Origin of the sequence: Pseudomonas sp. SCT (genome assembly GCF_003864275.1) — a bacterium.
GTDB classification, from domain to species: Bacteria; Pseudomonadota; Gammaproteobacteria; order Pseudomonadales; family Pseudomonadaceae; genus Stutzerimonas; species Stutzerimonas stutzeri_AE.
This window is the reverse complement of record NZ_BDJA01000002.1, coordinates 229,692-285,092: the sequence shown is the minus strand read 5'-3', so window position 1 is coordinate 285,092 and position 55,401 is coordinate 229,692. Positions and strand designations below refer to the sequence as shown.

Genomic DNA, 55,401 nt, shown 5'->3' with positions numbered 1-55,401 from the left:
GCGCCGGGGGGTGCCTGATGCTCGGTCATCTCGAAACCCAACTGATCGAACTGCTCAAGGCCAGCCCACTGGGCTCGCGCCTGCGCGCCGTCGACAGTCTGCCCGACACCCCGGACAAGGACCTGGTCAAGCGCTGGGGCGTGGACGCACCGGCCGCCTACGTGGTGGCCATGGACGGCACCCTGAGCCAGGCGCTGGCCACGCCGCAGTTTGTCGTCGTGCTGGTGGCGCGTAACGCGCGAAGTCACCAGGCCGCGCGCCATGGCGACGGAAAGGTCATCGGTCTCTACGAGATGCTCGATGCCGCCATTGGCGAGCTGCACGGCGGCGTCGCCGGCGGTGCCAGCTGGGAAGTGACCCGCTACCAGTTCATGCAGGACGACGCCCTGCGCGACCAGGGCCTGCACGTTGCCCTGGTGCTGCTCCAGGCCGATGTCGACCCGCCGCAGAAAGACGCGGTGAACCTCGGCGACTTCCTGGAGTTTCACACCGACTTCGACCTCAACCCCTTCGCCAGCGCAGCCGACCGCCAGCGCTGGGCCGCTGAAGACCACGCAGAGCCCGCCCCGGATCTGCACTCGCACATCAACCCGCAGGAGGGCTCATGAGCCAACCCGTATTCCTGGTGCCCGCTGAGGGCCTGAAGGTGCGCCACCCGCTGGGCGGGCACCTCAAGTCCGAGGGCGACTTCGTCGTCCTCGACAGCTACTGGCGCCGACGCATGGCCGATGCATCCGTGAAGCCCGGCACCCCGCCGAAAGCCGCCAAGCCGGCGGCCAGCAAGGAGTAAAAGCGCATGGCTGAGAACGTCAGCTTCAACGAAGTCCCGGACAACATCCGGGTACCGGGCATCTATATCGAGATCGACCCGAGCAAGGCAGTCAGCGGCGGCGCGGTGATGGAGCGGCGCCTGCTGCTCATCGGCCAGCGCCTGGCCAGCGGCACCGCCCCGGCCGGCGTCGCCATGCGCCTGGGCAGCCAAGCCGGCGACCAGGCCGCGCAAGCGTTCGGCCAGGGCAGCATGCTGCACGGCATGGCCAAGGCCGCGCGTGGCGCCAGTGACTACGTCGACCTCTGGGCCATCGCCCTGGACGATGACCCGGCCGGCGCGGCCGCGACCGGCAGCATCACGCTCACCGGCAGCCCTACCACCAGCGGCACCCTCGCGCTCTACGTCGGCGGCAAGGTCGTGCGCGCCATGGTCGTGGCCGGCGATGCCGCCAGTGCGATCGCCAGCCGCCTGGCCGATGCCATCAATGCCGACGCCGACCTGCCCGTCACCGCCGCGGCCGAGCTGGGCGTAGTGACCCTGACCTGCCGCTGGAAGGGCGAAACCGGCAATGACCTGGACCTGCGCCTGAACTACTACGGCGAGCAGACCCCGGCCGGGCTGACCGTAGCGATCGCCGCGATGACTGGCGGCACAGCCAACCCGTCGGTGCAGTCGGTGCTGGATGCCATCGCCGGCACCCAGTACTACAGCATCGTCTGCCCCTACCTGGACGGCGCAAACCTCACCGCCCTGGAAGGCGACATGGCTGCGCGCTTCGGCCCGATGGATGTGCTCACCGGCCACGTGTTCAACGCCAAGGTCGGCAACCACGCCGCGCTAACCACCTGGGGCAACAGCCGCAACTCGCCGCACATCAGTACCCTGGGTCTGTACGACATGCCCACCGCGCCGTGGGTGGCCGCGGCCGTCTGGGCGACGGTCGCCGAGTTCTCTGGTGCCAATGATCCTGCAAGACCGTTCCGCAGCCTGGCGCTACCGGGCGTGCTGCCGCCGCCGGAGAAGAGCCGCTTCATGCGGCCAGAGCGCAACCTGCTGCTGTTCGACGGCATCAGCACCTTTACCGTCGATGCCGGCGGCCAGGTGCTGATCGAGACCATCATCACCAACTACCAGGTCAACAGCTTCGGCCTGCCGGACATCGCCCTGCTGCGCCTGGAAACCAAGTGGACCGCGGACTTCATCCGCTTCCGCTTCAACGCCGCCGTGGCCCGCGACTATCCCCGTCACAAGCTGGGCGACGTGGCCATTCCCGGCCAGGCCTACGCCACGCCGACCACGGTGCGCGCCACCCTCATCGCCGAGGCCGAGAAGCTGGCCAAGGAAGACGGCGTGCTCGAGGACCTGGAAGGCTTCAAGCGCGACCTGATCCTCAAGCGCTCCACCCAGAACCCCAACCGCATGAACGCCGTGCTGACGCCGAACCTGGTCAACCAGTTCGACATCTTCGCCGCTGCCGTGCAGTACCGCCTGTAAGGAGGCCCCATGCAGCACCACGGCCGCGCCACCATCACCTACAACGGCAAGCGCATCTCCACCCGCGAGGGCGCCACCCTGAACCTGGGCGGCGTCGCCCGGACCCCGGAGGCGCTGGACGACGGCACCGTCGGCTACTCCGAGGCCACCGCCGCACCCGAACTCAACTGCACCGTCCCGCTCAAGCAGGACCTGGACATCGAGGAGCTGCGCAACCTCACCGGCGCCAACGTCGTGTTCGAGTCCGACACGGGGAAGGGCTGGGTCATCCGCGATGCCTTCACCGTCGACGCCGTCAGCGTCGGCAAGGACGTCGCCCTCAAATTCAGCGGCCAGCCGGCCGTGCAACTGTAAGGAACGATCATGCAGCAGCTAACCACCAGCGGCAGCTTCCCCCACGGCCTCGTCATCGCCGGTACCACCTACACCCGCTTCGACATGCGCGAGGCCCTGCTCGCCGACATGATCGAGGCCGAGGTCGAGTCCGGCGGCCCGGCCAACGCGATCCACTACAGCGCCCAGCTCGCCGTGCGCCAGCTCACCCGCGTCAGCAACGACCAGGGTGACGAGTTCAAGGGCCCGTTCGTGGTGGCCATGGTCAAGAAGCGCGGCGACTTCACAGCCCTGCGCCAGGCACAGATCAAGCTCGACGACATGGGAAACGGCGCAAAGGACGACTCCGCCAGCACTGGGACGCCGTCCAGCTGATCGCCCTGCGTCACGGCTGGTCGCGCGAGCAGATCCTCGCGCTGCCGCCCGCTGAGTTCCTCCACTACCTGGGCAACCTGACTAAAAAAGCATGAGCAATCGCGACCTCAACCTGGCTCTGCGCCTGACCGCCGATGTCACCCGCCTGATGGGCGGGCTGAGCAAGGGCGAAACAGGCCTGAAGAAGTTCGGCTCAGCCGCCAAGGGCGAGCTGGACGCGCTCGGCCGCTTTGCCGGGTCGGTCGAGGGCAAGCTCGCGCAGCTGGGCGTGGGGGTTTCCGCTATCGCGGTGGGCCTGCAGTCGGCCCAGCTGGACAAGGACCTCAAGCAACTGCAGCTCACCGCAGGCGCCACAGCCGCCGAGGCGGATCTGCTGCGCCAGAGCCTGATGGATGCCCAGATCGCCACCGGCCAAGGCGTGGACGAACTCAAGGGCGGCGTGGATGCGCTGATTGCTGGTGGTCTGGGTATCGCCCAAGCCACGGCCACTGTCGCCCCCATGGCCGAGACGCTGGCCGTCTCCAAGACCAACGCCGACGCCCTGGCAAAGGCCATGGGCGTGGCCGCCACCCAGTTCGACATCGATCTGAGCAAGACCGAAGAGGCCCGCCTGCTGCTGGATAAGATGGTGGTCGCCGGCCGCGCCGGCAACGCCGAGCTGGAGAACCTGCCGGACATCTTTGCCCGCATCGGTAGCAACGCCAAAACCTCCAACCTGAGCCTCGACCAGACGCTTGCCCTGGTCGAGACCCTGTCCCTGGTCGAGCCCAACGCCGAGCGCCTGGCCACGCTCACCGACAGTACCCTGCGCGTGTTCACCAACGCGAACTACATGAAGTCCGCGTCCAAGGCGACCGGCATCAAGTTCTTCGACAAGGACGGCTCACGTCGGGATGCCCTGGAAGTCATCAGCGACATCAAGGCCAAGTACGACAAGCTGGGCACCGATGCACAGCGCTTCAAATTTATCGACGCCGCATTCGGCAAGACTGATCAGCAGACGCAAATAGGCCTCAAGACCCTGCTCGATGGCGACTCGCTGGGCAAGCTGGACCAGGTCTTCACCGAAGTCCGCGACGCCAGCGGCACCATCGCCCGCGACCTGCCGGACGCGATCGGCAACGCCGTCGACCAGACCAACCGCCTCAAGGGCGCGCTGCGCGAAGCCGCCGACGGCTTCGCCAAGCCGGTCAACGACACCCTGAGCGGCCTCATCAAGTGGGGCATGGACAGCAAGGAAAGCGGCGGCCTGGGACTGGACGGCAAGGACATGCTGCTCGGCGGTGCAGTAGGCGCAGCCGGGCTGTTCGGCGCGGCCCGCTATGGCGGCAAAGCCATCTCCGGAATTGCCGGCAAGCTCGGCGGCACCGCTGCCGGCGTGGCCACCGGCAAGGCCCTGGAGGAAGCGGCCGGCGTGCAGCCGGTGTACGTCGTCAACATGCCGGACAGCCTCGGCGGCAATCTCGGCGCTGCCGAAAAACTGGCCGACACAGCCGGCGACCTGGTCAGCCCAAAGACCATGACGTGGCTCAAGTCGTTACTAGGTACCTCAGTGACGGCCTTACCTGCCATGGGTTCCGGCGCCATGGCCACCGCAGGCGCAGCCGTTGCGGGTGCAGGCGCGGCCGGCTACGGCGTCGGCACGCTGCTCAACGACTACCTGATCGATGGCACCGCTGTCGGTGATGCCATCGGCAAGGCCGTGGCCTACGCCATCTCGCCTTTCAGCGAAGACGCCCGCAACGCCATCGCTGTGAACAACAAGGCATCCGAACTCACCATCCGCATCGAGGGCGAGACCAAGGCGCGCGTCACACAGATGAACAGCGACGGCCTGGACATGACCGTGCTCACCGGCCGTTCGAGAGTAGGAGGCTGACATGGCCTGGCGCGACGACTACCGCCCCGGTGCCTTCCGCGGCGTCCCCTTCCACCTCAAGAGCGCCACCCGTACCGGCGGCCGCCGCACCGTGTTGGACGAATTCCCGCTGCGCGACACGCCAAGCACCCAGGACATGGGCCGCAAGGCCCGCCAGTTCAACCTGGTGATGACCGTCATCGGCACCGATTACATGGCTCAGCGCGACGAGCTGATCGAGGCGCTCGAAGCCTCCGGCCCCGGCACGCTGATGCACCCGTTCTACGGTGAGCTGTACGTGGCCCCGCTCGGCGACTACAGCATCGAGGAGAGCCTCGACCAGGGCGGCCTGGCGCGCATTACCCAGAACTTCGTCGAAGCCGGCGAGAAGCCGCGCCCCGACAGCCAGCCGCTGGCCGGCGCGGCGGTCAACTCCGCTGCCGACCTGGTGCAGGCCGAGTCGGTAGAAGAGTTCGAAGGAAAATGGGCTGTTGTAGGATTTGCCAGCAGCGTGGCCGGACATGCGATTGCAGCACTCGGTACTGCATCCGGTTTTATCGGTGACGCTTTTGCGGCGGCGCTGGGCTACGCAACGCCGGCCATTGCCACGCTAAACGGCATCACCACCGGAATACTTTCCGGGGGCGGCCTGCTCACCCAAGGCGGCCAGTTCGGCACCCTGCTTGGGCGTTTCACCAGTTCGATCGCCTCGCTAATCCTCTCGCCGGGTAACCTCGGCATTGGGCTACTCGGGCTTGTTCGCGGCCTGACCGGTGGTCTCAGTCCCTTCGGTGCCTTTAAGGCCCTGACCTCGCTGTTCGACATTGGCAGCAAGGTGAAGCCGGTGCGCGGCAACGGCTATGTCACCCCGGCCCGTGCCCAGCAGGCGACCAACCAGGCAGCGATCTACACCCTTATCGAGCGGGCTGCGGTCGCCGAGGCTGCTCGCTTGGCGACAGGTCGGCCACTCGACACCGCCGGCAGTACGTTGCCCGGTCTCACCTACAACAACCGCGAAGAGGCCGTCGACACCCGCGACGTGCTGGTCGCCGAGCTGGACCGCCAGCAGCTGCAGGCCAGCCCCGAGCGCTACCGCGCGCTGGCCGGCCTGACCACTGCGCTGGTTACCGACCTCAACCGCCGCTCCGCCTCCCTGGCACCGCTCACCCGCTTCACGCCAGGCGCCACCATGCCGGCGCTGGTCATCGCCCATCGCCTCTACGGTGATGCCAGCCGTGCCGGCGAGATCGTCGCGCGCAACCGTGTCGCGCATCCGGGCTTCGTGCCCGGCGGCCAGGCGCTGGAGGTGCTCAAAGATGCCTGACGTCCTGCTCACCATCGGCAACCAGCAGTGGGGCGGCTGGAAGCGCTACCGCATTGGCCTGGGCATGCAGCAGCTGGCCGGCAGCTTCGAGCTGCAGTTGACCGAGCGCTGGGCCGGCCAGGCCAGCCGCCGCGAGATCCCCGAGGGTGCGCCGTGCACGCTGCACTACGACGGCGAGCTGCTGATCACCGGCTACATCGACCGCGTCAGCCCGAGCTACGACGCCAATAGCCACAGCGTGAGCGTCAGCGGCCGCGACAAGACCGCCGACCTGGTCGACTGTTCGGCGCCGCCGACGCAGTTTATCGGCCGCGGGCTGGTCGACGTTGCGCGCGAGCTGTGCGCGCCATTTGGCATCGCCGTCATCGACCAGGCCAGCGCCAATGCGCCGTTCCGCAGCCTCAAGCCGAACGATGGCGAGAGCGTGTTCGAGATGCTCGACCAGGCCGCGCGCATCCGTGGCGTGCTGCTGGTCACCGACGGCCGCGGCAACCTAGTCATCACCCGCGCCGGGCAGTACCGCGCGCACGACGCCCTGGTGCTCGGCGAGAACATCCTGCAGGCCAGCGGCAACCGCGACCGCACCGACGTTTTCAGCCAATACAGCCTCAAGGGCCAGGTCGCCGGCTCCGACGACTTCTTCGGCGAGCAGGCCGCCGCCGTGCTGGCCCGCGCACGCGACAGCCGCGTCACCCGGCACCGCCCGCTGACGCTCATCGCCGATGGTCCCATCGACGGCAAGGCCGCCCGCGACCAGGTCACCTGGGAGCGCAACGTGCGCTGGGGTCGCTCGCAGTCGGTGAGCTACACCCTGGCCGGCTACCGGCAGAGCAACGGCGAGATCTGGCGTGCCAACAGCCTCGTCGCGGTCCATGACGATTACCAATACCTGCGCGGCGCCGAGCGCCTGGTCACCGAGGTGGCCTACCAGCTCGACGACCAGGGCGAACGCTGTCAGCTGACCGTGATGCCCAAAGAGGCCTTCGCCCTGGTGGCACAACCCGAGCCGGAGGTAACCGATGGCCAGTATTGATCGCGTGCTACGGCCGCTGCGCCGGGGCCTGTCCCACCTGGTCAGCCGCGCTGTCGTCACCCTGGTCAACGACGCGGCCATGATGCAGGCGCTGCAGGTCAAGCTGCTGGCCGAAGAAACCCTCGACGGCGTCGAGCACTGGCAGCCCTACGGCTTCACTGCCCACCCGCTACCCGGTGCCGAGGCCCTGGTGCTGGCCGTCGGTGGCCATCGCGCGCACAGCGTGGTGGTTTCCTGCGGCGATCGCCGCTTTCGCCTCACCGCCTTGGAGCCTGGCGAGGTGGCCATCTACACCGATGAAGGCGACAAGCTGCACTTCAAGCGCGGCAACGCGATTGAGGTCGAGACCCGTGTCTTCACCGTCAAGGCCAGCGAGGCCGCGCACTTCCAGACGCCGCTCATCACCACCACCGGCCGCATCGAGTCGGCCGGCGACCAGGTCGCGGCGGGGATCAGCCAGGTCGGCCACACCCACCCAGGCGACAGCGGCGGCACCACCGGAGGCCCGCAATGACAGACATCGCCCTGCGCTGGGACGGCCTCGGCGCCGACCTGGTGCTCGATGGCAACGACCTCGCCCTCGATCACGGCCTGCAGACCCCTGCCGTCATCAGCCTGTTCTCCGATCGCCGCGCCCGCGCCGAGGACGCGCTGCCCGGCGGCGGTACCGACCGCCGCGGCTGGCCGGGCGACGCCTGGCCCGACGTAGGCGGTGACCAGATCGGCTCGCGCCTCTGGCTGCTCGGCCGCGAGAAGGAAATCGCCGAAACCCTGCGCCGCGCCCGTGAGTACGGCCAGGAAAGCATCGCCTGGACGCATGAAGACGGCATCGCTGCGCGCACCGAAGTGGCCGTTAGCGTCCCGCGCCGCGGCTGGCTGCGCCTGGCGCTGGCCATCCACCGACGCGACGGCCGCACCGAAAACCACCAGTTCGATACCCTTTGGGAGGCCCACTGATGGCTTTCTCCATCCCTGACCTGAACACCACCCGCCAGCAGATCGCCGCCGACATCGAGGCGCACCTGCCGGGCACTGAAGCGCGCACCCGCCGCAGCACCCTTGGCGTGCTGGCATTCGCGCTGGCCGGCGCGGTGCAGGGGCTGCACGCCCACATCGACTACCGCTACCGCAACTTCCTGCCGGACGAGCTGGCCGACGCCGAGGGTGTCGAGCGCTGGGCCCGCCGCTTCAAGCTCTGGTATCGCGCCGCCACCTCCGCCGGCGGCCTGGTCACCATCAGCGGCACCCCCGGCAGCACCCTGCTGGTCGGCACCACCCTGCAGTTCACCCAGGACCAGCTCTATACGGTGCGTGAGGATCTGACCCTGACCGCCAGCACCGGCCAGGTCGCAGTCGATGCCGCAACTGCGGGCAGCAGCGGCAACCTGCCCGCCGGCGCTCGCCTGACGCTAGTCAGCCCGGTCGTGGGCATCCAGTCCGCCGCTACCGTGGGTGCCGACGGCCTCACCGGCGGCGCCGATCAGGAAGATCTCGCCGGCCTGCGTGATCGTCTGCACCGCCGTATGGCCGAACCGCCGCAGGGCGGCACCCTGGCCGACTACGAGACCTGGGCGCTGGAGTCGCACACCGCCATTACCCGCGCCTGGGCGACCGAACACGAGCAGGGCACCGGCAGCGTCGTCGTGCGCGTGGTCTGCGACAACCAGGACAGCCCCATCCCCGGTGCCGAAGTGCTGGAGGCGGCCGAGGCCTACATTGGCGAACGGCGCCCGGCCGGCCGGCGCTCGGTCTACCTGCTGCCCCCGGTGGAAGCGCCAGTGCAGTACCAGATCCGCGCAGTGCCAAACACGCTGCAAGTGCGCGCCGCCATTGAGGCCGAGCTGCGTGACCTGCACCGCCGCGAAGCCGAACCCGGCGCCACCCTGCTGCTCAGCCACATTCGCGAGGCGGTCAGCCTGGCCAGCGGCGAAACGGACAACGCGGTGCTCTACCCGACGGCCGACCTGCTGCACGGCACCGGCCAGATGCCGACCTTTGGAGGTATCACATGGGCGTGACCGCCGCCGACTACGGCCGCCTTCTCGGTCAGTTGCTGCCGCCCGGCGCCGCCTGGACGCAGGACCCGGACAGCCTGCTGCAGACCCTGCTGCGCGCCTTCGGCGAAGCGATGGCCCGCGCCCATGACCGTGCCGACGACCTTTACCGCGAAGCCGATGCCGGCGAGGCGTTCGAGACGTTGGAGCGCTGGGAAGCCGCCCTCGGCCTGCCAGACGAATGCAGCGTCCAGGGCGCCCAGACCATCCAGGAACGCTCGGCGGCCGTTCTCGCGCGCCTTATCGGTCTGGGCGGCCAATCCCGCCCAGACTTCCTCGCCCTCGCCGAGGCGCTCGGCTACCCCGACGCCACCATTACCGAATACCAGGCCCGCCGCCACGGCCGCGCCAGCATGGGCGAGCCCTACGGAGGCGAGGACTGGGAAGACGCCTGGCAGCTCAACCTGCCCGCGAGCCTGATTATCCAGCGACGCCACGGCCGTGCCGCCATGGGCGAGCCCTACCAGGTCTGGGGCGACAGCCAGCTCGAATGCGTGCTGCACAAGCGCAAGCCGGCCGGCTCCATCCTGCTATTTACCTACGGAGGAAACTGATGGACTACCCCAAATCAGAGCCCGGCGTGAACCTGCTCAACGGCCAGTTCACTGACGGCAACCCGCTGCTGGGCATTCCAGCGTCGAGAGACCCAGCCAAGTGGGCGAACGACGTGACGGAAGAGATCCTCAACGTCGTGCGCGAAGTGGGCGACGAGCCCGACGAGGGCCAAAGCACTCAGCTGGTCGGCGCAATCTGGAAGATGTTCCGCTCGGCAACTGCAGTCGCAACCGAAGCGCTGCGCGGCGTGCTGCGGGTTGGCACGCAGGCCGAAGTCGACGCTGGCGCCCTGGACAATGTGGCGGTAACACCGAAAAAGCTGCGCATGGGCTTTGCGTTCAGCATCGGCCCCAACGGGTACATAGCGTTCCCGACGTGGATGATGGGTTTCGTCATTCAATGGGGGCTTCAGGCAACCCCTTCGCTGGCTAGCGGCGCAACAACATCGGGGGCGGTTACGTTCCCGGTGGCCTTCCCCAACGCTATGCGCGGCTTGGCTCTTACATACAAGTCAATCGGTGCTAACGGCGCGATGGGATACAACGACCCGGCACTTGGCGGTTTCACCTACACGCTGCGCGCGCTGTCGACGCTCTCGACGTCAGAGTTCTTCTTCATTGCGGTAGGTCGATAGGAGAGATCGCATGTTCTATTCAGAGAAAGCCGGCGCGTTTTATGACCCGGCAATTCACGGTGAGGCGCTACCCGCTGACGCGGTCGAGATAACCCGTCAGAGGCATGGCGAGCTATTGGACGGGCTGGCCAGAGGGCAGCGTGTTGTTGTCCAGGCAGGGCAGCCCGTTCTAATTGACCCTCCGGCCCACGTGCCAGCCGCGGACGAACTCTGCACCCGTATCGATACTGCCGCCGATGCCGCGCGTGCCCGTGTCGCCGGCGACCCACTGCGCGCCGTCGAGTACGACCGCGCACGGATCGAGGCGCAGGCCTTCGCCGACGCCGGCTATCCGGCCGATGCCGTACCGCGCACCGTCGCCGCCTGGGCCATCAACGGTCGCACCGCGCAGCAGGCAGCGAACAGCATCCTGGCCGAGGCCGCTGCCTACACCGAGGCGCTGTACGTCATCCGTGAAACGCGCCTGGCTGCCAAGGAGCAGATCCGCACGCTGATGGGTGCCGGCGAGGTCGAGCAGGCTCAGCAGCTGGCCGAGCAGACCATCGCCGCCATCGAGGCAGCAGTGGCCGGCGTCGGCAATAACCCGGCTGCATGACATGGCCACCGTCCGCGTCCTCTTCACCCGCAGGCGTCACCTCGGCAGCCTGGCCATCCGACTGGGCACCTGGTCGACGTGGTCGCACGTGGATCTGGTCGATGACCGCGGCGCTGTGCCCGAGCTGATCGGCGCCGTCGCCCCGTCCGGCGTGGTCCGCACAGCCATGGCCGAGCGCCTGCACCTGGCCAGCCAGGCCGCCCTGGTCGAGTTCTCGGTAAGGGATCGCAACGCCGTACTCGACGCGGCCGCCAGCCAACTCGGCCGCCCCTACGACTGGCTCGGCGTCGCCGGCATCGCCCTGCGCGGGCGTGACTGGCAAGAGGATGACTGCTGGTTCTGTTCCGAACTGGTTGCCTGGAGCTTCAGCGCTGCAGGCGAACCCCTGTTCCGCGCCGACCTGGTCAGCCGCGTCGTGCCCCAGCATCTATGGATGCTGGCGAACCCCTCACTAACTGCAGCCAATCCGCTGGAGCTGATCAGCGGCATCTAGCATGATGCCGTTTTGCCAGTCGGAGCAGAGCGATGATCAACAGCTTGGCCAAGCTATCCCTTTATGCTGGCGTTCCCGCAGCGGCGTTAGCCGCTTACGGAATGCTTTCTTACTACCAGAACCTTGGTGCCTGCGTGGAGACGACCGGAGCGGCACAAGACGCGTGCCTCCTCGAATTGACAGCAACGATGCCCGAGCCGTCGCTCGAAATGATCATGTCCACCTGCCGAAAAGCGGACCTGTTCCTATCGCTATACAAGGCCGACATCCGTACTCGTGAGCGGTATTCAAAGGACGAAGTGATGGCCCAACACGCAAAGGCCTGTAAAGCCTAATCCGCAACGGCTACTAGCACGAGATGCTGCTGGGTAGAGACCGGCAGCCGTATCTCCAAGCTATTTGGTTACAGGTTGTCCTTCAGCCATTGCGAGCCTTTGGAGTTGAAGCCAGCCCAGGCGCCTGCTCCGGTTAGCTTTACCACCAGCAGCTCATCGTCACCGTCGATATGCGGTTTCAGCGCATCTCGAATCTGAGTACAGGTCAGCTCAGACTTTACGATCCATGTTGAATCAAGGTGGTGCCACCACGCTCCCAGCTCCTTGATGGCAGCTATCAGGTCAGCATATTTCTGCTGCGGCTGGTTAAGGTCGTATCCGATCAAGAAACTCGCCATGGCATCTCTCCTTATGTGCTATCTGGCAGTTGGCCATCAACACTACCCGAAGCCTTTGAGGTGTGCCAAACCAAGCGCGAAGAATTTCGATCAATCCGGTGCCAAACCAAGCGCTAGACAGTGCCAAGTCTGGCGCGCGCTTACAACTGCACGACGAATGCTCCGAGCGTCCCTGCTCAGCTTTCGCTTGGCGTCGCACGCCTCCCGCGCTCTATAATCCGCGCGCTTTTTCCGCTATTGAACCGGAGAACCCTCAATGCTGAAGCGCTCCCTGGCAGCCGTTGCCGGCTTTGCCCTGTCCCTGTCTATTGCCACCACCCACGCCGCTGAAGCCCTGCGGGTTTCTGCCATCCCCGACGAAGCACCGACCGAGCTGATCCGCAAGTTCAAGCCGCTGGGCGAATACCTGGAACAGCAACTGGGCATGCCGGTGAAGTTCACCCCGGTATCGGACTATGCCGCTGTCGTCGAATCCCTGGCCTCCGACCGCCTTGATCTCGCCTGGCTGGGCGGCTTCACCTTCGTCCAGACCCGTCTGAAGACTGGCAATGCGATCCCGCTGGTACAGCGTGAGCAGGACGAGCAGTTCACCAGCAAGTTCATCACCGCCGATCCTGCGGTGAAATCACTGGCCGACCTCCAGGGCAAGACCTTCGCCTTCGGCTCGGTATCGTCGACCTCCGGCAGCCTGATGCCGCGCTACTTCATGCTCAAGGACGGCATCGAGCCCGAGAAATACTTCAAGCGCATCGCCTACTCCGGCGCCCACGACGCCACCGCCGCCTGGGTCGAAGCCGGCAAGGCCGACGCCGGGGTGCTCAATGCCTCGGTATGGGACAAGCTGGTCGCGGCCGGCAAGGTCGACACCGCCAAGGTCCGCGTGATCTCCACCACGCCGCCCTACTACGACTACAACTGGACAGTGCGTGGCAATCTCGACCCGGCTCTGGTCGAGAAGATCAAGGCAGCGTTCCTCGCCCTCGACCCGGCCAACCCCGAGCACAAGGCGATCCTTGACCTGCAGGCCGCCAGCCGCTTCATCGAGACCAAGCCGGAAAACTACGCCGGCATCGAAGAAGCCGCGCGGGCGGCCGGACTGCTGAAGTGACGTTGCGCGTTTCACGCACATGAGCACCTTGCAGGCGCCGCCAATGCCAGACTGCGCGGCCGAACCCGAACCAATGGTGAAGCTGGCCAGCGTGGGGCATACCCACGCGGGCGGCCAGGTTGCCTTGCGCGGAATCGATCTGCAGATCGCCCAAGGTGAACGCGTCGCGATCATCGGGCCATCCGGGGCTGGCAAGACCACGCTGCTGCGTCTTCTGGCCACCTCGCTCAAGCCCGACCAAGGCGAGCTCGATTTGCTCGGCAAGCAGCCCTGGACGCTTGCCGCCACCGCCCGGCAACGACTGCGTACACGGATCGGCCTGATTCACCAGGCGCCGCCGCTACCTCCAAGGCAGCGCGTGGTCACTGCGGTGCTGGCCGGCCGGCTTGGTCAGTGGTCTCTGTTCAAGAGCCTGTTCAGCCTGATCTTTCCACTGGACCGTCAGGGCGCCGCCGATGCGCTCGGGCGTCTCGATCTTGCCGACAAGCTGTACATGCGCTGTGACCAGCTATCGGGCGGTCAGCTGCAGCGGGTCGGAATCGCCCGCGTGCTTTATCAGGCCCCGGATCTAATTCTCGCCGATGAACCGGTGTCGGCCATGGATCCGGTGCTCGCCAGCCACACGCTGGACGTGCTCAGCCGCGAAGCGCAGCGCCGCAACGCCACACTGCTGGCCAGCCTGCACGCAGTGGAGTTGGCGCTGGAGCACTTCCCGCGCATCGTCGGCGTGCGTGACGGTTGCATCCTGTTCGACAAACCCGCCACTGCAATCGGTCATGACGAGCTGACCGCGTTGTACGCCAACGAGCAGCTCGAGCATGCCCCGTCGCCACCCGCTGCGCCGCCCCCGCTGCTGAACATTCCGCGATGCTGAACCCCGCGCTGGTCCGCCAAGACCCCGCTACCGCTTCACGCCTGATGCTGACATTGCTGGTGGTGGCGTTGCTGTGGCCCGGGCTGAAACTGAGCGAGCTGGACCTTGGCGTGCTGTTCGACGGCAGCAATGCCGACACCATGGGCACCTTCGTCTCGGCGTTCTGGCCGCCTGAGCACAGCGGCGAGTTTCTCGAGCTACTCTGGCAGGCCACGCTGGAGACCCTGGCCATCGCCACCGCCGGCATGGCCCTGGCGTTGGGTGTCGCCCTCCCCTGCGCTCTGCTTGCGACCCGCGCAATGTCCCTGTCCGCGCTCAGCCGCGGCGGCCGTCCGGCCTGGTGGGCACAGGCCTTGCGCTGGCCGGTGCGCGGATTGCTGATCGTTTTGCGCAGCGTCCCGGAAATCGTCTGGGCCTTGCTGTTCGTTCGCGCCGTGGGGCTGGGCCCGACCGCCGGCGTGCTGGCCATCGCCATCACCTACGCCGGCATGCTCGGCAAGGTCTACGCGGAAATCTTCGAGTCGGTCGACCCGCTGCCCGCCCGTGCCCTGCTGGGCGCCGGTGCTTCGCGACTGCAGGCGTTCCTCTATGGAGTACTGCCGCAAGCCACGGGCGAGATGCTCTCGTACAGCGTTTACCGCTGGGAGTGCGCGATCCGCGCCTCGGTGGTGATGGGCTTCGTCGGCGCCGGCGGGCTGGGCCAGCAAATGGATCTGTCGATGCGCATGTTTGCCGGCGGTGAAGTCGCCAGCATGCTGCTGACGTTTCTCATGCTGGTGCTGCTGGCCGATCTGCTCAGCCGCCTGCTGCGCTGGAGGTTCGCATGAGACTGCTGTCGCGCCTGCTGATCCCGGCCGGGCTGGTCGCCGCCGTCGTAGCGGCGTTCGCCTACCTGCAGCTGGAGAGCGCGGCACTGCTGAGTCGCGATGGCCTCGCGCAGATGGCCGCCTATGCGTCGGGCTTCATGGCTCCGGACCTGTCGGCCGATCATCTGCAGGCGATCGTCCACGGCACCCTGGAAACCCTGGCGATGTCCGCCATCGGCACCTTGCTCGCGGCCATGCTCGGCTTGCTGTTGGCACTGCCGGCGGCGGGGCGCTTCGGGCTGCTCGCGCAGGCATCGTCGCGCCTGCTGCTCAATGCGCTGCGGGCGATACCGGAACTGGTGTGGGCGGCGCTGATGGTGCTGGCCGCCGGGCTCGGGCCGAATGCCGGGACGCTGGCGCTGGCGCTGCACACCGCGGGCGTGCTGGGCCGGCTTTTCGCCGAGGCGCTGGAGAACACCCCGCCACAGCCCGGCGATGCGTTGCGCCTAACCGGTAGCGGCCGCATCGCGGCATTCTGTTACGGCACCCTGCCCTCGCTCTGGCCGCAACTGGTGGCCTACACCCTGTATCGCTGGGAAAACAATATCCGCATGGCCAGCGTGCTCGGTTTCGTCGGCGCCGGAGGGCTGGGTCAGATGCTTTACATGAGCCTCAGCCTGTTCCAGGAAGCCCAGGCCTCGACGGTGATCCTGGCCATGCTGGCGATGGTGCTAGCGGTTGACAGTCTCAGCGCGTGGGCGCGGCAGCGCTGGGTGCGAGGCTAATCGCCGCGGCCGACTCCGTTGACTTTTGTGAACTGATTCACCGAATATCCGTGATGTCGTTTTGAGATCATCAAGGATGATGAAGTGCCGGCCCTACCGCGCCAGTTGTCTACGCTACGAACCGTACTGGCATTGCTGGCAATCCTGCTGGATCCCTTCGGCCTGACTACGGCCACCGATGGTGCATCGTCCCGCCTGCTCAATCAGCTGCAAGCCAACGCCTACGGCGATGCCGGCGCCAGACAGCAGATCGCAGTTGTGATCATCGATGACGCTTTTCTGCGCCAGCGCGAAAGCCATTGGCCACTGCCCTACAACGAACAGAGCAAACTGTTCCGCCAGCTACTGGCCTATCGACCAGCCGCGGTCATGGTTGACCTGATGTACAGCTACGACCACTCCCGCGGACGCAACGGCGACAGTAGTCGATTCCTGTCCAACGTGTTCGAACGCTATCGAGCTGCCGGCGTGCCGCTGTATCTCGCCAACTCCGGCAGCACTGAATCCAATGCCTTGCCGATCTTTACCGAAGTTAGCGAGCCGGCACTGGTGAGCTGGAGCGGTTATGAAGATCAGTACCCGCTGGCAGCCGAGACCGCATACGGCTGGATGGACAGCGCAGCCTTCGCCTTATACAGAAGCTACTGCACGCGCCATGCCTGCCAGCCGCTACCAGCAACGGCACAGCTCGCCGGAGAGCAACCGCCGATCGCTCTGCAATGGGGCGGTGACCCGGCGCGTGAGCAGCGTCTGGTCAGCGACGTCAGCCAGTGCGCTTCATCATCTGGACTTTGGAGCCGGATTTTCAGCCAGCTCGCCCAGTCGGTCTTCTGGCGTCTCAGTGCTCCTACCGAAACACGCTGCCCATTTCACCTGACAATCACCGCGAGTGCCCTGGCTACGACCGTACCGGAGGAGCGCGCCGTGTTACGTGAGCTGCTTGGCGATCGCCTGGTAATGGTCGGCGCCTCCATCAGTTCCGCCGAGGATCTCACCAGCTCGCCGGTTCACGGCAAGTTGCCGGGCGTCTACGCCCACGCCATGGCGCTGGATAACTTGATCGAATATGGCCAGGACTACATCGCCGCACCACCGCAACTGTTCAACACCGAAATCGATGTCCTGGACCTGCTCGAGTTCATCTTCGCTTTGGTCATTCTCTGGTTTCACTCGGCCCGTTCAGGCCTTTTGCCTGGGCATCGCCTGGCGTTCGCGATCGGCGCAACGCTCTGCCTGCTGCTAATCAGCGTGCTGCTTTATCAGTTGCGCGTCACTCCAGTGAACATCCTCGGCTTGTTGCTGCTGATTGGCGTGTTACTGCCAGAAGAACCGGAATCCCCCTCCCTCCCCTCGACCAGCACACGAAAGGAGTCATCATGCGCAAACCCCTCACACTGCTCTGCGCCCTGTTGCTCAGCAGTACCAGCTACGCAGCCGGATTGACCGTAGAGCAATACACCAACGATCCGATCGCCCTGCTTGATGCAGAGGGTCGTTTGCTGAAGAAGATTGCACGCTCCGAGTTACCCGCCACACCACTGGCCGCACAGCAGTGGAATGACGATCTCGAACTGGTGCAGGTCGAGGTAGCCGGACAGCTGGTCTGGCTGGATGGTGTCGATGTCCGCCTGAGTCAAGGCAAGACCGTTCCCATGCCGTGCGCAGCACTGCCCAAGGCCCGCGCAGATAGCGCGACCAATCTCTCCACCATTGGTTACGGGGCTGGCTGTGCGAAGAACTGACCTACTGCGTAAGCGTGCCGCATTGGCGGCGGCTTTACTGCTGACTTGTCTGGGCGGGTGCAGCACGCTCAAAGGAGCACCTGACGCGCTGATCAATCTTGCAGGACAAAGCACGCAAAGCGGGTTTCAGGGCAAGTACCTGGAGCAGGAGGAGGTTCGCAGTTACTTCCGCCTCGATCCGCAGCACAACCACAACCTGCGGCTGAGCTATGACGGCCGTAGCCTGCCAGCCAATGAAATCCGCCAACAGAACGTGGTGCTGATACCTGCGCTGCAGAACTATCTGCAAGGCATCGTCGAACGTCTCGCCAAGGGTTGGCCTGGCGAGCAGCCGCAATTGCGGGTAACGGTCACCGACAGTTATTCGTTCGGGCCATCAGCCGACCCGTACGGCAATCTCTACGTGCCGCTCGGCATGCTGGAAAGCGTAGAAAGCGAGGACGAAATCGCGGCGATGCTGGCCCATGAAATGAGCCATGTGCTGCTGCGCCACCATGATCGCCGCCAAGCCTTCAACGAGCAGCGGGAACTGCTGACCAACATTGCCACCACTGCGGTAATCGCGACGATGGTCGCCGACTCTCGCCTGGATCGTGGAGCGTCGAAATGGAAGGTGGTCAGCAAAAATCCGCAAGCCACGCAGAAGGCCGTCGGTGAGACGGTGCTCTACACCTCACTCGCCAACACCTTTTCAGACAACGTATGGAACACCGCCTGGGGTCGTGCTCAGGAAGACCAGGCAGATCTGCTGGGTACCGATCTACTGATCAAAGCGCGTTACGCGCCGCGCGGTGCCAGCCACAGTCTGCAGCGGCTTAGCGATTTCCAGGGAAAGCAGGAACCCCTCCTGGCCGGTTTTATCCAGGCGCGACGGGGCGCGATGCAAGATTCGCTGCAGCGCCTCGACCTGAACGGCTTTACCCAGGAGATCAACACGTTCGTCAATCAAGGCCTGATGACGACCGTCAGCGCAGTCGGCCAGCACCTCACCCGCTCACACATGTCAGCCCAGCGTCGCGATGACGACCTGCGCCAATATCTGCAGCGCGAGTACGATGCCGAGCGTTATCACCGGGTGAATAAACGGAACTGGCTTACAGTCCGCAACACCCCAAGCGTGAAAGCCTCACTGGACGCTTACAAGAACGCCTACGGAGCCAACGAGGCCCTGGCTCAGAAGAATCTGAAGGATGCCCGAACCTTGGCCGAGCGAGCCCTGAAGTCTCCGGTGGCTAACCAGCCAGGCATTCGTCGTAGCCTCTTCAACGTCCACATGGCAACTGGTGACAAACGTCGTGCACTGGCGCAGCTCAACGCAATCAAGGACTGGTCGCTAGCGGGACCGGAGGTCTACGAACAACTGGTTCACTATCATCTGAACAATGGCGATGCAGTTGCGGCCCTTGCAACCATTGAACGGGCTGAACGCCACCTGGGTTCACAGGAACAGTTCATTGTCGAAAAGATGCTCGCTCATAAGCTCAAGAAAGATGAGAGCGAACTGCGCATGCTCGGCGAAAAATGCAAGCAGATGCCAAATCGAAAGGATGTCTGCAAGAAGATCGGCTGACCTTGAGAGGGCGACGCTGGTTGCGCAGTCGATTACCCGGCTGCGCGCCTCGCCCAGTTTCAGTGCACCACGGGCTGCTGTTCACGCTCCTGCACCAACACCCAGGGGGCCACCACCACGGCCCACAAGGTGGGGTCGCGCTGCTGCCAGTCCTGCGCCTGCTCGGCCTGCATTTTCGCCAGCTGTCCAGCATTCAGCCATGCGGCCACCCTGGCCTGATCGTCCTCGGCGACGGCCTGCGCCACTGCGACCAGATCGGCATCCCCCGCCACCTGTAACAGCGCTCCGCGAGCGAAGAACGGCTGCAGTTCCTGCCAGGTTATCGCTGCAGTTTCGCCCAGCAGCTTGGCATAAAGAGTGCTTGCGTCGTCGGCCATGGGACTCACCAGATACGAAAAAGGCGCAATGATACCCGCGCCCCGATTCCCATCAAACGGTTGAATCTGCCGGCTGTGCAAACGCAGGAGACACTTCTACACTGTGCCGGTACAGTTGCCGGAGCGTTTCGGGATGTTCGCCTCTTAACGGCGCTCCGGCCCGCAGGATTCAAACAATAACGATGCAAGTGGAGCACTTATGAAGACCAAGCAGCGTCTTTCGAAAATTTTCCTGGCAATGGCACTGACCGGCGCAGCCAGCTATACCCTGGCCGCCGATACCATCCGCATCGGATTGGCAGGGCCGGTAACCGGGCCGGTGGCGCAGTACGGGGACATGCAGTTCATCGGGGCCGAAATGGCCATCGAGCAGATCAACAAGGCCGGCGGGGTGAACGGCGCGCAACTGAAGGGTGTTCGCTACGACGACGCCTGCGATCCGAAACAGGCCGTGGCGGTTGCCAACAAGATCGTCAACGACAACGTCAAGTTCGTGGTCGGCCATCTCTGCTCCAGCTCCACGCAACCCGCGTCCGACATCTACGAGGACGAAGGCATCCTGATGATCACCGCGGCTTCCACCAGCCCGGACATCACCTCCCGCGGTTATGAACTGATCTTCCGCACCATCGGCCTCGACAGCTTGCAGGGCCCGACCGCCGGCAACTTCATCGCCGACCACGTCAAACCGAAGAACGTTGCCGTCATCCACGACAAGCAGCAGTACGGCGAAGGCATCGCCACCGCGGTCAAGCAGACCCTGGAAGGCAAGAACATCAAGGTCGGCCTGTTCGAAGGCATCAATGCCGGCGACAAGGACTTCTCCTCGCTGATCGCCAAGCTCAAGCGTGAAGGCGTGGACTTCGTCTATTACGGCGGCTACCACCCGGAACTGGGTCTGCTGCTGCGTCAGTCCAAGGAAAAAGGCCTGAACGTGCGCTTCATGGGCCCGGAAGGCGTCGGCAACTCGGAAATCTCCGCCATCGCCGGCCCGGCCTCCGAAGGCATGTACGTGACGCTGCCGAAATCCTTCGACCAGGACCCGCGCAACAAGGAACTGGTAGACGGCTTCAAGGCCAAGAAACAGGACCCGAGCGGCCCGTTCGTGTTCCCGGCCTACGCGGCGGTTCAGGTCATCGCCGAAGGCATCGAAAAGGCCGGCAGCACCGACACCGACAAGGTCGCCGAAGCGCTGCGCAGCAATACCTTCGACACCCCGACAGGCATGCTCTCGTTCGACGAGAAAGGCGACCTGAAGGACTTCAATTTCGTCGTCTACGAATGGCACCAGGACGGCACCAAGACCGAAGCCAAGTAATTTCCATCAGCCTGACGAAGCCCACACTCGCTTGTGGGCTTTGTTTTAGCGGGCGGCCCCGCCACAAGCATCGGGCCGCCTTGCCGTACCTGTAATCCGACGAGCGGCCTGAACAGCAGGCCCGCCTCGAACCGGCGCCGTGTGTGATCCGCAAGGCACCGTACCGCAGTGGCACCGCGCCAGGAGGGGCGGTGTGTTCGAAGTGGGCAGCGCAGCCGGAGCGGAATGGAATTGCAGGGACTTCGGGAGAGCAGTGATGCCTGAGCTTTACCACTACCTACAACAGCTGATCAACGGGCTTACCGTTGGCAGCACCTACGCGCTGATCGCCATCGGTTACACGATGGTCTACGGCATCATCGGCATGATCAACTTCGCCCACGGCGAGGTGTACATGATCGGTTCGTATGTCACCTTCATCGCGATCGTCGGCCTGTCCATGATGGGCCTGGACGCACTGCCGATCCTGATGATCGGCGCATTCGTGGCCGCCATGATCGTCACCAGCGCCTACGGTTACAGCATCGAACGGGTCGCCTATCGCCCGCTTCGCGGCAGTAACCGGCTGATCCCGCTGATCTCCGCGATCGGCATGTCGATCTTCCTGCAGAACGTCGTGCTGCTGGCCCAGGACTCCAAGGACAAGGCGATCCCCAACCTGATGCCAGGCAACCTGGTCATCGGCGAGAGCGCCATGAACGGCGTGGTGATTTCCTACATGCAGATCCTGATCTTCGTGGTGACCTTCGTCGCGATGTACGGCCTGACGCTGTTCATCTCGCGGTCACGTCTGGGCCGCGCCTGCCGCGCCTGCGCCGAAGACCTGAAGATGGCCAACCTGCTGGGCATCAACACCAACAGCATCATCGCCTTGACCTTCGTCATCGGTGCTGCACTGGCTGCCGTCGCGGCGGTGCTGATCAGCATGCAGTACGGGGTGATCAACCCGCACATCGGCTTCCTTGCCGGTATCAAGGCCTTCACCGCGGCTGTGCTCGGCGGTATCGGCAGTATCCCAGGAGCCATGCTCGGCGGGCTGGTACTTGGCGTCGCGGAAGCCTTCGGTGCGGACATCTTCGGTGACCAGTACAAGGACGTGGTGGCGTTCAGCCTACTGATCCTCGTGCTGCTGTTCCGCCCCACCGGCATCCTCGGTCGTCCGGAGGTGGAAAAGGTATGAGCGGCAATCTCCGTACAGCCTTCTTCAGTGCCCTGCTGGTCATCGCCGTGGCGGTGCCGGTGTTCGGCCTGAAGCTCACCACCGTCGGTATCCGCGTCGAAGTGCATGGCGCCGAAATCGGTACCTTCTGGATCATCGCCGCCTGCGCCGTTGCCATGTTCGTCTGGCAGCTGTTCCGCACGCACTTGGCCGCTGGCTGGGCCGCGAGCCCCAGCTTGCCAACCGTGCCTGCTGGCGCCGGCAACTTCCTCACGCTGCCCTCGACGCAACGCTGGATCATCCTGGCGCTGGTACTGGTTGCGCTGGTCTGGCCGTTCTATGGCTCGCGTGGCGCGGTGGACATCGCCACGCTGATCCTGATCTACGTGATGCTCGGCCTCGGCCTGAACATCGTTGTGGGTCTGGCCGGCCTGCTCGATCTGGGTTACGTCGGCTTCTACGCCGTCGGTGCCTACACCTATGCGCTGCTCTCGCATTACTACGGGGTCGGGTTCTGGACCGCCTTGCCCATCGCCGGCGCGATGGCGGCGCTGTTCGGCTTCCTCCTGGGCTTCCCGGTGTTGCGCTTGCGCGGTGATTACCTGGCCATCGTGACGCTCGGTTTTGGCGAGATCATTCGCATCCTGCTGCGCAACATGACCAGCGTGACCGGCGGCCCGAATGGCATCAGCGGCATCGACAAACCGACGCTGTTCGGCCTGTCCTTCGACCGCCGTGCCGCCGAAGGCATGCAGACATTCCACGAATATTTCGGGGTGGCCTACAACTCGGTGAACAAGGTGATCTTCCTCTACCTGATCGCCCTGCTGCTGGTACTGCTGACGCTGTTCGTGATCAATCGTCTGCTGCGCATGCCGATCGGTCGCGCCTGGGAAGCCTTGCGCGAAGACGAGATCGCCTGCCGCGCATTGGGCATGAACCCCACCGTGATCAAGCTTTCGGCGTTCACCCTGGGCGCGACCTTCGCCGGTTTCGCCGGCAGCTTCTTCGCCGCCCGTCAGGGGCTGGTATCACCGGAATCCTTCACCTTCATCGAATCGGCGATCATCCTCGCCATCGTGGTGCTGGGCGGTATGGGCTCGCAGCTCGGGGTGATCCTCGCGGCGATCGTGATGATCCTGCTGCCCGAGCTGATGCGCGAATTCAGTGAGTACCGCATGTTGATGTTCGGCGCCCTGATGGTGCTGATGATGATCTGGCGCCCGCAAGGTCTGCTGCCGATGCAGCGCCCACACCTGGAGCTGAAGCAATGAGCCGCCCGATTCTAGAAGTACGCGGCCTGATGATGCGTTTTGGCGGCCTGCTGGCCGTCAACGAGGTGGCGCTGACGGTACATGACAAGCAAGTGGTCTCGATGATCGGCCCCAACGGTGCCGGCAAGACCACCGTGTTCAACTGCCTGACCGGCTTCTACCAGCCGACCGCCGGGGAAATCCTGCTCGACGGTACGCCGATCCACGGTCTGCCCGGCCACAAGATCGCTCGTCAGGGGGTGGTACGCACCTTCCAGAATGTCCGTTTGTTCAAGGACATGACGGCGGTGGAAAACCTGCTGGTGGCGCAGCATCGTCATCTGAATACCAACTTCCTCGCCGGCCTTCTGAAGACTCCGGGTTTTCGCAAGAGCGAGCGCGCGGCGATGGACTTTGCTGCGCACTGGCTGGAGCAGGTGAATCTGACCGACGTAGCCAACCGCCCGGCTGGGACCCTCGCCTACGGCCAACAGCGCCGCCTGGAGATTGCCCGCTGCATGATGACGCGTCCGCGCATCCTCATGCTCGACGAGCCGGCGGCGGGCCTCAACCCGAAGGAAACCGAGGATCTCAAGGCGTTGATCGCCATGCTGCGTGACGAACATGGGGTCACCGTGCTGCTGATCGAACACGACATGAAGCTGGTCATGAGCATTTCCGACCACATCTACGTGATCAACCAGGGCACGCCGCTGGCCGATGGTTCGCCCGAACAGGTGCGCAACAATCCGGACGTGATCAAAGCCTACCTGGGGGAGGCGTAAGCATGCTGACTTTCGAAAACGTCTCGACCTTTTACGGCAAGATCCAAGCGCTGCACGACATCAATGTGCAGGTGGAGCAAGGCGAGATCGTCACCCTGATCGGCGCCAACGGTGCCGGCAAGTCGACGTTGCTGATGACCCTTTGCGGCTCGCCGCAGGCGGCCAGCGGCAGCATTCGCTTCCAGGGCGAGGAGCTGGTCGGCCGGCAGACCTGCGACATCATGCGCAAGGCCATCGCCGTGGTGCCTGAAGGGCGGCGGATCTTCGCTCGCCTGACAGTTGAAGAGAACCTGTCCATGGGTGGCTTCTTCACTGGCAAGACGGACTTCCAGGAGCAGCTGGACAAGGTGCTCGGCCTGTTCCCGCGGCTCAAGGAACGCTATCAGCAGCGCGGCGGCACGATGTCCGGTGGCGAGCAGCAGATGCTCGCCATCGCCCGCGCACTGATGAGCAAGCCCAAGCTGCTGTTGCTCGACGAGCCGTCGCTAGGTCTGGCGCCGATCATCATCCAGCAGATCTTCGAGATCATCGAACAGCTGCGCGAGGATGGCGTGACGGTGTTCCTGGTCGAGCAGAACGCCAACCAGGCGCTCAAGCTGGCCGACCGTGGCTATGTACTGGAGAACGGTCACATCGTCATGCAGGGCAGCGGCGAGGACCTGCTGACTGATCCGAAGGTCCGTGACGCTTACCTGGGCGGCTGACACCGCAACCATGGTCGACGAAAGCCCTGCCGTCCTGGCGGGGCTTTTTCGTTCTCCGATCCCGACATGCCGCCAGACGAACCCGCACGCTGCGCGTACGGTCGAACAGCCGCTATGCTTGCTCGATGCCTCTATCCCCTAATGCCCGTCAAGGAGACCTCACGATGCGCCACTGCCTGTTCGGCCTGCTCATGGCTGCCAGCGTCACTGCGAATGCCGCGATTCAGACGCAGGAAATCCCCTACACCGCTGCCGACGGCACCGAGATGATCGGCTACTACGCCTACGACGACGCCATCGAAGGCAAACGCCCCGGCATCGTCGTGGTCCACGAATGGTGGGGGCTGAACGACTACGCCAAGCAGCGCGCCCGCGACCTCGCCGAGCTGGGCTACAGCGCCCTGGCCATCGACATGTACGGCGAAGGCAAGAACACCGAGCATCCAAAAGATGCCATGAGCTTCATGCAGGCGGCCCTGAAGGACGCCGATGCTGCCAAGGGTCGCTTCAACGCTGGCCTCGATCTGCTCAAGGAACAGGCGCAGACCGATACCGCCAAACTCGGCGCGGTAGGCTACTGTTTCGGCGGTAAGGTCGTGCTGGATATGGCCCGCCAGGGCGTCCCGCTGGATGGTGTGGTCAGCTTTCATGGCGCACTGGCCACCGAGACACGCGCCGCCCCGGGCAGCGTCAAGGCACGCGTGCTGGTCGAGCATGGCAGCGAAGACAGCATGATCAGCAGCGACGATATCGCCGCGCTGAACGTCGAGATGGTCAAGGCCGGCGCCGATTACCAGTTCGTCAGCCTGCCCGGTGCCAAGCATGGCTTCACCAATCCGGGCGCCGACGCCCACCAGAAAAACGGTCTCGACGTGGCCTATCAGAAAACGGCGGACGAGCGCTCCTGGGGCGATATGCGACGCTTCTTCGAAGAGACGTTCGGCGCACCAGCAACCGCTCGGGCACAGTGAAGGCCTCGCCTTCTCGTCCGTGATTCGCCCGGCGGCGCGCCTGCCGCCGGGACGCGTGCTAGCATTGCGCGCATATTCATCGTCGATCACGAGTCATGGCCGAACACGATTTCCGCTACACCCTGCTCAACCCCGCCCACACCCTTACCGAATGCCGCGCTTTGGCGCCAGGTCGCTATCAGGTCACCGGCAATGGCGGATCGATTCGCAGCGGCGACGTGCTGATCGTCACGCTCAAGGGCAGCCGCGATCTATCGCAACGTCTCACCGTCGAAAAGGTACGCCACCTCATCAATCCACCGGGACAGTGGATGGCCGTGGCAAGCGGACCGGTATTCCGCGAACTTGAAATCCTCAACTGGCAGGTCGCTTGCGATAGCTGCGGCAAGCAGCTGGACTTCGAATTTGCGGTCGACGCCAAGCTGGGCGAAGCCGCCCGCAAGCCTGCCGCGCAGGCCCGTATCGCCGAATTGGGCTGGTCTGGCGCTGATGGCCAACACCGCTGCCCTAGCTGTCAGAAGGAGAAACAGGCATGACTTTGCGTTTGTTGCCCTTGGTCGTAGCCGTCGGCCTGGCCGGTTGTGCGACAGAGCCATTGGAGCTTCAGCGAGACGTCACCTACATCGCCGAGTGGATCGGTGACGAGCCGGTGATCGGCCGCACTGCAGTATCGCTCACGCTCAGTGAGGGACGCGCCTACGGCAATGCCGGCTGCAATCACTGGTTTGCCAGCTACGAGCAGAGCGGTCAGCAGATCCGCTTCAGCAACCTGGGCAGCACACGCAAGCTCTGCCCGGAAGAGATCATGGAACAGGAGCATGCGTTCCTTGACCTGCTCAACCGGGTCGAGCGCTGGGACGTTTCCAATATCGACCAGCTGCGCCTATGGCCTGCCGAGGGCAGCGCCCTACGACTCTGGCCCGAACAGGAATAGTTGCGCCAAATGTGCGCAAGCAACAGACATTGCGCACTGCTATCAGGCGGCCGCTGCGCCCCCGCAATTCCTACGTTCAAGCGCCAGGCTGTCAGGCTACAAACAAACCCCTTGTTTTTCCGGGGCACCACCGTTTGCAGCGTCGCAGCGCATCCGCTTTTAACGAAACTGGCATATCCAGTGCATAGACTGGATTAACCCAGTTTCGGGGACCCTGGTACAGGCAGGCCAGGGATTCCCCTCTTTTATCCGCAACCCCACGCAGCCGCTCCCGCAGAGCGGCTGCGTGCCCTCTGCGAACAGCAGCGGCGACGTAGTCGTCAGAACAGCCGCAACTGCTCGAAACCGCCACGCAGATCGATCAACCGCACCCCGACCCCGATCAACCGAACCGGTCTGGCGCCCCGGGAGAAAGCGATGGCGAGCAGGTCCGAATAGTCATCCAGCTCAAGCCCGGCACCAGCCTGCTCCAGGGTCGTCTGGGTGAAGTCATGGAATTTCAGCTTCACGAACGGCTTGCCGGGTCGGTAACTACCGTCGAGCCGGGCCATGCGTGTTGCAAGCTGTTGAAGCAGCTCCGGTAGTCGCTCCAGGCAAGCGGCCAGGTCGGGCAGATCACGATCATAGGTCTGCTCGACACTGACCGACTGGCGGCGGTTCTCGACCTGCACCGGGCGCTCGTCAATTCCCCGCGCGAGCCCCCATAGCCGCTCGCCGAATGCACCAAACTCGCGAACCAACGCCAGCCTGCCCCACTCGCGCAGGTCGTTGCAGGTGTGGATACCCAGCCGCGCGAGCTTCTCCGCCGTGACGCGTCCCACACCGTGCAGACGCTTGACCTCAAGCTCCTGCACGAACTCGTCGACCTGAGCCGGCGTGATAACGAACAGGCCATCAGGCTTGTTCCATTCACTGGCGATTTTGGCGAGAAACTTGTTCGGCGCGACACCGGCCGAGACCGTGATCCGCAGCTGTTGCCAGACTCGTCGACGGATGTCCTCAGCGATACGCGTGGCGCTGCCGGAGAAGTGCTCGCAGGCGGTCACATCCAGGTAGGCCTCATCCAGCGACAGCGGCTCGATCAGCTCGGTATAGGTGCGAAAGATGTTCTGAATCTCGCGCGACGCTTCGCGGTAAGCCTCCATTCGCGGACGCAGAATCAGCAGATCTGGGCATAGCTTCAACGCGTGCCCCGAGGCCATGGCCGAGCGCACTCCGTACGCGCGCGCTTCGTAATTGCAGGTAGCAATGACCCCGCGCCGATCCGCAGCGCCACCCACTGCAATGGGCCGCCGAGCCAGGCTGGGGTCGTCGCGCATCTCGATGGCGGCATAGAAGCAGTCGCAATCGATGTGGATGATCTTGCGCAGGTTGGGCTGACTCACGAAAACAGTGCACCGGGCAGGAGTGAACGAATCTTCAGCGCGACGGGTCGGTTATTCAGATGGTAAGTCCTTTTACCGCCCCGATAGTCGGAGGTTCAGATGAAAATCTTGTATGCAGGCGCGATCGTCCTAAGCGGTCTTTTTTCCGCAACCGCGATGGCTGACCAGGACATGATGAACACCCTGCCGCAAGGCACCAATATTCAGCAAGAAAAACACGGCGATGATCAGGTTCGCGACAACAAGGATGACGTCGATCCGAAAATGAAAAAAGAAGTACAGGACGATTGGCGCGAGGATGCTGAAAAACGTCGCGATAGCGACGTGATGAAGCCCGAGCAGCGCGGCTAGCCAACTACCAGCCAGTTACAGCTCCAGCGGGTACGGCTGCAACAGCGCCTTGCCGTAGCCGTCGACGAACTCCGGCGGCATGCGCTTGGGTTTCCCGCTGGAGAGCTCGATACAGACGAAGGTGGTCTGCGCTCGCAACAGGGTGGCGCCGTCGGCAGGTCTGATCAGCTGAAAATTACGTTTCATCTTCAATCGCTGATCCGACTCGGATATCCAGGTTCCGAGCTGCAAAACGTCACGCTCATAGGCAGCAGCCAGATAATCGATCTCATGCCGTAGCACCGCCATGGCGCGATCAAGACGATGGTAGTCTTCGATGCCAAGCCCGAGACTTTGCGAGTGCTGCCAGGCACAGCGCTCAAGCCAGGTCACGTAGACCGCATTATTGGCATGCCCAAGTTCGTCGATGTGCTCGGGCTGCACCTGCAGATCGATGATGAATGCTTGTGGCTGGTCCCAGCTCATTCGTCAGATGCCTCGATAGCTGATTGCGATGGGCCTATGAAAGCGCAGCAACGCCGGCGAGTCACGCAGGTTGTCGTACGCGATGACGCGACATTCAGAAGCCAGCCGCCCTGCCCTGTTTTTCACCGCACAAAACAAAAAGGGCCATCTCATGAAAGATGACCCCTTGAAGCCCAAAACGGGCAATAAAAATGGCGTCCCCTAGGGGACTCGAACCCCTGTTACCGCCGTGAAAGGGCGGTGTCCTAGGCCACTAGACGAAGGGGACGAAACCTTCGCAAACCTGCCGATGAACCGCTTATCGACAAGCCGTGATTGGTGGAGCTAGACGGGATCGAACCGTCGACCTCTTGCATGCCATGCAAGCGCTCTCCCAGCTGAGCTATAGCCCCGGATTTATCGTCTCTCGACGCGCGATGCAAGCATCGCTGAATAATGGCGTCCCCTAGGGGACTCGAACCCCTGTTACCGCCGTGAAAGGGCGGTGTCCTAGGCCACTAGACGAAGGGGACGCAAACCCTTCAAGCGCAACCCGTATTTCCATATCTGGTGAATACAGGTTGGTGGCAAATTCTGCTCTTCGAGATTGGTGGAGCTAGACGGGATCGAACCGTCGACCTCTTGCATGCCATGCAAGCGCTCTCCCAGCTGAGCTATAGCCCCATCTCGAGGACGGGGCGCATATTAGGGGCGCCCCCAGGCAGTGTCAACAACAAATTTCGACCGACCCGCAGATTTTTTGGCATTAGGAACAACTACTTACCGTCCATCGGCGGGACTGACCAGCAGGGTCGCCCCTGCTCGAAGCGGTCAGACGATAGACACCAGCAGCTTTTCCCACTCCTTGGCTTCCTTCTTCGAGGCCCCACCGAGCAGCTCGAGCGCATTGCGCAGACGGAAACGCGTCAGATCCGGACCAAGGATTTCCATCGCATCCAGCACCGACACCGAACTGGCCTGCCCGGTTATGGCAGCGAACATCAGCGGCATCACATCGCGCAGCTTGAAGCCGAGGTGTTCGGCTACCTGCGTGATGCAAGCGGTGATGCGCTCCTTTTCCCACTGGCGCAGCGCCTCGAGCTTCCACAGGATCAGCTGCATCACCTGGCGCACCTGAGCGGCATCCAGCTTCTTGTGCGCAAACAGCGCTGGATCGAGCGGCAATGCACCTGAGAAGAAGAAGCCCGCCAGCGGCGCGATCTGGCTGAAGGTTTCCACGCGCTGCTGCACGTGCGGAGCGATCTGCATCATGTACTGGAGATTAAACGCCCACTTCTGCACTTCGGTAGCGAACTGTTCGACCGACAGCTCGCGCAGCCACTGGCCGTTGAGCCAGGACAGCTTCTCCAGATCGAAGATCGGCCCGCCGAGCGACACGCGCTGGATATCGAAATGCTCGATCATCTCGTCCAGGGTGAACTTCTCACGCTCGTCAGGCATCGACCAGCCCATGCGCCCGAGATAGTTGAGCATCGCCTGCGGCAGAAAACCCATGCGCTCGTAGAAGGTCACCGAGGTCGGGTTCTTGCGCTTGGACAGCTTGCTCTTGTCCGGATTGCGCAGCAGAGGCATGTAGCACAGCTGCGGTTGCTCCCAGCCGAAGTATTCGTAGAGTTTGATCAGCTTGGGTGCCGATGGCAGCCACTCCTCGCCACGCAGCACATGGGTGATACCCATCAGGTGATCATCGACCACGTTGGCAAGGAAATAGGTCGGCAGGCCGTCGGCCTTCATCAGCACCTGCATGTCCATGCGGTCCCAGCCGATCTCGACGGTGCCGCGCAGCATGTCCTGCACCTGACACACGCCTTCGCTCGGCACCTTCATCCGGATCACATGGGATTCGCCAGCAGCGATGCGACGCTGTGCTTCGGCCGGCTCGAGGTGCATGCAATGGCCGTCGTAACGCGGTGTTTCCTTGTTCGCCATCTGCTCGGCACGCACCTGATCCAGGCGCTCGCTGCTGCAGAAGCAGGGGAAGGCATGCCCCTTGGCAACCAGCTCGTCCGAGTACTTCTTGTAGATCTCGCCGCGCTCGCTCTGCCGGTACGGGCCGTGAGGACCGCCCACATCCGGACCCTCGTCCCATTCGATGCCCAGCCAACGCAGCGCATCATAGATCTGCTGCTCGGACTCACGAGTCGAGCGCAGCTGATCGGTGTCCTCGATGCGCAGAATGAACTGACCGCCGTGCTGACGGGCGAAGCACAGATTGAACAGCGCGATATAGGCAGTTCCAACGTGAGGATCACCGGTGGGAGACGGCGCGATACGGGTGCGGACGGTGGTCATGAATGATCTCGAACGAATAGGACGAACAGAAAAACAGAAGGGCCGAATGTTAACAGGCGAGGTGCAGCCGGCTCCAGCCGGACACCGACTGGAGCACTTTGCTACGCACAGCGGAACAGAGAGCGGCTTCGGCGCCACCGTAAACGATGGCCCTGAGGCTAAACAGGCAGAGGAGCCTCAGACCTGCAGCAGGCGCTCGCGCAGCTTGTGGATCTCGTCGCGCGCCTCGGCAGCCGCCTCGAACTCCAGGTCGCGCGCCAGGCTGAGCATCTTCTCTTCCAGCTGGCGGATGCGCTTGGTGATCTCGCTCGGCGAGCGCAGTTCGTTCTCGTAACGCGCACTCTCCTCAGCCGCTTTCGCCTCACCACGCCGCTTCTTGCTGCGCGAACCGGGCACCGTGGCGCCTTCGAGGATATCCCGCACATCTTTGGTGACACCCTTCGGCACGATGCCGTTGGCCTCGTTGAAGGCAATCTGCTTGTTGCGCCGCCGTTCGGTTTCATCCATGGCGCGCTGCATCGAGCCGGTTACGTTGTCGGCGTAGAGGATGGCGCGGCCATTGAGGTTGCGCGCCGCGCGGCCGATGGTCTGGATCAGCGAACGCTCCGAGCGCAGGAAGCCTTCCTTGTCCGCATCGAGGATCGCCACCAGCGACACCTCGGGCATGTCCAGGCCTTCGCGCAGCAGGTTGATGCCCACCAGCACGTCGAAAGTGCCCAGCCGCAGGTCGCGGATGATCTCGACCCGCTCCACGGTATCGATGTCCGAATGCAGGTAGCGCACCCGCACATCGTGATCGCTGAGGTAGTCGGTCAGGTCTTCGGCCATGCGTTTGGTCAGCGTGGTAACCAGCACCCGCTCCTCCTTGACCACGCACTTGCGGATCTCCGACAGCAGGTCGTCGACCTGCGTCAGCGCCGGACGCACCTCGATCTGCGGATCGACCAGGCCGGTCGGACGCACGACCTGCTCGACCACGCGGCCAGCATGCTCGGCCTCGTAAGGGCCGGGCGTCGCGGAGACGAAGATGGTCTGCGGGCAGATCGCCTCCCATTCATCGAAGCGCATCGGCCGGTTGTCCAGCGCCGATGGCAGACGAAAGCCGTACTCCACCAGGGTTTCCTTGCGCGAACGATCGCCCTTGTACATCGCGCCGACCTGCGGCACCGAAACGTGGGACTCGTCGATCACTAGTAGCGCGTCGGCAGGCAGGTAGTCGAACAGGGTGGGCGGCGGTTCACCGGCATCGCGCCCGGACAGATAGCGCGAGTAGTTCTCGATGCCGTTGCAGTAGCCCAGCTCCATGATCATTTCCAGATCGAAGCGGGTACGCTGCTCGAGCCGCTGCGCCTCCACCAGCTTGTTCTGACTACGCAGGTAATCGAGCCGCTCGCGCAGCTCGTCCTTGATCTTCTCGATGGCATCGAGCAGCGTCTCGCGCGGCGTCACGTAGTGGCTCTTGGGGTAGAAGGTGAAGCGCGGCAGCTTGCGAATCACCTCGCCGGTCAGCGGATCGAAGGCGGACAGGCTTTCCACCTCGTCGTCGAACAGCTCGATGCGCACCGCTTCCAGATCCGACTCCGCCGGAAAGATGTCGATCACATCGCCACGTACGCGGAACGTCGCGCGAGCGAAATCCATGTCGTTGCGCGTGTACTGCAGGCCAGTCAGCCTGCGTAGCAGCTCGCGCTGATCGAGGCGGTCGCCGCGGTCCACATGCAGGACCATCTTCAGATACGACTGCGGATCACCCAGGCCGTAGATGCAGGACACCGTGGTCACGATGATCGCGTCCGGGCGCTCCAGCAGCGCCTTGGTCGCCGACAGACGCATCTGCTCGATGTGGTCGTTGATCGAGGCGTCCTTCTCGATGAAGGTATCCGACGACGGCACGTAGGCTTCCGGCTGGTAGTAGTCGTAGTAGGAAACGAAATACTCCACCGCGTTGTTCGGGAAGAACGCCTTGAACTCGCCATAGAGCTGCGCGGCCAACGTCTTGTTCGGCGCCAGCACCAGCGTGGGCCGCTGCACGTGGGCAATGACATTGGCGATGCTGAAAGTCTTGCCCGAGCCGGTGACGCCCAGCAGCGTCTGGTGCGACAGGCCCGCCTCGATGCCTTCGATCATCTGCCGAATGGCCTCCGGCTGATCGCCGGCCGGCTTGAAACGGGTGACCAGTTCGAACTTGGACATTTCGCCTCTCTAGGTAACGTGTGCGAATTTCAAAAACCGGACCTTGCGCAGCCGTCCAGCGAGGTTTAGCGCGACGGCGAGCCGACTTCGAATCAACCGCCTGGCATGAGCGCGCAAAGCCGGAAAACCGTCCATCTTTCCAGTACGCAAAACGCACCGAAAGTGATCAGAAAACCTCGGTAGCATATCGCAGGCAACAGGCATGACCGCTATACTACCGCCCCGTTTGCGCATCACCCTGCGCGCCGACGCGAGGGTGGTAAATCTAGTCACTCTTCTCTTTCGAGCCCCCTCACCATGAGTTTGTTCTCTGCTGTCGAAATGGCGCCGCGTGATCCTATTCTCGGCCTCAATGAAGCCTTTAACGCCGACACGCGGCCGAACAAGGTCAACCTCGGTGTCGGTGTCTATTACAACGAAGAAGGTCGCATTCCGCTGTTGCGCGCCGTAGTCGAGGCGGAGCATGCCCGCATCGCTGCCAATGCGCCGCGCGGCTACCTGCCGATCGAAGGCATCGCCGCTTACGATGCTGCCGTACAAAAGCTGCTGTTCGGCAACGATTCTTCGCTGATCGCCGAAGGCCGGGTCGTGACTACCCAGGCGCTTGGCGGCACCGGGGCACTCAAGGTCGGCGCGGACTTCCTCAAGCGACTGCTGCCCGATGCCGTGGTTGCCATCAGCAACCCAAGCTGGGAAAACCATCGCGCACTGTTCGAGTCGGCCGGTTTCCCGGTACAGAACTACAGCTATTACGACGCAAGCAACCATGGCATCGATCGCGCCGGTCTGCTGCAGGATCTGAAAAACCTGCCGCCCCGCTCCATCGTCGTACTGCACGCGTGCTGCCACAACCCGACCGGTGTCGATCTGAACCTGGAAGACTGGAAACAGATCCTCGAAGTGCTACGCGCTCAGGATCACGTCCCGTTCATCGACATCGCCTACCAGGGCTTCGGCGACAGCATCGAGGAAGACGCCGCCGCCGTGCGCCTGTTCGCCGAGTCGGGCATGACCTTCTTCGTTTCCAGCTCGTTTTCCAAGTCGTTCTCGCTGTACGGCGAGCGCGTTGGCGCGCTTTCGATGGTCACCCAGAGCCGCGAGGAGTCCGCGCGGGTGCTCTCGCAGGTCAAGCGCGTCATTCGCACCAACTACTCGAACCCGCCGACCCATGGCGCCACCATTGTCGCTTCGGTACTCAACAGCCCGGAACTGCGCGCCATGTGGGAAGCCGAGCTGGGCGAGATGCGCAGCCGCATCCGCGAACTGCGGCTGAGCATGGTGGAGCAATTGACGGCCAAAGGTGCGAAGACGGATTTCAGTTTCGTTGCAGCCCAACGCGGCATGTTCTCCTACTCAGGCCTCACGGCTGAACAGGTCGAGCGACTGCGCGTCGAGTTTGGTGTTTACGCCATCAGCACCGGCCGCATCTGCGCCGCCGCACTGAACCGCAGCAACATCGGGCACGTCACTGACGCCATCGTTCAGGTGCTCTGATTGATCCCACTTCGGGGCCTTTTCAGGCCCCGAAGTGGCGCCGCTCCTATCGCGCAGAGGGTTGACTTCTCTTTTGCAAACAGTAGGATACGCACCGTTGTTCCGCGATAGCTCAGTCGGTAGAGCAAATGACTGTTAATCATTGGGTCCCTGGTTCGAGTCCAGGTCGCGGAGCCAAATCTGAAAGCCTCGGTTGATACCGGGGCTTTTTTATTGCCTCTGGACTCTCACCAGGGACTGCGTCCCAGGTTATTCGCTTCGCCCACCCCTTCGGGCCACGCTGAAAACGCGCCCAACTGGCTAGCGCTTACTCAGGCACCGGCTCGCCTGTCCGCTGGCGCCACCAGGCTTGTGCCAACATCCAGCCACACCAACCGGACAGGACGCCCAACACGTTCGCGACCATGTCCCAACGCGATGCCGTTCGATGCGGCAGCATGCCCTGTGCCATTTCGATCCCGAACGCCGCCGCGAGCGTCAGGCCAACGCCCCAGAATATCGGCAGACGTGGAAACGCAAGTCGCAGCGTAAAGACAAGCGCCGCAAACCCCATCATGTGATGAAGCTTGTCCTGCTGACTGAAAAGCTGCGGCACCGGGCCTGGCTTGAGACCGGCAAAGAGAACGACCGCCAGCACGATCAGAAAGGGCAACATTCGCAAATAAGGCATACGGCAGGGGACTCTCGTTCGATGATTGGTCGAGGCAGACTCGGTCTCGACGCGTGCTCTGACCGGCAAATTGCGATAAAGATCGGTGAGCTCGAACGCCATCCTTTACTGGATATCTCAACCACCAACAAAAATGCCCGCATCGTTCGATGCGGGCATTCGCAAAAACGCTGTTGTGGCGGTTGAGACTCAGGCCTCGGTCTTGCCCACAGCGGACTTGATCAGCGTCTGCAGCTCACCCTTCTCGAACATCTCGAGGATGATGTCGCTACCACCGACCAGCTCACCGTTCACCCACAGCTGCGGGAAGGTCGGCCAGTTGGCGTAGGTCGGCAGGTTGGCGCGAATCTCGGGGTTCTGCAGGATGTCGACGTAAGCGAACTTCTCACCACAACCCATTACAGCCTGAGTCGCACGAGCGGAAAAGCCGCACTGCGGAGCATTGGGCGAGCCCTTCATGTATAGCAGTACCGGGTTGTTGGCGATCTGTTCTTTGATGGTTTCGATGATATCCATGGAGTACCTCGGCTAGACACGGTTGCCGCGCATTGTAACGGAAAACGTTAGCGAAAGCCGAGCGGAGGACTCGGCTTTATCATGGCGCAGGGGCCGCCAATACTGCGATTCAGCCCGATATGGCTGGCATAGGCCGGATTTGCGCCTGCGCTTGCTTTCTGGATAAGATCGCGCCTTTCCCGTTTCGTCGCTCCCCGTGCGACCCCCAGTCGTCGGTCCCCTTTTTCTGTCGAAAAGCAATGGATCGCGCTGCGGCAATAAAGGTAGTTGATATGAGCGCAAGGCACTTTCTCTCACTGATGGACTGCACGCCCCAGGAGCTGAACAGCCTGGTTCGCCGCGGCATCGAGTTGAAGGATCTGCGCAAGCGCGGCGTCCTGTTCGAGCCATTGAAGAACCGCGTGCTGGGCATGATCTTCGAGAAGGCCTCGACCCGCACCCGACTGTCCTTCGAGGCCGGCATGATCCAGCTTGGCGGCCAGGCTATCTTCCTCTCTCCGCGGGATACCCAGCTAGGTCGCGGTGAACCCATCAGCGACTCAGCCATCGTCATGTCGCGCATGCTCGACGCGGTGATGATCCGCACCTTCGCGCATTCGACACTGACCGACTTCGCCGCCAACTCCAGCGTACCGGTCATCAACGGCCTGTCCGACGATCTGCACCCCTGCCAGCTGATGGCCGATATGCAGACCTTCCATGAGCACCGCGGCAGCATCGCCGGCAAAACGGTGGCCTGGATCGGCGACGGCAACAACATGTGCAATACCTATATAGAAGCGGCCATCCAGTTCGACTTCCAACTCAAGGTCGCCTGCCCCGAGGGCTACGAGCCCAACGCCGAGCTGATGGGCCGCGCCGGTGATCGCGTGCAGATACTGCGCGACCCGCGCGAAGCGGCCGCAGGCGCACACCTGATCAGCACCGACGTCTGGGCCTCCATGGGCCAGGAAGACGAAGCCGCCGCGCGCCTGGCGACGTTCCGCCCTTATCAGGTGGACCGCGCCCTGCTCGACTGCGCCGCCGCGGACGTGCTGTTCATGCACTGCCTGCCTGCCCACCGCGGTGAGGAAATCAGCCACGATCTGCTCGACGACCCGCGCTCGGTAGCCTGGGACCAGGCCGAGAACCGCCTGCATGTACAGAAGGCGCTGCTTGAGTTCCTCGTCGAGCCGGCCTATCACCACGCATGAAGACCGAGCCGCCACTGCTGCAACTGCGTGATCTGGCCTGCGGCTACGGCGAGCAGAGCATCGTCCAGCACCTCAACCTGCATCTGAACCGCGGCGACATTGGCTGCCTGCTGGGCCCCTCCGGCTGCGGCAAGACCACTACCTTGCGGGCTATCGCCGGGTTCGAACCGGTACACCAGGGTGAAATCCAACTGGCAGATGCGGTCATTTCCCGTGCCGGTCTTACCCTGGCGCCGGAGAAGCGCCGCATCGGCATGGTCTTTCAGGACTACGCGCTGTTTCCCCATCTGACCGTGGCGGAGAACATCGCCTTCGGCATCCGCAGGCAGCCGGACTGCTCGCGCATCGTCTCCGAGATGCTCGAACTGGTGCACCTGTCAGCACTCGGCAAACGCTACCCCCATGAGCTCTCCGGCGGTCAGCAGCAACGCGTGGCACTGGCCCGAGCATTGGCGCCGGAACCCGCGCTGCTGCTGCTCGACGAGCCATTCTCCAACCTGGACGTGGAGTTGCGTCGGCGCCTCAGCCATGAGGTGCGCGAAATCCTCAAGGCGCGCAACACCAGCGCGATTCTGGTCACCCATGATCAGGAAGAAGCCTTCGCCGTGAGCGATCAGGTGGGCGTGTTCAAGGATGGTCGGCTTGAGCAATGGGACACCCCGTTCAATCTCTATCACGAACCGCTGACGCCCTTCGTCGCCAGCTTCATTGGCCAGGGCTACTTCATCCGCGGGCAATTGCTCGATCCGGAGACCGTGCAGACCGAGCTCGGCATGATCCGCGGCAACCGCGCCTACACCTGGCCAGCAGGCAGTTCGGTGGATGTGCTGCTGCGCCCGGACGACATCGTCTACAGGCCGGACAGTCCGCTGCGCGCGCTGATCGTTGGCAAGACATTTCTCGGTGCGTCGACGCTGTACCGGCTGCAACTGCCTACCGGCAACCAACTGGTTGCGATCTTCACCAGCCACGCCGACTACCCGACTGGGCAGGAGGTGGGCATCGCCATTGCTGCCGATCATCTGGTGGTCTTCCCGGCCCAGGGCAGCGTCGCCGCCCATGAAACGCTGCAGCCGACAACAGCGGCGCGCTAACCCTTCTGCCGGCGCTGGCGGAAGAACTCGCTGAGCACCGTCCCGCACTCCTCGGCCAGCACGCCACCCTCGACCAGCACCCGGTGGTTGAGAAAGCCCTGCTCGAAGAACTGGCCGCGACTGACAACCACGCCGGCCTTCGGCTCGGTGGCGCCATAGACGACTCGCTGGACGCGCGAGTGCACGATCAACCCGGCGCACATGCTGCAGGGCTCCAGCGTCACGTAGAGCGTGCTACCGGGTAGCCTATAATTTTCCACTGCCTGCGCCGCGTCACGCACGGCGACCATTTCCGCATGGGCACTGGGGTCGTGCCGAGAAATCGGGCAGTTGAAGCCGCGTCCGATGATCTGCCCATCCTGCACCAGCACCGCACCCACCGGCACCTCGCCCAGCGCCGCGCCCAGCGCCGCCAGTGCCAGGGCTTCACGCATGAAGCGCTCGTCCTGGCTGCGGTCGATGATCAACGGTTTTCTCACTGCTGCGCCCTGCCCTTGCTCATACCACCTCGATCGCCGCCATCAGACCGGTTTCCATATGGTCGATGACGTGGCAATGGAACATCCACACGCCGGGATTATCGGCGACCAATGCGATACGCGCCGTTTCGTTCTTGCCCAGCAGGTAGGTATCGGTAAACCAGGGATCGATCTTGCGGCGGTTGGAGGAAATCACCTTGAAAGTCATGCCATGCAGATGGATCGGATGCTGGTACTGGCTGAGGTTACGCAGCTCGAAGATGTAATGGCCATCCCTCTTCAGCGTTGCAATCGGCCGTTCCGCACAACTCTTGTCATTGATATCCCAGGCCTGGCCGTTGATCTGCCAGAAGGTATAGGCTCCGCCCTGCTCGGCGTCGGTCGACAGGGTACCGGCCCATTCGAAGTTGAAGCGCAGGGTTTCCGCGCGCTGCAGATCCGGCTCCGCCACCGGATTGGTCGGCAGCGCCGGCGGCCAGTCGCCGGCGGTTTCGTCATGGGCCACCGAACGCAGCGTCGCCAGCCGCAACGGACCGTTGCGCAAGGACAGCTCCGTGCCGACCTCCGGCACCTTCAGCGCCAGGTCGATACGCATGCCCGGACCGAGCCAGTACTCCTTGCCCAGCGGCATCGGCGCGATTGGATGGCCTTCGAGCGCATAGATGCGCGCCTCGCCGTCCGGCAGGTTCAGTCGGTAGGTCAGCGTATTGTCGAGGTTGAGTACGCGTAGCCGCACGACCTGCCCGGCCGGCAGATCAAGCGTGGGCGCATGTGTGCCATTCACCGTCGACAGCACGCCCGGCGTGCCACCTCGAGCAGCCTCGCGCGGCACACTGAACTCGGTGAACGCACCCTGTTTGTCGATATGCCAGCTCTTCAGGCTGAGCGTGCGCTCGTGGCGGAAACCGCTCGGTTCGCGCTCCTCGACGATCAGCGGGCCGACCAGTCCACGACCCAGCTGGGCGGCACTGCTGGTGTGCGGGTGATACCAGAAGCTGCCAGCATCATGCAGCTGGAAGCGGTAGTCGAAGAACTCGCCGGGCAATACCGGCAACTGCGATACGTAGGGAACGCCATCCATCTCCAGCGGCAGACGAATGCCATGCCAGTGGATGGTGGTGGGCTCAGGCAGATTGTTGATGAAGCGCACCCGCAGCCAGTCGCCCTGACGGCCACGCAGCTCCAGGCCAGGCGCCTGCCCGCCATAGGCCCAGGCGGGCGTGACGTGACCGGGCACCAACTCCACGTCCAGCGGGGCGGCGATCAGCTCATAGTCATGGGTGGTGATGTCGGCCGGGCGGCCGAGCCAGTAGCGCGCACCACTGCCGGCGAGGCCGACGACACCAAGACCGGCCAGGCCGGTGAGAATCTGTCTGCGAGTAAAGGACATGCATGGGCTCCAGCCAGTCCGAATTGATGGGCCCATCAGGCTCGACGCGCCTCTCTGCGGAGGCTGCGCATAGCATGAGGGCAGCCTGGGCTGCCCTCATTGCTTCAGATCACTCCCACTCGATGGTGGCGGGCGGCTTGCTCGACACATCGTAGGTGACGCGGGAGATGCCTTCGATTTCGTTGATGATGCGGTTGGATACCTTCTCCAGCAGCTCGTAAGGCAGGTGCGCCCAACGTGCAGTCATGAAGTCGATGGTTTCCACCGCGCGCAGCGCAACGACCCAGGCGTAGCGACGGCCGTCGCCGACCACACCGACCGACTTGACCGGCTGGAACACCACGAACGCCTGACTGGTCTTGTGGTACCAGTCGAAGTTGCGCAGCTCTTCGATGAAGATGTGATCCGCGCGACGCAGCAGGTCGGCATACTCCTTCTTCACTTCGCCAAGGATGCGCACACCCAGACCCGGGCCCGGGAACGGGTGACGGTAGACCATGTCGTAGGGCAGGCCGAGCTCCAGGCCGATCTTGCGTACCTCGTCCTTGAACAGCTCACGCAGCGGCTCGACCAGCTTGAGGTTCATTTCCTCCGGCAGGCCGCCGACGTTGTGGTGCGACTTGATCACATGGGCCTTGCCGCTCTTGGCGCCGGCCGACTCGATCACGTCGGGGTAGATGGTGCCCTGGGCAAGGAACTGGATGTTGTCCAGCTTGCTGGCTTCGGCATCGAACACGTCGATAAAAGTACGGCCGATGATCTTGCGCTTCTTCTCCGGGTCCGCCTCGCCTTCGAGGTTGCCAAGGAACTGCGCTTCGGCGTCGGCACGGATCACCTTGACGCCCATGTTCTCGGCGAACATGGCCATTACCTGGTCGCCCTCGTGCAGGCGCAGCAGGCCATTGTCGACGAAGACACAGGTCAGCTGGTCGCCGATCGCCCTGTGCAGCAGCGCCGCAACCACCGACGAATCGACGCCACCGGAGAGGCCGAGCAGCACGTTGGCATCACCGACCTGGGCACGCACCTGGGCGATGGCATCTTCGACGATGTTGGACGGCGTCCACAGCGCTTCGCAGCCGCAGATGTCGAGGATGAAACGGGAAAGGATGCGCCCGCCCTGACGGGTATGAGTCACTTCCGGGTGGAACTGCACGCCGTAGTAACCACGGACATCGTCGCCCATGGCAGCGATCGGGCAGCTGGGGGTGCTGGCCAGGATATGGAAGCCGGCCGGAATCTCGGTGACCTTGTCGCCGTGACTCATCCAGACATCGAGGCCAAAGACGCCGTCGTCGTCCATGTGGTCTTCGATGCCGTCGAACAGCTTCGATTTGCCGACCAGATCGACGCGGGCATAACCGAACTCGCGAACGTCCGAGCCCTGCACCTTGCCACCCAGCTGCTCGGACATGGTCTGCATGCCGTAGCAGATGCCGAACAGCGGCACACCGAGATCGAACACGGCCTGCGGCGCGCGCGGGCTGCCTTCCTCGTGAACCGACTCCGGGCCACCGGCGAGAATGATGCCGCGCGGCGCGAAGGCACGGATGTCGTCCTCGCTCATGTCCCACGGATGCAGCTCGCAGTAGACGCCGATCTCACGCACGCGGCGGGCGATGAGCTGGGTGTACTGGGAACCGAAGTCCAGAATCAGGATGCGGTGAGCGTGAATGTCAGGATGAGCCATATGGGCATCTCTCGTGGTAGTCACAAATGAAACGGGGCTGATCGAACAGCCCCCTTCTTCATACTTTTAAAATCGATTTGCCGCGTCGCGAGCGACGGCAGGCAACGCAGCATGACCTAGCGCAGCAGCGTCAGATCGATTTTTCAGCCGACCCGGTAGTTCGGCGCTTCCTTGGTGATCTGCACGTCATGCACGTGTGACTCAGCCATGCCGGCGCCGGTGATGCGCACGAACTGCGGCTTGCTGCGCATTTCGTCGACAGTGGCGCTGCCGGTGTAGCCCATGGAAGCACGCAGGCCGCCCATCAGCTGATGGATGATCGCTGCCAGCGAGCCCTTGTACGGCACACGGCCCTCGATGCCTTCCGGCACCAGCTTCTCGGCGCCAGCGGCGGAATCCTGGAAATAGCGATCCGAGGAGCCCTGTGCCTGGGACATGGCACCCAGCGAACCCATGCCGCGGTAGGCCTTATAGGAGCGGCCCTGGAACAGCTCGATCTCGCCCGGCGCCTCTTCGGTACCGGCGAACATCGAACCCATCATCACCGCGTTGGCGCCAGCGACGATGGCTTTGGACAGGTCTCCAGAGAAGCGGATGCCACCGTCGGCGATCATCGGCACGCCGGTGCCTTCGAGGGCGGTAGCGACGTTGGCGATGGCGGAGATCTGCGGTACGCCGACACCGGCGACGATGCGCGTGGTGCAGATCGAGCCTGGGCCGATGCCGACCTTGACCGCGTCAGCGCCGGCCTTGACCAGGTCCAGCGCGGCTTCGGCGGTGGCTATGTTGCCGCCGATCACCTGCACCTGCGGGAAGTTCTCCTTGACCCAGCGCACGCGGTCGATCACGCCGCGGGAATGACCGTGAGCGGTGTCGACCACCACCACGTCGACACCCGCAGCGGCCAGCGCTTCGACGCGCTCACCGGTATCGGCGCCGGTACCGACCGCGGCGCCGACGCGCAGACGGCCCTGGCTGTCCTTGGAGGCCAGCGGGTAGGTCTTGGCTTTCTCGATGTCGCGGAAGGTCACCAGACCGCGCAGGTGGAAGTTGCCGTCCACCACCAGCATCTTCTCGATGCGGTGCTTGTAGAGTTCGGTCTTGATCTCTTCCAGGCCAGTGCCTTCGAGCACGGTGACCAGCTTGTCCTTGGGCGTCATGATCGCCGCGACGGAGTCGCCGGCATTGGGCGTGAAGCGCAGGTCACGCCCGGTGACGATGCCGACCAGCTCCTTGCCGGAAACCACCGGGAAGCCGGAGAAGCCCAGTTCATGCGCCTTGCGCAGCAGCTCGCTGATCTTGGTTTCCGGCGTGACGGTGACCGGATCGTGAACGATGGCGGTCTCGTGACGCTTGACCTTGCGCACCTCGGCAGCCTGCTGCTCGATGCTCATGTTCTTGTGGATGATGCCGATGCCGCCTTCCTGAGCCATGGCAATGGCCAGGCGCGCTTCGGTGACGGTGTCCATGGCCGCGGAAACCAGCGGAATGTTCAGCTCGATTTCGCGGGTCAGACGGGTCTTCAGGCTGACATCCTTCGGCAAAACCTCGGAATATCCCGGGATCAGGAGAACATCATCGAAAGTCAGGGCTTCTTGGCTGATACGCAGCATGGCGGGGGCTCCCAGGCGGGAAAAAGGAAGCGCGGCATTATACCCACGCACCCCGTCACGCTCAATGCGGATGTGAGGTACGTCGCGCACAGCTAAATGCACGGCATTTCCGAAATGACCAGCCGGTCACGCCCGATCAATAATCAGCGCCACCTTGAAACCCAGGCGCTCGGCGAACTCGTCGAGAAACGCCTGGCGAAAGCCAGCCTCACCCCAGCCATTGAAGATGAAACCCAGATTGGAAAAGGCGCAGGGCGGGATGAAGAGGAAACCGTTGATGTCGTCCTCGAAGCCGCACTCCGGGCAGGTGAAATTGTCGGTCTGTCGAGGCGTCCATTCATCCAGGCTTTCGAACAGCGCCTCGCCGATCTCGCGGCGGCACTCGGGGCAGCCTGCTTCTTCGGCGAAATCCTGCGTCGGTGTATAGATGCAGCGTTTGGTCACCACCTCAAGGCCATTGATCGCCTCGCCATAGGGCAAGCGCTCCGGATGCATCACGACGTTTCGCGCGCCTGGAGCAATCGCGTAGCCCATGCCGCCAACACCGCGACCGCAGGTGGTCGGCAGCGCCTCGACGATGCGCCGCTCGGCCAGCCAGCGCAGGATCATCCGCGCCTTGGCTTCGTGCCCCGGGAACGTGGAAACGCGCGGCACGATGATCGCTTGGCTATGGCTCATAACGGCTCGAAACGGAGATGAAGAAAGGCCGCGCAGCTTAGCGCCACGCCCGATCCGGTCAAGAGCGGGCAGACCAGTGCGTGCAGTTTCGGTTTGCGCATGGCCGCGCCCGGCATATCATCGCCGCCATGCTCAAAGATCCCTTCCAGCGTCTGAATCTCGATCGCGAAGTCCTCACCGTCAGCCAGCTCAACGGCCGCGCCCGCCTGCTGCTCGAGGACGTGTTCGCTCAGGTCTGGGTCGAAGGCGAGATTTCCAACCTCGCCCGCCCGGCGTCCGGCCACATCTATTTCACCCTCAAGGACAAGAACGCCCAGGTGCGTTGCGCGTTGTTCCGGCAGAACGCGGCGCGGGTACGCCAGGCGCTACGCGACGGCCTGGCGGTGCGGGTGCGCGGCAAGGTCTCGCTGTTCGAGGGGCGCGGTGATTACCAGCTGATTCTCGATACGCTGGAGCCAGCCGGCGACGGCGCGTTGCGCCTGGCCTTCGAGGCACTGAAGGAAAAGCTCAGCGCCGAAGGCCTGTTCGCTGCCGAACGCAAGGCTGCTTTGCCCGCCCACCCGCGGCGCATTGGCATCGTCAGCTCGCCGACCGGCGCGGTGATCCGCGACATCATCTCGGTGTTCAAACGCCGCGCGCCGCAGGTCGAGCTGACGCTGATCCCGACCGCAGTGCAGGGCCGCGAAGCCACCGGACAGATCGTCCGCGCGCTGCAGCTAGCCGACGCTCAGGGCTTCGATGCGCTGATCCTGGCCCGCGGCGGCGGTTCGCTCGAAGACCTCTGGTGCTTCAACGAAGAAGCCGTGGCACGCGCGGTGGACGCCTGCGTCACGCCGATCGTCAGCGCGGTGGGCCACGAAACCGATGTCTCGATCGCCGATTTCGTCGCCGATGTTCGCGCGCCGACGCCATCCGCGGCCGCCGAGCTGCTGGCCCCCAGCAGCGCCGACCTGCAACACCGGCTGAGCGGGCTGCAACAGCGCCTGGTGCTGCGCATGCGCGACCGTCTGCACCGTGACGCCATGCGTCTGGAAGGCCTGACCCGCCGCCTGCGCCATCCGGGCGAACGTCTGCAGCAGCAGGCCCAGCGCATCGACGACCTCGAGCAGCGCCTGCTGCGCGCCGTCGACCGCCGCCTGTGCAGCGGCCAGGAGCGCCTGGCCCGGCTGGAAACGCGCCTGGCCGCGCAACATCCGGGGCGTTCTCTGAATCTGTTGCGCCAGCGCCTCGAACACCTCTCCTCACGACTGCCGCGGGCGATGCAGGCCAACCTGAAAGGCCGGCGCCAGCAGCTACAAAGCCTCGCCCAGACGCTCAACGTGGTCAGCCCGCTGGCCACGCTCAGTCGCGGCTACAGCATCCTGCTCGACGAGCGCGGCCAGGCGATCCGCAGCGCCAGCCAGACCCAGCCCGGGCAGCGGCTGAAGGCCCGGCTCGGCGAGGGCGAGCTCGAGGTGCGCGTGGAAGACAATCATCTGGAGCCAGTAACGCTGCCGTTGCTGTAGACCCTGCGGCAGCCGCTTGGCCGGAAACGTTCTGACATCCCTGGGTCTTTCTCTATTCCAGCGTTTACGCGAGGATGGGCCGTTTCCTGCACCGGACCCACCCATGCCTCGTGTCTTCGCCCTGCTGTTCGCCCTCGCCATTGCCCTGCCGGCCCATGCCGAGGGATTCATCACCCGCCTGCTGAATAAACCCGTACCCGGCGGCGTTGCCGTGATCGAACTCGGCAACGGCCCGAGTGCGCCGCAGGCCCGCTACCAGGGCAAACCGACGCTGGTGGTGCGCGAGGACGGCCAGCGCTGGATCGCCATCGTCGGTATCCCGCTTTCTGTGAAGCCGGGCGCGCAGCAGTTGGAGATCGATGGCCGCACCCAGACCTTCCAGGTCGAGAGTCGCGACTATCGCGCGCAACACATCACCCTGAACAACCAGCGCCAGGTCAATCCGAACCCGGCCGACCTCAAGCGCATCGAGCGCGAACTGGACGAGCAGAACCGTGCCTATCGCCAGTTCAGCGCCAACCAGCCAAGCAATCTGCTGTTCGACCGCCCGGTGGCTGGCCCGCTGTCCTCGCCCTTCGGCCTGCGCCGTTTCTTCAATGGCGAGGAACGCAACCCGCATTCCGGCCTGGATTTCGCGGCGAAGACCGGCACGCCAATCAAGGCACCGGCAGTCGGCAAGGTGATACTCACCGGTGACTACTTCTTCAATGGCAAGACGGTATTCGTCGATCACGGCCAGGGGCTGATCAGCATGTTCTGCCATCTTTCCGAGATCGGCGTGAAGGTCGGCGAGCAACTGGCGCGGGGTCAGGTGCTGGGCAAGGTCGGCGCGACCGGGCGTGCCACGGGCCCGCACCTGCACTGGAACGTGAGCCTGAACGATGCCCGTGTCGACCCAGCCATCTTCATCGGCGCCTACAAGCCTTGAACACAGCAAAAGGAACGACAGCAATGCGCATCAAAGCGACGGACTCCACCCTGCTGATCATCGACATCCAGGAACGCCTGTTCCCGGTAATCCTCGAAAGTGAAGCCATGGCCGAGCACACTGCCTGGCTGCAGCAGGTAGCACAGCGCGTAGGCGTGCCGGTGCTGCTGACCGAGCAGTACAGCAAGGGGCTGGGCAGGACGATCGCCGCCCTGCGTGACGGCGTCGACGAAGCCGCCATTCTGGAGAAGCTGCACTTTTCCGCGGCAAGCGACGGCGAGCTGTTCCAGCGCCCGGGTGGCGAACGCCGGCAGTTCGTCGTCTGCGGCTGCGAAACTCACGTGTGCGTGCTGCAGACGGTGCTCGACCTGCTCGCCCGCGGTAACGAGGTCTTCGTTGTCGAAGAAGGCGTCGGCTCGCGGCGGGCCAGCGACAAGGCGCTCGCGCTGGCGCGCATGCGCCAAGCCGGTGCGGTGATCGTCTCGCGGGAGATGGTTGCCTTCGAATGGATGGAACGCGCCGGCACCGAGCTGTTCAAGAGCATCGGCCGCGAATTCATCCGCTGAGCAAAGCCGCCGTACGAACAAATCGCGCCGCGACCGATGCGCTTTGTCCAGGTCGCGCCTGAACACACTGGATGGAGTAGACCATGTCTGACGATCTGGCCGGCTGGCTGGACTGGCTCAGAGCCCACGCCGAACTGCAAACGCTGCTCGCCAGCGCCACGCTGATCTTCGCCGCCTGGCTGTCCAACTGGGTCGTCAAACGCATTCTGGTGCGCGGCCTTTACCGCCTGCTGCAACACACCCGAGAGAACAAGCTGCAGGATTTCGGCGTCATCAAGCGGCTGTCGAACATCGTCCCGGCACTGGTGCTGTCCATCGGCGTGACGACCGTGCCGGGCCTGCCGGAAGCCGCGGTCACGGTGGTACAGAACGTCTGCGGCGGCTTCATCGTGCTGACCATCGCGCTGGCCCTGGGCGCCGTGCTGGACATCGTCAACCTCATCTACCAGCGCCGTCCGGATTCCCGCCTGCACCCGATCAAGGGTTATCTGCAGGTGGTGAAGATCGTCGTCTACGCCATCGCGACGATTCTGATCATCGCCACGCTGATCGATCGTTCGCCGTTGATCCTGCTGTCCGGCCTTGGTGCCATGGCGGCGGTGCTGATGCTGATTTTTCAGGACACCCTGCTCTCGCTGGTGGCCAGCGTGCAGATCACCTCCAATGACCTGATCCGCGTCGGCGACTGGGTGGAAATGCCGCAGCTCAATGCCGACGGCGACGTGATCGATATCGCCCTGCATACCGTCAAGATTCAGAACTGGGACAAGACGATCACCAGCATCCCGACCAAGCGCTTCATTTCCGACTCGTTCAAGAACTGGCGCGGCATGCAGGAAAGCGGCGGCCGGCGCATCAAGCGCAGCCTGTATCTGGATCAGCAGAGCGTGCATTTTCTCAGCCGTGAAGAATGCGAGCGTCTGCATCGCTTCAATCTGCTGGACGAGTACCTGACCGAGAAAACCAGGGAAATAGAGGCATGGAATGCCAAGCTCGAAGAGCGTGGCAAGGAGCCGGTGAATACCCGACGCATCACCAATATCGGCAGCTTTCGTGCGTATGTGGAGCGCTACCTGCGCAGCCACGGCGGCATTCATCAGAACATGACGTTGATCGTGCGCCAGCTGAGCCCCACCGCCGACGGCCTGCCGCTGGAGATCTACTGTTTCACCAATACGGTGGCGTGGACGCAGTACGAGGCGATCCAGTCGGACATCTTCGATCACTTGCTGGCGATCCTGCCGGAATTCGGCTTGCGCGTGTTCCAGCATCCTAGCGGTGCAGACATCCGCAACTGGGGCGAGTCGCTGATGCCCCGCGGCGCAGCAGTACTGGCGGCGCGTGAGGAACATTCGACCGAAGATGATGGCGAGGACTTGCCGGGCGCATCCCAGCAAAGATAGACAAGAACGGTGACGATGCTGACCGAGCAGCCAGGCATGCGGCATCGATTAATCGTAGGTTGGCGCTGAGGCACGAAGCAGATAGCGCAGCCTTGAGCACTGCCCATTGCGTCCTCCCTGACGCCAGCGCCGCGGGCCACACCTTCAAACCCCGCGCCTCAGCGCCAACCTACGTCCGGAGCGAGGGAACGCCTCGCTCCTTTACCACCGTTATTTCCTTCAGAAGCTCATGTCGACTCGCGCCCAATAGGTGCGGCCCGGCTCGTTGACCCGACTGGTGGGTTCCAGTCCGTAATCGGCGAAGCCCGCACTGCCGGCGAGATTGAGGTGCTCGCTGTAGGCCTTGTCCAGCAGGTTGTCGACGCCCGCACTGAGCTTGAAGTTCTTGTTCAGCCGGTAGGCGCCATTGACCGCCAGCACGCCGAAGCCGGCGCTCTCGTCGAAGTCCTTGCCGACCACGGTGCCCTGGTTCTCGGCAACGCGGCTCTGCGCAGCGACGACCCGCCATAAGCCACTGGTGCTCCAGTTGTCGCGCTCATAGGTCAACCCAAGACGCCCTTCCAATGGCGGAATCTGCGGCATGGCGCGGTCATCGCTGCGGTTTTTGCCCCAGGCGTAAGCCAGGCTCGCGTCACCCTTCCAGTTACTGGTGAAACGATAGCTCGCACCCATTTCAGCGCCGGCAATGGTCGCGTCGATATTGCTGACTTCGGCGCGCAGCATGCCGGGCATCACGCCTGGCACGTAGCTGAACAGGATGTAGTCCTCGACCACGCCGGCATAAGCTGAAACCCAGGCTTCCAGCGGTCCTTTCGCGTACTGCAAGCCGACGTCCAGCTGGGTGGTCTTCTCCGGCCGTACCGAATCGAACGACTGCACCGTGCCGACCGGACCGGGGTTGGAGACGAATAGCTCCCAGTAGTCAGGGAAGCGCTGCGCATGACCGAGGCCGGCGTACCAGGTGGCAGGCACACTGGTCAGCTCTTCCTCGTAGCGCACGAAGCCGCTGTAGAGCGTATCGCGGCGGGTTTCGCCGGCGGTGGGGTTGTCCCAATCCTGACTGACGGGCATACCCATCCCGTTCTTGAGCGTCGGATGGTGGCTGTTGAAGTAGTCGCGCTCATCGGTCGCCTCATGCAGATCCAGACGCAGACCGCTGATCAGCTTCTCGCGTTCGCTGAGCTGCCAGGTCAGCTCGCCGAAGACGCCGTAGCTGTGCAGCATCGCGTCCGGCACCCAGGGCAATGCATCGCTGCCAGCCGCGGCGACCATCTGGTTCACGTGCAGATTCGGGTTCATCACCTTGCGGTGTTCGCTGCGCTGTGCATCGACACCGGCCTTGAGTTCGACGTCGGTCCATTGCCAGGTACCGACCAGCCGGCCGCCGAGGGTACGGCGATCGACCCGCGACAGTGTCGGCACCTTCATCATCGAGGTCGGCACGAAGTCACGCAGACTGTAGTTGTCCATGATGTGGTCGGCGTAGTTGTAGTAGACCTGCGCCTCCAACCCATAGAACGTCTCGCCGATATTGCTCTTCTCGAAGCGCAGCCCCAGGCTTTCGCGCTGGAACTGGCTGCCATCCATGCCGCGCCCGGCATAGCGTGCGTAGCCATCGCCGCGCCCGGCGGTCAGCTCGATCAGCGTGTCTTCATCCGGCGTCCAGCCCAGTGCCACATCGGTATTCCACTTGTCGTAACGCGACGGCACGGTATCACCGTTGCCATCGGCGTAATCATCGGCCTGGGAGCTGTTGGCCATCAGCCGGGCATAGCCCTGGCTGTTGCCCGCGGCGGCATCCAGGTTGCGGTCGAAGCGACCGTTGGAGGCGGTCAGCAGACTGCCGTTGATGCGGTAATCCGGCTCGCTGAACTGCTCCGGCTCGCGTTCGAACAGAACCGTCGCCGCCGAGGCGCCTGGCCCCCAGAGCACGGTTTGCGGGCCCTTGATGACGGTCAGCTTGTCGAAGGTATCCGGGCTGATATAGGAACTCGGCGAATCCATGCGGTTCGGGCAGGCACCGAGCATCTCGCCACCGTTGGAGAGTAGCTTCAGACGCGAGCCGAACATGCCGCGGAACACCGGATCGCCGTTCACCCCGCCGTTACGTACCGCCGAAAAACCGGGAATGGTCTTCAGGTAGTCGGCGCCATCGCTGGCCGGCATCGGCTGGCGTGGGATCTTCGGGTCGGTGACGACCGTCAGCGGGGATTGCTGGCCGACGCCGGTAATGACCATCGGCGCCAGCTCGACCGCGTCAGCATGCTCGGCGTGACCGGAGTGATCGGCGTCGGCCGCCAGCGCACCGCTGGCGAGCATCCCCAGCAACGCGGCATGGGCGAACTGCCAGCGCAGGCGGGACGGTTGGATCGAAAAACGCTCAGACAGGCGCACGCGCGCCGTACAGCCATGAGTAATGCTGGACATAGAATTTCCACTTCTGCATGTGATTGAACCGCCATAAGCGGTCGATGAACGTCAGCAGGACAGAAGCGGAGGGGCGCGGGGATGGCCACTGCTGCGGCGCAGCGCAGGCGGCAGCGGCTGTTCGGGAAGGGGCTGGAAATAACCCGGTTCGTGGTGAGGCAGAACCAGCTGGACGGAAAGACTGAGCGGTGGATTGACCGTCAGCAGCTCGCAGTAACCGCAGAGGTCCAGCGCCGCGAGCCAGGCCGGCTCCCCCGCGCGTGCCTGGCCATGGTGGCCGTGAGCGGAGGGCTCATGTTCGGCATGGTGATGGTGCTCGCTGAGCTGGGCGGCCTGAGCGGATTGAACCGCAGAGTACAACGGGCCGACATGAATCATCAGCATGGCGAACAGGCCAAGCCAAATACTCAATGTCGTAAGCCGTTTGCGTGTCACCGGCATGTCCTTCAGTTGACCGTGACGTAACCCAGCGGGAGGTAGCCCGATGATCGCACGCAGCCCGCATGGATGCTGCTGCGACATGAGGCCGCAAGAAGCGGGAGCAATCAAGCTCGAGCTTTTCTTCAGGAATCAGCAGAAAAAACCATAACTGATCATTTATTGGAACAAAACATCAATTTTTGTCAGAAGCTTGCACGCACCGACCATCAAGCAATAGCTTTGCACCATAAACCACCGCCTGTAACAGGCAAACAAGTTGCTTGCTCAAGCTTTCACCTGGGGAAACGCCATGACCATGCTCAAGAACCCGTCGAAAAAATATCGCGCCTTCCCGGCCATCGACATTCCGGATCGCACCTGGCCGTCGAAGACGATCACCCAGGCACCGATCTGGCTGAGTTCGGATCTGCGCGATGGCAACCAGTCGCTGATCGAGCCGATGGATGCAGCGAAGAAGATGCGTTTCTTCAAGACGCTGGTTCAGGTCGGCATCAAGGAAATCGAGGTCGGCTTCCCCTCTGCTTCGCAGACCGATTTCGACTTCGTCCGCGAGCTGATCGAAGGCGGCCACATCCCCGACGACGTCACCATCCAGGTGCTGACCCAGGCGCGCGAGGATCTGATTACCCGCACCTTCGAATCGCTGAAGGGCGCCAAGCAGGCCATCGTCCACTACTACAACGCCACCGCGCCAAGCTTCCGCCGCATCGTTTTCAATCAGGACAAGGCCGGCGTGGTGAACATCGCGGTCAATGCAGCGCAGATCATCAAGCGCCTGGCCGCACAGAACCCGGAAACCGCCTGGCGTTTCGAGTACTCGCCGGAGATCTTCAGCTCCACCGAGCCGGAATTCGCTGTCGAGGTGTGCAATGCCGTGATCGAGGTGTTCCAGCCAACGCCGGAACAGAAGCTGATCCTCAACCTGCCAGCCACGGTCGAAGCCGCCACACCCAATATCTACGCCGACCAGATCGAGTGGTTCTGCCGTCACGTCGACCGGCGCGACAGCGTACTGGTCAGCCTGCACACCCATAACGACCGCGGCACCGGCGTGGCCGCCACCGAACTGGGCCTGATGGCCGGCGCCGATCGCGTCGAAGGCTGCCTGTTCGGCAATGGCGAGCGCACCGGCAACGTCGACCTGGTGACCGTGGCACTGAACATGTACACCCAGGGCATCGACCCGCAACTGGACTTCTCCGACATCGACGCGGTGCGCAAGGTGGTCGAGGAATGCAATCAGCTGCCGGTGCATCCGCGCCACCCTTACGTGGGCGACCTGGTGCACACCGCATTCTCCGGCTCGCACCAGGATGCGATTCGCAAGGGTTTCAGCCAGCAGGACCCGGACAGCATCTGGGAAGTGCCTTATCTGCCGATCGACCCGGCCGACATCGGCCGCAGCTACGAGGCGGTGATTCGCGTCAACAGCCAGTCCGGCAAGGGCGGCATCACCTTCCTGCTCGAGCAGGAATATGGCATCAGCCTGCCGCGCCGCATGCAGATCGAGTTCAGCCAGGTGGTGCAGAAGGAAACCGACCGCCTCGGCCTGGAGATGAGTGCCAAGCAGATCTACGCGCTGCTGGAAGCCGAGTACCTGCAGGCAACCGCGCCCTATACGCTCAAAGGTCATCGCCTGCAGGAAGAGAACGGCACCAGCGCGGTGGACGTGGAAGTGGCCGCTGATGGCGAAGTCGTCCACTGGCGCGGCATCGGCAAAGGCCCGCTGGAGGCCTTGGTCGCTGCGCTGCCGGTCAAGCTGGAGATCATGGATTACCACGAGCACTCCATCGGTGCCGGCAGCAACGCCAAGGCCGCAGCCTATATCGAGGTGCGTCTGGACGGTGAGCGGCCGCTGCACGGTATCGGCATCGACGAGAACATCACCACTGCCAGCATCCGCGCCCTGTTCAGCGCCATGAACCGCGCCCTGCGCGAGGCCCAGGACAAGGCAGCCTGAGCCTGAACGGCGGGCCCGCATCCGGGCCCGCCTTCGTTAGTCCTGCGACCTACCGCACGGCCCGCCTTCCCCTCCCGCTATCCGCCAGCAGTGACGGCAAACCTCCAAACAGCGATGAGCGACTGAACTGTTCGTCACTGAACGCCTCCCAACTCAGTCTGCGCTATCAGCCCTGGCGACCATTGCGGCAGAAACGCACCAGCCTTCGGCAGGATTGTGCAAACGCAGCCGACTTCGCCGCCATTAGGCTTGGCCTCTGCAAATTCCGAACACACAAAGGAGCCGTCATGAGCAACAGCATCGGTTACGCCGCCCTCGATCCAAGCACCCCGCTCGCCCCCTACTCCTTCTCGCGCCGCGAAGTAGGACCGAACGACGTGCGGATCGAGATTTTGTTCTGCGGCGTCTGTCATTCGGACCTGCATACCGCGCGCAACGAGTGGAACAACACCCTGTATCCCTCGGTGCCCGGCCACGAGATCGTCGGCCGTGTAAGCGCGGTCGGCGCGAACGTCAGCAAGTTCAAGGCGGGCGATATCGCCGGCGTTGGCTGCCTGGTCGATAGCTGCCGCACCTGCTCGTCCTGTGGCGAAGGGCTGGAGCAGTATTGCGAGAACGGTTTCGTCGGCACCTACAACGGTCCGGCCTTCGGCGGTGGCGAGAACACCCTCGGCGGCTATTCCGACAACATCGTGGTGGATGAAAAGTACGTGTTGCGCATCAACCACACCGACAACCTCGCCGCCGTCGCGCCGCTGCTTTGCGCGGGCATCACCACCTACTCGCCGCTGCGCCAGTGGAAGGTCGGCCCGGGGCAGAAGGTCGGTGTGGTCGGCCTCGGCGGTCTTGGCCACATGGCCGTGAAGATCGCCAATGCCATGGGCGCGAAGGTCGTGCTGTTCACCACCTCGCCAGACAAGCGTGAAGATGCCCTGCGCCTCGGCGCTGCCGAAGTGGTGGTGTCGAAGAACAAGGACGAGATGGCGGCGCACGCCAACAGCTTCGACTTCATCCTCAACACCGTTGCCGCGCCGCACAACCTCGACGCCTTCGTCAATCTGCTCAAGCGCGACGCCACCATGACCCTGGTTGGCGCACCGGCTTCGCCGCACCCGTCGCCGAGCGTGTTCGGCCTGATCTTCAAGCGCCGCCGCATTGCCGGCTCGCTGATCGGCGGTATCGCCGAAACCCAGGAGATGCTCGACTTCTGCGCCGAGCACGGCATCGTCTCGGACATCGAGATGATCCGCATGCAGGACATCAACGACGCCTACGAGCGCATGCTCAAGAGCGACGTGAAGTATCGCTTCGTCATCGACATGGCCACCCTGAAGTCGGCCTGATCGTTCGGCTGGCGGGCCTGCAGGCTCGCCAGCCCTTCCCTCTTTCATGCGCAACCGCTAACGTCGCCGGCCTTAGTCGAGGAGCCGGCATGCGCTATCTGATCTTCGTCACCCTACTCTGGGCCTTTTCCTTCAACCTGATCGGCGTTTACCTGGCCGGCCAGGTGGACAGCTATTTCGCCGTGCTCACGCGAGTGATCCTCGCCGGGTTGGTGTTTCTGCCGCTGACCCGTTGGCGCGGCGTCGCCCCCGGCTTTATTGCTGGCGTGACCCTGGTCGGCGCGTTGCAATTCGGCGTCACCTACCTGTGCCTGTACATGAGTTTCAACGTGCTGACGGTCGCCGAGGTGCTGCTGTTCACCGTGCTCACGCCGCTGCACGTGACGCTGATCGACGATGCGCTCAACCGCCGCTTCAACCCCTGGGCACTGGTCGCGGCAGCCGTCGCGGTGTTCGGCGCCGGACTTATCCGTTACGACGGGGTTTCCGGCGATTTTCTCGGCGGCTTCCTGCTCATGCAGCTGGCGAACTTCACCTTCGCCGCCGGTCAGGTGTTCTACAAGCATCTGGCGCAGCGTTACCCCTCCGACGTGCCATTGCATCGCCGCTTCGGCTACTTCTTTCTCGGCGCACTGGTGATCGTGCTGCCGGCGTGGCTGCTGTTCGGTAATGCGGAAAAACTGCCGACCACCACGACGCAATGGGCGGTGCTGATCTGGATGGGCGTGCTGGCCACCGCTGTCGGC

58 protein-coding genes and 5 tRNA genes (2 of these 63 running past the window's edge) are annotated in these 55,401 nt (G+C 63.6%); 44 read left to right on the top strand and 19 right to left on the bottom strand.

Annotation, left to right across the window (positions count from 1 at the left end; translation table 11 throughout):
• From BHD08_RS05795 to BHD08_RS05715, 17 genes are all read left to right on the top strand, one after another.
• Positions 1–18 carry the 3' portion of a phage virion morphogenesis protein gene (locus BHD08_RS05795; protein ID WP_125021111.1) on the top strand. Its footprint begins 492 nt before the window's first position, so only the last 18 of its 510 coding nucleotides appear in the window; its start codon lies off the left edge, out of view; it ends in the stop codon at positions 16–18.
• Positions 18–608: a phage protein Gp37 gene (locus BHD08_RS05790; RefSeq protein ID WP_125021110.1), complete on the top strand. Its 591-nt coding sequence runs from the start codon at positions 18–20 to the stop codon at positions 606–608. Before BHD08_RS05795 ends, BHD08_RS05790 begins: the two co-directional genes overlap by 1 nt.
• A complete protein-coding gene (locus BHD08_RS05785) occupies positions 605–790 on the top strand; it encodes a DUF2635 domain-containing protein (RefSeq protein ID WP_125021109.1) in 186 nt (61 codons plus the stop codon). Before BHD08_RS05790 ends, BHD08_RS05785 begins: the two co-directional genes overlap by 4 nt.
• A 6-nt stretch (positions 791–796) precedes the next feature.
• On the top strand, positions 797–2,266 hold the full coding sequence (locus BHD08_RS05780) for a phage tail sheath subtilisin-like domain-containing protein (protein WP_125021108.1): 1,470 nt from the start codon (positions 797–799) through the stop codon (positions 2,264–2,266).
• A gap of 9 nt (positions 2,267–2,275) precedes the next feature.
• Positions 2,276–2,620: a phage tail tube protein gene (locus tag BHD08_RS05775; RefSeq protein ID WP_125021107.1), complete on the top strand. Its 345-nt coding sequence runs from the start codon at positions 2,276–2,278 to the stop codon at positions 2,618–2,620.
• A 9-nt stretch (positions 2,621–2,629) separates the two neighbouring features.
• Entirely contained in the window at positions 2,630–2,974 is a 345-nt protein-coding gene (locus BHD08_RS05770) for a hypothetical protein (RefSeq protein ID WP_125021106.1), read from the top strand.
• A 91-nt stretch (positions 2,975–3,065) separates the two neighbouring features.
• Entirely contained in the window at positions 3,066–4,853 is a 1,788-nt protein-coding gene (locus BHD08_RS05765; RefSeq protein WP_125021105.1) for a phage tail tape measure protein, read from the top strand.
• A 1-nt stretch (position 4,854) separates the two neighbouring features.
• Positions 4,855–6,156 carry a DNA circularization protein gene (locus tag BHD08_RS05760; protein ID WP_042924798.1) on the top strand — a complete coding sequence of 434 codons (1,302 nt, stop codon included), beginning with the start codon at positions 4,855–4,857 and terminating at the stop codon, positions 6,154–6,156.
• Complete coding sequence (locus BHD08_RS05755) at positions 6,149–7,189, top strand: phage baseplate assembly protein (RefSeq protein ID WP_125021104.1); 1,041 nt, start codon at positions 6,149–6,151, stop codon at positions 7,187–7,189. Before BHD08_RS05760 ends, BHD08_RS05755 begins: the two co-directional genes overlap by 8 nt.
• Complete coding sequence (locus BHD08_RS05750) at positions 7,176–7,703, top strand: phage baseplate assembly protein V (protein ID WP_125021103.1); 528 nt, start codon at positions 7,176–7,178, stop codon at positions 7,701–7,703. Before BHD08_RS05755 ends, BHD08_RS05750 begins: the two co-directional genes overlap by 14 nt.
• Positions 7,700–8,146, top strand: a complete 447-nt coding sequence (locus BHD08_RS05745) for a phage GP46 family protein (RefSeq protein ID WP_125021102.1) — start codon at positions 7,700–7,702, stop codon at positions 8,144–8,146. The genes BHD08_RS05750 and BHD08_RS05745 overlap by 4 nt, the downstream gene beginning before the upstream one ends.
• Positions 8,146–9,207 (top strand): baseplate J/gp47 family protein, encoded by a 1,062-nt coding sequence (locus BHD08_RS05740; protein WP_125021101.1) that lies wholly within the window; start codon positions 8,146–8,148, stop codon positions 9,205–9,207. The genes BHD08_RS05745 and BHD08_RS05740 overlap by 1 nt, the downstream gene beginning before the upstream one ends.
• Entirely contained in the window at positions 9,198–9,797 is a 600-nt protein-coding gene (locus BHD08_RS05735) for a YmfQ family protein (protein ID WP_125021100.1), read from the top strand. Before BHD08_RS05740 ends, BHD08_RS05735 begins: the two co-directional genes overlap by 10 nt.
• On the top strand, positions 9,797–10,432 hold the full coding sequence (locus tag BHD08_RS05730) for a hypothetical protein (protein ID WP_125021099.1): 636 nt from the start codon (positions 9,797–9,799) through the stop codon (positions 10,430–10,432). The genes BHD08_RS05735 and BHD08_RS05730 overlap by 1 nt, the downstream gene beginning before the upstream one ends.
• A gap of 10 nt (positions 10,433–10,442) precedes the next feature.
• Positions 10,443–11,027: a phage tail protein gene (locus BHD08_RS05725; RefSeq protein ID WP_256678598.1), complete on the top strand. Its 585-nt coding sequence runs from the start codon at positions 10,443–10,445 to the stop codon at positions 11,025–11,027.
• A gap of 1 nt (position 11,028) precedes the next feature.
• On the top strand, positions 11,029–11,520 hold the full coding sequence (locus tag BHD08_RS05720) for a hypothetical protein (protein WP_125021098.1): 492 nt from the start codon (positions 11,029–11,031) through the stop codon (positions 11,518–11,520).
• A 32-nt stretch (positions 11,521–11,552) separates the two neighbouring features.
• A complete protein-coding gene (locus BHD08_RS05715; RefSeq protein WP_125021097.1) occupies positions 11,553–11,855 on the top strand; it encodes a hypothetical protein in 303 nt (100 codons plus the stop codon).
• A gap of 68 nt (positions 11,856–11,923) precedes the next feature.
• On the opposite strand, the gene BHD08_RS05710 is transcribed toward BHD08_RS05715, so the two are convergent.
• Positions 11,924–12,193 carry a SinR family protein gene (locus tag BHD08_RS05710; protein WP_125021096.1) on the bottom strand — a complete coding sequence of 90 codons (270 nt, stop codon included), beginning with the start codon at positions 12,191–12,193 and terminating at the stop codon, positions 11,924–11,926.
• A 256-nt stretch (positions 12,194–12,449) separates the two neighbouring features.
• Here BHD08_RS05710 and BHD08_RS05705 point away from each other — a divergent pair, with 256 nt between their 5' ends.
• The 7 genes from BHD08_RS05705 to BHD08_RS05675 all read left to right on the top strand — a co-directional run bounded on the left by BHD08_RS05705 (position 12,450) and on the right by BHD08_RS05675 (position 19,078).
• Positions 12,450–13,301 (top strand): putative selenate ABC transporter substrate-binding protein, encoded by an 852-nt coding sequence (locus tag BHD08_RS05705; protein ID WP_015276190.1) that lies wholly within the window; start codon positions 12,450–12,452, stop codon positions 13,299–13,301.
• Between the two features lie 43 nt (positions 13,302–13,344).
• Positions 13,345–14,175: a phosphonate ABC transporter ATP-binding protein gene (locus BHD08_RS05700; protein WP_015276189.1), complete on the top strand. Its 831-nt coding sequence runs from the start codon at positions 13,345–13,347 to the stop codon at positions 14,173–14,175.
• Positions 14,169–15,002 carry an ABC transporter permease gene (locus BHD08_RS05695; RefSeq protein ID WP_015276188.1) on the top strand — a complete coding sequence of 278 codons (834 nt, stop codon included), beginning with the start codon at positions 14,169–14,171 and terminating at the stop codon, positions 15,000–15,002. The genes BHD08_RS05700 and BHD08_RS05695 overlap by 7 nt, the downstream gene beginning before the upstream one ends.
• Complete coding sequence (gene phnE / locus BHD08_RS05690; protein ID WP_015276187.1) at positions 14,999–15,766, top strand: phosphonate ABC transporter, permease protein PhnE; 768 nt, start codon at positions 14,999–15,001, stop codon at positions 15,764–15,766. The genes BHD08_RS05695 and phnE overlap by 4 nt, the downstream gene beginning before the upstream one ends.
• A gap of 84 nt (positions 15,767–15,850) precedes the next feature.
• The gene (locus BHD08_RS05685; protein ID WP_125021095.1) at positions 15,851–17,209 is read left to right on the top strand and encodes a CHASE2 domain-containing protein; all 1,359 of its coding nucleotides are present in this window, start codon (positions 15,851–15,853) and stop codon (positions 17,207–17,209) included.
• A complete protein-coding gene (locus tag BHD08_RS05680) occupies positions 17,143–17,508 on the top strand; it encodes a hypothetical protein (protein WP_041756511.1) in 366 nt (121 codons plus the stop codon). The genes BHD08_RS05685 and BHD08_RS05680 overlap by 67 nt, the downstream gene beginning before the upstream one ends.
• Positions 17,495–19,078: a M48 family metallopeptidase gene (locus BHD08_RS05675; protein ID WP_015276184.1), complete on the top strand. Its 1,584-nt coding sequence runs from the start codon at positions 17,495–17,497 to the stop codon at positions 19,076–19,078. The genes BHD08_RS05680 and BHD08_RS05675 overlap by 14 nt, the downstream gene beginning before the upstream one ends.
• 59 nt (positions 19,079–19,137) lie before the next feature.
• Here BHD08_RS05675 and BHD08_RS05670 read toward each other — a convergent pair whose 3' ends face one another.
• On the bottom strand, positions 19,138–19,455 hold the full coding sequence (locus tag BHD08_RS05670) for a DUF2288 domain-containing protein (RefSeq protein WP_015276183.1): 318 nt from the start codon (positions 19,453–19,455) through the stop codon (positions 19,138–19,140).
• A gap of 199 nt (positions 19,456–19,654) precedes the next feature.
• Here BHD08_RS05670 and BHD08_RS05665 point away from each other — a divergent pair, with 199 nt between their 5' ends.
• The 8 genes from BHD08_RS05665 (at position 19,655) to BHD08_RS05630 (ending at position 26,579) form a co-directional block, all read left to right on the top strand.
• Positions 19,655–20,773 carry a branched-chain amino acid ABC transporter substrate-binding protein gene (locus BHD08_RS05665; protein ID WP_015276182.1) on the top strand — a complete coding sequence of 373 codons (1,119 nt, stop codon included), beginning with the start codon at positions 19,655–19,657 and terminating at the stop codon, positions 20,771–20,773.
• 256 nt (positions 20,774–21,029) lie between these two features.
• The gene (livH, locus tag BHD08_RS05660; RefSeq protein WP_015276181.1) at positions 21,030–21,953 is read left to right on the top strand and encodes a high-affinity branched-chain amino acid ABC transporter permease LivH; all 924 of its coding nucleotides are present in this window, start codon (positions 21,030–21,032) and stop codon (positions 21,951–21,953) included.
• Complete coding sequence (locus tag BHD08_RS05655) at positions 21,950–23,206, top strand: high-affinity branched-chain amino acid ABC transporter permease LivM (RefSeq protein WP_015276180.1); 1,257 nt, start codon at positions 21,950–21,952, stop codon at positions 23,204–23,206. The genes livH and BHD08_RS05655 overlap by 4 nt, the downstream gene beginning before the upstream one ends.
• Positions 23,203–23,970 carry a high-affinity branched-chain amino acid ABC transporter ATP-binding protein LivG gene (livG, locus tag BHD08_RS05650; RefSeq protein WP_125021094.1) on the top strand — a complete coding sequence of 256 codons (768 nt, stop codon included), beginning with the start codon at positions 23,203–23,205 and terminating at the stop codon, positions 23,968–23,970. The genes BHD08_RS05655 and livG overlap by 4 nt, the downstream gene beginning before the upstream one ends.
• Before the next feature lie 2 nt (positions 23,971–23,972).
• Positions 23,973–24,674, top strand: a complete 702-nt coding sequence (locus BHD08_RS05645; protein WP_015276179.1) for an ABC transporter ATP-binding protein — start codon at positions 23,973–23,975, stop codon at positions 24,672–24,674.
• Between the two features lie 164 nt (positions 24,675–24,838).
• Positions 24,839–25,645 (top strand): dienelactone hydrolase family protein, encoded by an 807-nt coding sequence (locus BHD08_RS05640; RefSeq protein WP_015276178.1) that lies wholly within the window; start codon positions 24,839–24,841, stop codon positions 25,643–25,645.
• A gap of 95 nt (positions 25,646–25,740) precedes the next feature.
• Entirely contained in the window at positions 25,741–26,181 is a 441-nt protein-coding gene (locus tag BHD08_RS05635) for a hypothetical protein (protein ID WP_015276177.1), read from the top strand.
• The gene (locus tag BHD08_RS05630; protein WP_015276176.1) at positions 26,178–26,579 is read left to right on the top strand and encodes an META domain-containing protein; all 402 of its coding nucleotides are present in this window, start codon (positions 26,178–26,180) and stop codon (positions 26,577–26,579) included. Before BHD08_RS05635 ends, BHD08_RS05630 begins: the two co-directional genes overlap by 4 nt.
• Positions 26,580–26,899: 320 nt before the next feature.
• Here BHD08_RS05630 and dinB read toward each other — a convergent pair whose 3' ends face one another.
• Positions 26,900–27,949 carry a DNA polymerase IV gene (gene dinB / locus BHD08_RS05625; protein ID WP_177412652.1) on the bottom strand — a complete coding sequence of 350 codons (1,050 nt, stop codon included), beginning with the start codon at positions 27,947–27,949 and terminating at the stop codon, positions 26,900–26,902.
• Positions 27,950–28,063: 114 nt separating this feature from the next.
• Here dinB and BHD08_RS05620 point away from each other — a divergent pair, with 114 nt between their 5' ends.
• Positions 28,064–28,315, top strand: coding sequence for a hypothetical protein (locus BHD08_RS05620; protein WP_015276174.1), 252 nt, complete (start codon positions 28,064–28,066; stop codon positions 28,313–28,315).
• 15 nt (positions 28,316–28,330) lie between these two features.
• On the opposite strand, the gene BHD08_RS05615 is transcribed toward BHD08_RS05620, so the two are convergent.
• The 7 genes from BHD08_RS05615 to uvrB form a co-directional block, all read right to left on the bottom strand.
• Entirely contained in the window at positions 28,331–28,780 is a 450-nt protein-coding gene (locus tag BHD08_RS05615; protein ID WP_015276173.1) for a thioesterase family protein, read from the bottom strand.
• A gap of 192 nt (positions 28,781–28,972) precedes the next feature.
• Positions 28,973–29,048 (bottom strand) — tRNA-Glu (locus BHD08_RS05610).
• A gap of 48 nt (positions 29,049–29,096) precedes the next feature.
• Positions 29,097–29,172 (bottom strand) — tRNA-Ala (locus tag BHD08_RS05605).
• Positions 29,173–29,216: 44 nt separating this feature from the next.
• Positions 29,217–29,292, bottom strand: a tRNA-Glu gene (locus tag BHD08_RS05600).
• 75 nt (positions 29,293–29,367) lie between these two features.
• A tRNA-Ala gene (locus BHD08_RS05595) sits at positions 29,368–29,443 on the bottom strand.
• Positions 29,444–29,590: 147 nt separating this feature from the next.
• Complete coding sequence (gltX, locus tag BHD08_RS05590; protein ID WP_015276172.1) at positions 29,591–31,072, bottom strand: glutamate--tRNA ligase; 1,482 nt, start codon at positions 31,070–31,072, stop codon at positions 29,591–29,593.
• Between the two features lie 177 nt (positions 31,073–31,249).
• Positions 31,250–33,265, bottom strand: a complete 2,016-nt coding sequence (gene uvrB / locus BHD08_RS05585; protein ID WP_015276171.1) for an excinuclease ABC subunit UvrB — start codon at positions 33,263–33,265, stop codon at positions 31,250–31,252.
• A gap of 297 nt (positions 33,266–33,562) precedes the next feature.
• Here uvrB and BHD08_RS05580 point away from each other — a divergent pair, with 297 nt between their 5' ends.
• Together BHD08_RS05580 and BHD08_RS05575 are read left to right on the top strand one after the other, a co-directional pair.
• Entirely contained in the window at positions 33,563–34,759 is a 1,197-nt protein-coding gene (locus tag BHD08_RS05580) for an amino acid aminotransferase (RefSeq protein WP_015276170.1), read from the top strand.
• A 101-nt stretch (positions 34,760–34,860) separates the two neighbouring features.
• Positions 34,861–34,936, top strand: a tRNA-Asn gene (locus BHD08_RS05575).
• Between the two features lie 130 nt (positions 34,937–35,066).
• Here the strand turns inward: BHD08_RS05575 and BHD08_RS05570 are convergent.
• Both BHD08_RS05570 and grxD read right to left on the bottom strand, forming a co-directional pair.
• Positions 35,067–35,429, bottom strand: coding sequence for a VanZ family protein (locus BHD08_RS05570; protein WP_125021481.1), 363 nt, complete (start codon positions 35,427–35,429; stop codon positions 35,067–35,069).
• A 189-nt stretch (positions 35,430–35,618) separates the two neighbouring features.
• The gene (gene grxD / locus BHD08_RS05565) at positions 35,619–35,945 is read right to left on the bottom strand and encodes a Grx4 family monothiol glutaredoxin (protein ID WP_015276168.1); all 327 of its coding nucleotides are present in this window, start codon (positions 35,943–35,945) and stop codon (positions 35,619–35,621) included.
• 272 nt (positions 35,946–36,217) lie between these two features.
• Between grxD and argF the strand changes: the two genes are divergently transcribed.
• The gene (gene argF / locus BHD08_RS05560) at positions 36,218–37,138 is read left to right on the top strand and encodes an ornithine carbamoyltransferase (RefSeq protein ID WP_015276167.1); all 921 of its coding nucleotides are present in this window, start codon (positions 36,218–36,220) and stop codon (positions 37,136–37,138) included.
• Positions 37,135–38,232 carry an ABC transporter ATP-binding protein gene (locus tag BHD08_RS05555; protein WP_015276166.1) on the top strand — a complete coding sequence of 366 codons (1,098 nt, stop codon included), beginning with the start codon at positions 37,135–37,137 and terminating at the stop codon, positions 38,230–38,232. Before argF ends, BHD08_RS05555 begins: the two co-directional genes overlap by 4 nt.
• On the opposite strand, the gene tadA is transcribed toward BHD08_RS05555, so the two are convergent.
• The 5 genes from tadA to BHD08_RS05530 form a co-directional block, all read right to left on the bottom strand.
• Positions 38,229–38,711, bottom strand: a complete 483-nt coding sequence (gene tadA / locus BHD08_RS05550; protein WP_015276165.1) for a tRNA adenosine(34) deaminase TadA — start codon at positions 38,709–38,711, stop codon at positions 38,229–38,231. The genes BHD08_RS05555 and tadA overlap by 4 nt on opposite strands.
• Before the next feature lie 19 nt (positions 38,712–38,730).
• Positions 38,731–40,101 (bottom strand): multicopper oxidase family protein, encoded by a 1,371-nt coding sequence (locus tag BHD08_RS05545; RefSeq protein WP_015276164.1) that lies wholly within the window; start codon positions 40,099–40,101, stop codon positions 38,731–38,733.
• A gap of 109 nt (positions 40,102–40,210) precedes the next feature.
• A complete protein-coding gene (gene guaA, locus BHD08_RS05540; RefSeq protein ID WP_015276163.1) occupies positions 40,211–41,791 on the bottom strand; it encodes a glutamine-hydrolyzing GMP synthase in 1,581 nt (526 codons plus the stop codon).
• A gap of 143 nt (positions 41,792–41,934) precedes the next feature.
• Positions 41,935–43,404 (bottom strand): IMP dehydrogenase, encoded by a 1,470-nt coding sequence (gene guaB, locus BHD08_RS05535; protein ID WP_015276162.1) that lies wholly within the window; start codon positions 43,402–43,404, stop codon positions 41,935–41,937.
• 126 nt (positions 43,405–43,530) lie between these two features.
• Entirely contained in the window at positions 43,531–44,082 is a 552-nt protein-coding gene (locus BHD08_RS05530; protein ID WP_125021093.1) for a sugar ABC transporter ATPase, read from the bottom strand.
• Positions 44,083–44,210: 128 nt separating this feature from the next.
• Here BHD08_RS05530 and xseA point away from each other — a divergent pair, with 128 nt between their 5' ends.
• The 4 genes from xseA to BHD08_RS05510 all read left to right on the top strand — a co-directional run bounded on the left by xseA (position 44,211) and on the right by BHD08_RS05510 (position 48,484).
• Complete coding sequence (gene xseA, locus BHD08_RS05525; RefSeq protein WP_015276160.1) at positions 44,211–45,587, top strand: exodeoxyribonuclease VII large subunit; 1,377 nt, start codon at positions 44,211–44,213, stop codon at positions 45,585–45,587.
• A gap of 103 nt (positions 45,588–45,690) precedes the next feature.
• Complete coding sequence (locus tag BHD08_RS05520) at positions 45,691–46,515, top strand: M23 family metallopeptidase (protein ID WP_015276159.1); 825 nt, start codon at positions 45,691–45,693, stop codon at positions 46,513–46,515.
• Positions 46,516–46,538: 23 nt separating this feature from the next.
• Positions 46,539–47,081 (top strand): hydrolase, encoded by a 543-nt coding sequence (locus BHD08_RS05515; protein WP_015276158.1) that lies wholly within the window; start codon positions 46,539–46,541, stop codon positions 47,079–47,081.
• Positions 47,082–47,164: 83 nt separating this feature from the next.
• Positions 47,165–48,484, top strand: a complete 1,320-nt coding sequence (locus BHD08_RS05510; protein ID WP_015276157.1) for a mechanosensitive ion channel family protein — start codon at positions 47,165–47,167, stop codon at positions 48,482–48,484.
• Positions 48,485–48,703: 219 nt separating this feature from the next.
• Here the strand turns inward: BHD08_RS05510 and BHD08_RS05505 are convergent, their stop codons facing one another.
• Together BHD08_RS05505 and BHD08_RS05500 are read right to left on the bottom strand one after the other, a co-directional pair.
• On the bottom strand, positions 48,704–50,911 hold the full coding sequence (locus BHD08_RS05505) for a TonB-dependent copper receptor (RefSeq protein WP_125021092.1): 2,208 nt from the start codon (positions 50,909–50,911) through the stop codon (positions 48,704–48,706).
• 51 nt (positions 50,912–50,962) lie between these two features.
• On the bottom strand, positions 50,963–51,322 hold the full coding sequence (locus BHD08_RS05500; protein ID WP_125021091.1) for a DUF2946 domain-containing protein: 360 nt from the start codon (positions 51,320–51,322) through the stop codon (positions 50,963–50,965).
• Between the two features lie 319 nt (positions 51,323–51,641).
• Here BHD08_RS05500 and leuA point away from each other — a divergent pair, with 319 nt between their 5' ends.
• The 3 genes from leuA to BHD08_RS05485 all read left to right on the top strand — a co-directional run.
• The gene (gene leuA / locus BHD08_RS05495) at positions 51,642–53,312 is read left to right on the top strand and encodes a 2-isopropylmalate synthase (protein WP_015276153.1); all 1,671 of its coding nucleotides are present in this window, start codon (positions 51,642–51,644) and stop codon (positions 53,310–53,312) included.
• 287 nt (positions 53,313–53,599) lie between these two features.
• Positions 53,600–54,655 carry an NAD(P)-dependent alcohol dehydrogenase gene (locus BHD08_RS05490; protein ID WP_015276152.1) on the top strand — a complete coding sequence of 352 codons (1,056 nt, stop codon included), beginning with the start codon at positions 53,600–53,602 and terminating at the stop codon, positions 54,653–54,655.
• An 89-nt stretch (positions 54,656–54,744) separates the two neighbouring features.
• On the top strand, positions 54,745–55,401 hold the 5' portion of the coding sequence (locus BHD08_RS05485) for a carboxylate/amino acid/amine transporter (RefSeq protein WP_015276151.1). Its footprint extends 201 nt past the window's final position; 657 of the gene's 858 nt are visible here — the first part of the coding sequence; it begins with the start codon at positions 54,745–54,747; its stop codon lies off the right edge, out of view.

Bases quoted from the DNA above. Each gene is read 5' to 3' on its own strand.
- BHD08_RS05775 (WP_125021107.1), top strand. From the start codon at position 2,276: ATGCAGCACCACGGCCGCGCCACCATCACCTACAACGGCAAGCGCATC.
- BHD08_RS05785 (WP_125021109.1), top strand. From the start codon at position 605: ATGAGCCAACCCGTATTCCTGGTGCCCGCTGAGGGCCTGAAGGTGCGC.
- BHD08_RS05645 (WP_015276179.1), top strand. From the start codon at position 23,973: ATGCTGACTTTCGAAAACGTCTCGACCTTTTACGGCAAGATCCAAGCG.
- BHD08_RS05555 (WP_015276166.1), top strand. From the start codon at position 37,135: ATGAAGACCGAGCCGCCACTGCTGCAACTGCGTGATCTGGCCTGCGGC.
- BHD08_RS05780 (WP_125021108.1), top strand. From the start codon at position 797: ATGGCTGAGAACGTCAGCTTCAACGAAGTCCCGGACAACATCCGGGTA.
- BHD08_RS05530 (WP_125021093.1), bottom strand. From the start codon at position 44,082: ATGAGCCATAGCCAAGCGATCATCGTGCCGCGCGTTTCCACGTTCCCG.
- BHD08_RS05710 (WP_125021096.1), bottom strand. From the start codon at position 12,193: ATGGCGAGTTTCTTGATCGGATACGACCTTAACCAGCCGCAGCAGAAA.
- BHD08_RS05700 (WP_015276189.1), top strand. From the start codon at position 13,345: ATGCCAGACTGCGCGGCCGAACCCGAACCAATGGTGAAGCTGGCCAGC.
- BHD08_RS05490 (WP_015276152.1), top strand. From the start codon at position 53,600: ATGAGCAACAGCATCGGTTACGCCGCCCTCGATCCAAGCACCCCGCTC.
- BHD08_RS05570 (WP_125021481.1), bottom strand. From the start codon at position 35,429: ATGCCTTATTTGCGAATGTTGCCCTTTCTGATCGTGCTGGCGGTCGTT.
- leuA (WP_015276153.1), top strand. From the start codon at position 51,642: ATGACCATGCTCAAGAACCCGTCGAAAAAATATCGCGCCTTCCCGGCC.
- BHD08_RS05635 (WP_015276177.1), top strand. From the start codon at position 25,741: ATGGCCGAACACGATTTCCGCTACACCCTGCTCAACCCCGCCCACACC.
- BHD08_RS05715 (WP_125021097.1), top strand. From the start codon at position 11,553: ATGATCAACAGCTTGGCCAAGCTATCCCTTTATGCTGGCGTTCCCGCA.
- guaA (WP_015276163.1), bottom strand. From the start codon at position 41,791: ATGGCTCATCCTGACATTCACGCTCACCGCATCCTGATTCTGGACTTC.
- BHD08_RS05630 (WP_015276176.1), top strand. From the start codon at position 26,178: ATGACTTTGCGTTTGTTGCCCTTGGTCGTAGCCGTCGGCCTGGCCGGT.
- BHD08_RS05730 (WP_125021099.1), top strand. From the start codon at position 9,797: ATGGACTACCCCAAATCAGAGCCCGGCGTGAACCTGCTCAACGGCCAG.
- grxD (WP_015276168.1), bottom strand. From the start codon at position 35,945: ATGGATATCATCGAAACCATCAAAGAACAGATCGCCAACAACCCGGTA.
- livG (WP_125021094.1), top strand. From the start codon at position 23,203: ATGAGCCGCCCGATTCTAGAAGTACGCGGCCTGATGATGCGTTTTGGC.
- BHD08_RS05515 (WP_015276158.1), top strand. From the start codon at position 46,539: ATGCGCATCAAAGCGACGGACTCCACCCTGCTGATCATCGACATCCAG.
- phnE (WP_015276187.1), top strand. From the start codon at position 14,999: ATGAGACTGCTGTCGCGCCTGCTGATCCCGGCCGGGCTGGTCGCCGCC.
- livH (WP_015276181.1), top strand. From the start codon at position 21,030: ATGCCTGAGCTTTACCACTACCTACAACAGCTGATCAACGGGCTTACC.
- BHD08_RS05520 (WP_015276159.1), top strand. From the start codon at position 45,691: ATGCCTCGTGTCTTCGCCCTGCTGTTCGCCCTCGCCATTGCCCTGCCG.
- BHD08_RS05665 (WP_015276182.1), top strand. From the start codon at position 19,655: ATGAAGACCAAGCAGCGTCTTTCGAAAATTTTCCTGGCAATGGCACTG.
- BHD08_RS05695 (WP_015276188.1), top strand. From the start codon at position 14,169: ATGCTGAACCCCGCGCTGGTCCGCCAAGACCCCGCTACCGCTTCACGC.
- BHD08_RS05750 (WP_125021103.1), top strand. From the start codon at position 7,176: ATGGCCAGTATTGATCGCGTGCTACGGCCGCTGCGCCGGGGCCTGTCC.
- BHD08_RS05725 (WP_256678598.1), top strand. From the start codon at position 10,443: ATGTTCTATTCAGAGAAAGCCGGCGCGTTTTATGACCCGGCAATTCAC.
- BHD08_RS05705 (WP_015276190.1), top strand. From the start codon at position 12,450: ATGCTGAAGCGCTCCCTGGCAGCCGTTGCCGGCTTTGCCCTGTCCCTG.
- BHD08_RS05765 (WP_125021105.1), top strand. From the start codon at position 3,066: ATGAGCAATCGCGACCTCAACCTGGCTCTGCGCCTGACCGCCGATGTC.
- BHD08_RS05745 (WP_125021102.1), top strand. From the start codon at position 7,700: ATGACAGACATCGCCCTGCGCTGGGACGGCCTCGGCGCCGACCTGGTG.
- BHD08_RS05655 (WP_015276180.1), top strand. From the start codon at position 21,950: ATGAGCGGCAATCTCCGTACAGCCTTCTTCAGTGCCCTGCTGGTCATC.
- argF (WP_015276167.1), top strand. From the start codon at position 36,218: ATGAGCGCAAGGCACTTTCTCTCACTGATGGACTGCACGCCCCAGGAG.
- BHD08_RS05755 (WP_125021104.1), top strand. From the start codon at position 6,149: ATGCCTGACGTCCTGCTCACCATCGGCAACCAGCAGTGGGGCGGCTGG.
- BHD08_RS05615 (WP_015276173.1), bottom strand. From the start codon at position 28,780: ATGAGCTGGGACCAGCCACAAGCATTCATCATCGATCTGCAGGTGCAG.
- BHD08_RS05680 (WP_041756511.1), top strand. From the start codon at position 17,143: ATGCGCAAACCCCTCACACTGCTCTGCGCCCTGTTGCTCAGCAGTACC.
- BHD08_RS05740 (WP_125021101.1), top strand. From the start codon at position 8,146: ATGGCTTTCTCCATCCCTGACCTGAACACCACCCGCCAGCAGATCGCC.
- BHD08_RS05735 (WP_125021100.1), top strand. From the start codon at position 9,198: ATGGGCGTGACCGCCGCCGACTACGGCCGCCTTCTCGGTCAGTTGCTG.
- BHD08_RS05580 (WP_015276170.1), top strand. From the start codon at position 33,563: ATGAGTTTGTTCTCTGCTGTCGAAATGGCGCCGCGTGATCCTATTCTC.
- BHD08_RS05760 (WP_042924798.1), top strand. From the start codon at position 4,855: ATGGCCTGGCGCGACGACTACCGCCCCGGTGCCTTCCGCGGCGTCCCC.
- guaB (WP_015276162.1), bottom strand. From the start codon at position 43,404: ATGCTGCGTATCAGCCAAGAAGCCCTGACTTTCGATGATGTTCTCCTG.
- uvrB (WP_015276171.1), bottom strand. From the start codon at position 33,265: ATGTCCAAGTTCGAACTGGTCACCCGTTTCAAGCCGGCCGGCGATCAG.
- BHD08_RS05670 (WP_015276183.1), bottom strand. From the start codon at position 19,455: ATGGCCGACGACGCAAGCACTCTTTATGCCAAGCTGCTGGGCGAAACT.
- BHD08_RS05620 (WP_015276174.1), top strand. From the start codon at position 28,064: ATGAAAATCTTGTATGCAGGCGCGATCGTCCTAAGCGGTCTTTTTTCC.
- BHD08_RS05790 (WP_125021110.1), top strand. From the start codon at position 18: ATGCTCGGTCATCTCGAAACCCAACTGATCGAACTGCTCAAGGCCAGC.
- gltX (WP_015276172.1), bottom strand. From the start codon at position 31,072: ATGACCACCGTCCGCACCCGTATCGCGCCGTCTCCCACCGGTGATCCT.
- xseA (WP_015276160.1), top strand. From the start codon at position 44,211: ATGCTCAAAGATCCCTTCCAGCGTCTGAATCTCGATCGCGAAGTCCTC.
- BHD08_RS05720 (WP_125021098.1), top strand. From the start codon at position 11,029: ATGGCCACCGTCCGCGTCCTCTTCACCCGCAGGCGTCACCTCGGCAGC.
- BHD08_RS05510 (WP_015276157.1), top strand. From the start codon at position 47,165: ATGTCTGACGATCTGGCCGGCTGGCTGGACTGGCTCAGAGCCCACGCC.
- BHD08_RS05640 (WP_015276178.1), top strand. From the start codon at position 24,839: ATGCGCCACTGCCTGTTCGGCCTGCTCATGGCTGCCAGCGTCACTGCG.
- BHD08_RS05770 (WP_125021106.1), top strand. From the start codon at position 2,630: ATGCAGCAGCTAACCACCAGCGGCAGCTTCCCCCACGGCCTCGTCATC.
- BHD08_RS05545 (WP_015276164.1), bottom strand. From the start codon at position 40,101: ATGTCCTTTACTCGCAGACAGATTCTCACCGGCCTGGCCGGTCTTGGT.
- BHD08_RS05505 (WP_125021092.1), bottom strand. From the start codon at position 50,911: ATGTCCAGCATTACTCATGGCTGTACGGCGCGCGTGCGCCTGTCTGAG.